Source organism: Enterococcus sp. DIV1307a (assembly GCF_050537425.1).
Classification (GTDB): domain Bacteria; phylum Bacillota; class Bacilli; order Lactobacillales; family Enterococcaceae; genus Enterococcus; species Enterococcus faecalis.
In genome coordinates this window covers 342,289-399,959 of record NZ_CP172914.1, presented here as the reverse complement: position 1 = coordinate 399,959, position 57,671 = coordinate 342,289, and the positions used below count along the sequence as shown (strand labels likewise).

Genomic DNA, 57,671 nt, shown 5'->3' with positions numbered 1-57,671 from the left:
ATTGTTCCATCAACAATTGACCTGAACGACCAATAAATGGCACATTTTCTTTAATTTCTTCTTTTCCAGGGGCTTCCCCAATCAGCATCACTTTTGGCTGTTGCGGGCCTTGCCCTTCCACAAAACCTTCTAATGGTAAGTCTTTCGCTTTAGCTAAAACTGCTTTTTTCAGATGTTCAGGATAGTGCATTTACCATCACGCCTCTCTTCTGGTGTTCTTCCTTCGCTATATTGATTATAAATAAGACCCAAAAGAAACTCAAAAAAAGGAGCCTATTCATTTAAGCGCTGGTTTTTCTACACACAAAGCTTTGTCTTTAGCTAAATAAAAAGGCCGTAAGTAACCAACTAAATTAGACATTGGTAAAACCTCCGTTGGTAAGTCAATCTTCAATGTCTCTTTTAAATAGGCTTTGCGTGTCGCAATCCGTTGCCACATGTCTGGATAAGTTTGCTGAATCTCTTTTTGCAATGTTTCATCAGCCAAAGCCACACATTCTTCTGCACTCACCCCTGTATAACCAGGTACAGAAGGAATAATATCCACTTGAAAGAGCATGCCACTTTCCAAGCGAATGGCTGAATCTGGATAAATAGGCGACGACATCCATTCATCATCCGAAACTAAATGCCCAGGATTCAAATGCCAGTGATAGATTTCTTTTGGTAACTGTTCTTCAATCGCTTGGTACATTTCTCGCCCTAACAGTCCGATTCGAATGGTTTCAAGCCAGTGAACGACAGCTTGAAAATAGGGTTTTGCTACGCGCTCTAAATAATCACGTTGCGCTTCTGGCAATTGCTGCTCGTTTTCAATAACAAAACCTGTTCGGCTAGACAAGCCGCCTTTGTAGCCTGTAGTTAATGATAAGGCATCACCTAACTGAATTTCTTTGGCAGTCGGATACATGTTTGCATATTCAAAACGTTGACCAGTTGCCGCAATGGTTACTACCGTCGGCGTTTGACCTTCATCATTTAACAAAGCCCCAATGTCCGTTTCACGCTGTCCTACTTCAATTGCATTTAAGGCCTTTAACATACTGCGAGAAGCCAAATTCGCCCCATATTCATAGTGCGCCAATTCGTTGGCATTATTTGTTGTGCGGGCCCCCTTTGCTCCAATCAATAAGTGGGTCCCATTTAGTAAACGAGCTTCTTTCGGCAGCGCTTTTTTCAGTGCTTCGACAATAAAATGTGGCACATCAAACATCGTAGCGGGTTCTTGCTGTTGTGTCGTAAACATTTTCCAACCAACGATACCTATTTTTTGAGCAGTTTCATCGAGAAGCGTTTCAAAAATCTGCGACAACTTTTGTTCCCCAGCCATTGGTTGATTAGGTAGCGAAAAAGCTGGATAATGAATTAAATCGGCTGAGATGCGGGCATGTTGGCACAGTTTTAAATTTTCATTGCCTAAAATAAGTGTCGTCGCACCATCCTTATTTAACACAAGGAGTCCTTCTTCAAACCTCGGAATAAAGCCAGTTAAGTATTCAAAATTACTGCCATGCTCTTTGTCTGCATAGAAGACCAATTGATCGAATTTTTCTGTTTCCATTCGTTGTAATACTTTCTGCTTACGCGCCATCATCGTTTCATTCGTCAAATACGTTGGAAAAACATTCTCAAAAACAGTAGGTTCAGCAATATGTGTATAATTAATTTTTCGCTTCATTATTATCCTCCATTATTCATCTGCGACAATCAACGTTACGCCTGCTTGCGCTAATTGCTCACAGAATTTTTCATCAGGTCGTGTATCTGTCACTAAACAATCAATTTCTGTTAATTCGCAAATTTTAAATAAACCCGTTTTGTTTAATTTCGTTTGGTCTGCTAAGGCAATGACTTGTTTGCCTTGTTGAATCATTCGCCGTTTGACTTGACCTTCTTCTTCTGTGTGAATAAATAATCCTTGTTCAGATAACGCAAACACACCTAATAATGTATAGTCGGGGGCAAATTCCCCAACCTTAGCGACTGTTTCTGCCCCAAACAAAAAGAGTTGTTGTTTATGCAGTTGCCCAGGTAATACTGTAATTTTTGTCTGATCCATTTGCGCTAGAAGTAGCGCATGACTGAGAGAGTTCGTGATCGCGTGAATCGGACTATTTTCCATCGCTCGAATAGCTGCTTCCACCGTGGTTGATGAATCAAAAAAAATGGACGCTTGTTTGGGAATATTTGCCCAAACTTTTTGGGCAATCGCTTGTTTTTTCTCTGGATGCTTCATTATTCGTTGAGCATAATCGTAAATAGTTGCTTCAGACTGAACTGAGATAGCGCCACCGTGCGTTCTCTTTAAATGTCCTTCCTTTTCTAAACGAATTAAATCTCGCCGAATAGTATCTTTTGAAACGGAGACTTGCTCCGCTAACGCTTCCATGGAAATACTTTTTTGTTTATTCACTATTTTTTGAATCTTGGCTAAACGTTCTTCAATCAACATGCTTCCTCACCTCTTCTAAGTAAAGATAGCATCTTTTGCATTATTTTGCAAACAAATGCAAAATAATGCAAAAAAAGACAAAAAAAAACTAGTCCTTCATTTTCTAACGAAGGGCTAGTTTGAGAGTGGTTTTAATAGGTAAATTGAATAATCATCCCGCTAGGATCTTCTAACGCAAGTAAATGATCTTTGGCAATAAAATGTAACTTTGCTTCTTCCGCATTAGCTTGGACTATCTCTAAATCTGCCGCAGTTGGCAAACGGAAGGTGTAATTTTCTAAGCCAAATTGATTTTCTTGAATCGTTGGCAGCTGTTTGCCGCTCCATGTATTTGTCCCAATATGATGATGGTACTGACCCGCTGCAAAAAACTTCGCTTGTTGACCAAAGTTAGACTTTAAGCCAAACCCTAAATTTTTATAGAACGTTTCAGTGGTATCTAAATCGGCCACTTTCAAATGAATGTGCCCAATTTTAGAACCTTCGGAAATTCCTAGCCAGTGACCGTCAGCTTCTGCAGCTAAACTATCACCGTCTAATTCTTCTGTCACACCGATAATTTCACCATTTGGACGAATATCCCAGACTTCTTCTGGTTTATCCCAATAAATTTCGATGCCATTATTTTCTGGATCACTTAAGTAAAGGGCTTCACTATAGCCATGATCTGCTGCGCCAATTTGCACATTTTCTTGCAAAAGCCACAGCAACATATTGCCTAAATCTTTGCGGGTTGGTAGCAGGAAAGCAATATGGTACAAGCCAGTGGTACCCTGATTTTCTTCCCCAGCTGTTAGTTCTTTTAAGACAAGAATTGCATCGTTGGTGCCTTGTGGCGCTAGCCAAGCACGTCCCTCTCCTTGTTTTAAAAGTTTTAAGCCAATTGTTTTCGTATAAAAGTTTACCATTTTATCTAAATCAGCCACTTTCAAAGTGACTTGTTGAATCCCAATATTACTTGGTAATGCTTGAACCATTTGCTTTCACTCCTTTCCTCTTCGTTTTACTAAAGCAATGATTTAGTTGAATTCTTTAAAACGAGCACTATCTTCCATGTATTCTTTTTCGCCAGCTGGCGCTTCAATGGAACCAATGACCATTTGTGCACGTAAATTCCAGTTTGCAGGAATTGACCATTCTGCAGCAACCGCTTCGTCAATGACTGGGTTGTAGTGTTGTAAGTTTGCGCCGATATTTTCTTGCGCTAAGGCAGTCCAAACGTTCGCTTGTGTTAAACCAGTTGCTTGTTCAGACCAAACAGGAAAGTTATCCGCATATAATGGGAAGCTATCTTGTAAGTTTTTCACGATATCTGTATCTTCAAAGAATAAAATTGTGCCCGCACCAGCTGCAAAACCTTGTAATTTAGCTTGTGTGTTTGGAAATGCTTCCGCTGGAGTTAATGGTTTTAAGGCGTCTTCAGTCATTGCCCATAATTTTTTGTGAGCATCGCCGAATAAGAACACAACGCGTTGTGTTTGAGAGTTAAAAGCTGTTGGACTTTCTCTAACAACTTCTTTTACTAAAGCAGTTACTTCTTCTTTTGAAATTGGTAAGTTTTCTCCTAAAGCATAGATTGAACGACGGTTTTTCATCATTTCAGTAAATTTTGACATAATATGTTCATCCTTTCGAATTTCCTCAGTAAATTCATTTAATTTTGTTTACATGCTTACTATACTACCTTACTAAAAGTAAGTAAAGCTTTTTGTCTTACTTTTTGTAAGTTTTTTTTATTTTTTAGTGAAAAACCTTATTCTACCAAAGAAAAAACAACCAGCTTTTTTCTAAGAAAAAGAAAAATCTGGTTGTCGATTAATAAATGTAGAAGTCAATTGAATCGTTTTCGGCCGTTTTTCTTGAAATAAGTGTGTGGCTTTTTCACCTAATTCCATTAATGGATGACAGATTGTTGAAAAATTTAAAATTTCACTTAATAAAGTTTGCTCCTGTCCCACTAAAAAGAGTGGTCTTTCAATAACGGCTTGAATCCCTGCGGCAATTTCATCACCGTTGGTCACAACCGCCTGGAGCGTTGGATCTTGCCCACAGTGTCGTCCTACTTCACACCCATCTTCATAGGTTAAACAGTCCTTAAATAACCGATTTTCAGGAATCACTCCATAAATTTCCTGATATGCGTCAACTAAATAGCGTGCGCTTGTACTTTTTTCTGGTGCACGGTTAATCGTAATTGCCACTTCACTACATCCTTGTTGTTTCAACGCTTGGAAAACCCGCCGATAAACGGTTAAACGATCGATATAGATACTAGCATAACTAGGGTCTTCTATTTTTTCACAAAAAACAACTTGCTCTTTATACGGAGCAAACACACTTAAAGGATTTGCCTTTGACAAAACAATCATGCCATCAAACGCACCCGTGGCCATTTTTTCCAAGTAACTTTTTTCAACTTCTTTATCATAATCCGTTGGTAATAAACTAACCATCATCCCTTGCTGAAATGCTTGGTGGATAATCCCACTTAAAATAGCATCAAAATAAGGTTGATTCGTATAAGGAACCATGACACCTAATGTATTACTTTTCCCAAAGCTAAGATTTCTCGCTAATATATTGGGCTTATAGCCCAACTCATCGATAATTGCTTGGATTTTCAGTCGTTTTTCTTCAGAAACATACGGATGATGATTAATCACACGCGAAACAGTCGTAACTGAAGATCCTGAAAGGCGCGCAATTTCTCGAATTGTTGTCATACTTTCACCTCATTACTTTACAAAATTGAGTTAAATAAGGCACAATCCCTGTCCCGTAATCAACAAAACGATAAAAGGTCTCCTGCCAAGCAAAAGAAATTTCCTGAATATCCTCCTGCTGTGTCAAGTGCCACTCCGTTATCTGATGGTACGGAATTTCTTGATGCCAAATCTTATAGTATTTTTTGGGACTATTTAACTGCAGACTTTTGGCCGTCGTAGTCACCGAGACAAAATAGTAATCCATACCAAGTCTATCGCTTATCTCCACTATAACATTCATTTTCATGCCCTCCAATATTTTGATACACCTAGCTTACCTTATGAAACGCGTACCAGAGCAAGAGGAAAAATAAAAAAAGTGAGACCATGTTATACTAGACGTATCATATAAAAGCAAAGGATGAGTGCAATGGAAACTGTTACAGTAGCAACAAAAAGCGACTTACTAACAAATTTGAACAAGCAAACAGATGAAATCATTATCTCGGGGGCACTTGCACAAGAAATTTACCACTTAAAAAAACAACAATTAACCGAAACGGAAGAAATGGGCTTTTTAGTGGGCAGCCAAGGTGCTGGCTCATTTTTAACCTATTTAATCGAGAAGTTATCCTATATAAATTCGGAGCTATCGCCAGAAGAACAAAAAATTGAACATGCGATTTTACGTTTGTATGTTATTAAAAAATTAACTCCAGAAACTACTTTATTACGTCTAAAACAGTTAGATTATTAAAATTTTATTTAATCAAGATAGACCAATTCCCCGCGTACAACGAGTCCCTTTCATTAATCACTTGATATAATTACCTTTATTCAAGTTCCCACCATTGTCATTATCGATTAACCAATGGTATATTAGAAGTAACAGATAAGTCATTTTATTTGAAAAAGTGTTTGGGAAATGTTTGGGGAGGAATGTTTATGTGTCAACCGCAGGAAAAAAAGAAAGAAATTTCTGTTGCTAAGTTACGTTATCGTTTTGAAGTACCAATGATTATCATTGGTTTTGTTTTATTGTTTTTAGCATTGGGGTTAGTTGCTTTATTGATATTGAGTGATTTGCCGATTCCTGACTGGTTATTAATTGTCTTAATTGCACCAATTGCGCCAGTCATTGCTTTTTTTACCATTCGTTATATGTACATGGATACTGCTTCTAACGGAGTGGAAATTACAGAAAATCAGTTACCAGAAATTTATTCCTTGTATATTGATTTGGCAAAAGAAATGGGCTTTGGCACTAAAAAATTAAGGATGCCACGTCTTTATTTAATCAACGGGAATGGTGTCTTAAACGCTTTTGCGGCAAAATGCTCTTTACACAGACGCTATGTTGTCATTCACAGTGATTTGTTGGATATCGCGTACAATACAGGCGATTTTTCGCTGATTCGCTTTATTTTGGCACACGAGCTAGGACACCATAAATGTGGGCACACTAATTTATGGCGGCTAATGTTATCCATTATTTTGAAACCAGTTGCGTTAGATAAAAGTTTTACAAGAACGCAAGAATATACCGCTGATCGCGCAGGTTTATACTACGCCGAAGAAGGTGCTTTAAGCATGATTTATTTATTTTCAGGAAAATACATGGGCAGTCGTGTGGATTTAGAAGAATACTTTCACAGTATTGATTTACATGATGATACCATCTGGCTTAAATTGAGTAACTTCTTATCCGATCATCCTGTTGGCTTCCGTCGCATGCAAACATTGAAAAAAGCCAAAGATACTGGCAATTGGGACGTTCATGGGAAATTTTTCTAGCAAGAGCCAACCATCATTAAATAAACGTGCTGGGACAAAAGATTCTTTAACTTTTGTCCCAGCACGTTTATTAATCCACCAATAAATGAACAAATTCTTCTTTGGTGATATTTACAAAGTAGTCTTCAAAGTTAAACGCTGCTAATGCTTGCCAAATTGATGAATACTGATAGTCCACACCTAATAAAGCCGCAACGATTTCCGCTGTTTCTTTTTTGGCAAAGTAATCACCATAAATCGTTAACTCAATTATTTTACCTTTTTCAACAGTCAAACGTGCATCCACGATGCCGCCTTTAAACTTTTCTTCTTTTTTGATCGTAAATTTAGGCGCTTCACCAAAAATCCAAGCTTCATTGCCATACACTTCAGCGACCAATTTCCTAATTTCCTGTTGATCTGCTTTGGTTAGGACATATTCTTTCTCAGCAATTTCAGTTAGAGATTCGACATCAAAGAGCTCCATCAGTAAACGATTGCGAAATTCCTCAATGGTTAATTGTTGATATTTTTCGTCTAAGTACGGCCGTAAATTGGTTACGCGTCCCCGAACAGATTTTGTCCCTTTTGATTCAATTTTTTTCTTAGAAACAGTTAAAACACGTTGAACTTCTGCCAAATCAACATCATACATCAAGGTACCATGAGTATACATCTTCCCCTTTTTTGTATACATGGCATTGCCAGAAAATTTTTTCCCATCAATTAATAAATCATTGCGACCGCTAATCTCGGCCCCCGTTGCGCCCATTTTATGTAATGCTTCAATAATTGGTTTAGTGAACGCTTTAAAATCCCCAAAAGCTTGATGTCCTTCCTGAACAACAAAACTAAAGCTGACATTCCCGAGATCATCATAAACAGCACCACCGCCCGATAAACGGCGAGTAATAACGATTCCCTTCTCTCTAGCATAAGCTAAGTCAATTTCTTCATAAGCATTTTGATTTCGGCCTAAAATAACACAGGGTTCCTGAATATAAAACAACACTAAGGGCTCTTCAAAAGAGAGAGTGTTTAATAGATAATCTTCCGTTGCTAAATTTTCACGAATATCTCGTGACTGCATTATGACATAACGCATAAGGTCGCCCCACTTCTTTTTCTTCTAGTGTATCACTTTCTTTCAAAATTGGTTCACTAAACGTCTTCTCTGGCCATTCTCAAAAGCGGATGATCAACAAAAAAACGAACGTGGGACAACAATCACTTTGGATGTTTGTTCCACGCTCAAAATCTAATAAACAGCAGTTACAGAACTGTTTAGCTTTTTAGTCTAACCAAGTTACTACTTCTGAAACATCTCGTCGGACTGTTTCAAAGCCGGGTGTTTGAGCTTTACCAATCGGAATAATCAGTCCGTTCACTAAATGATCCTCAATATTAAATAACTTGCGAACAGCTTCCGTTTCAAACCCAGACATCGCCACTGTATCATAGCCTCGATCTTTTGCAGAAAGCATCAGCTGCATTGCAACTAAGCCTTGGTCTAACATTAGCCACTCTCTTTTTTGTTCTTCGCTAACATCATAGTACCAAGAAACATTTTCATTAATTCCTTGACGAATTTCTTCCGTCATCGTTCCTTGTGCGACAGCTTTAGCACTGATTTCATCTGCATTGGCCACTGTATAAGCAGTCAAATCACCTAATAAAATAATCACCGCCGCTGCCCCTTTAACTGCTGGTTGTTGCATCGAAACTTCGTAAAGGGCTTCTTTTTGTTCTTTTTCTGTGACAATTAAAAAACGCCATGAATTTAAATTGGTACTATTTGGCGCGAACATCGCTTCCTCAATTATGGCCATTAATTCCTCTTTTGGAATCTCAACATCTGGCATAAAATCCCGAACTGAGCGGCGGCTGCGAACAACATCTTGATACATCATATTTCTTCTTCCTTCCTCTTGCCTTACTTGACATAGTTATTATTACTCACTATGATGGAGAAAAAAAGTACGCACTTTTTATTCACCTAGGAAGAAAAAAGTAACCATTACGTGTCACAAGGAGAAACTATGACAACTGATAAACAAACCAGTATCAACTTAGCCCTTTCCACCATTAACGGCAAATGGAAATTATCATTAATGGATGAATTATTCCAAGGAACCAAGCGCAACGGTGAATTGATGCGTGCGCTCGACGGAATCACTCAGCGCGTCCTGACAGATCGCTTGAGAGAAATGGAAAAAGATGGCCTAGTCCATCGAGAATCCTTTAACGAACTGCCCCCTCGTGTGGAATATACGCTCACTCCGGAAGGATATGCTCTTTATGATGCCCTCTCTTCACTTTGCCATTGGGGCGAAACATTTGCACAAAAAAAGGCGAGACTTAACAAATAAGTCTCGTCTTTTTTTATCTATTTTGGGTATTATGGGTAAACTTAAGATATTTTTGAAGTCCTTCTTGAATTGAATAAACGGGTGAAAAACCTAAGCCTTTCAAAGCAGAACTATCTGAAAGAGAATATTTTATATCGCCATCTCGTTCCTTTTGATAAGAAACTGGCAAAGAAAGTCCCACTAATTGGTTCATTTCTTCAATTAATTGATTAAGGGAAATGGCAACTTCGGTACCCACATTATAAACATGTCCCAACGCTTCACTTTTGGTTGCTACTAAATCTAATGCAGTTAGGACATCCTCAATGTAGATAAAGTCACGTGTTTGCTGACCATCTCCAAATATTTGAAATTGGCTCGCTTGCCCTTGCTCTAATTGGATATAACGATCCATCAAAATGGACAGGACACCAGAATAGGGGGAAGCAGGATTTTGATTGGGACCATAGACGTTAAAGAAGCGAACTGCGCTTGTAGGTACCCCATGTAAATGGTATTCATTGAGAACATAACGTTCAGCAGCAAACTTATCAATAGCATAGGGACTCAAAGGGCAAATCACCGAAGTTTCTCTTTTAGGCAACGTTGGCTCTGCACCGTAAACGGCTGCCGACGAAGCAAAAACAAAACGTTTGAGCTCTTTTTGATATTTTTTTATTGATTCCAATATTTTCAATACACTTAAAAAATTGACCTCGTGGGTCTCTAGAGGCTGTGCCACAGAACTTGCCACGCTTGCCACGGCCGCAAGATGAAAGATATACTCAAACGAATGCTTTGAAAGTACTTCGTCCAATAATTGCTGATCCGTCACACTTCCTTTAATAAAAACCAACTGCTCAGTTTGTTGCAAATTTGACACTCGCCCCATGGACAAATCATCAATCACAAAAACTTGATACTGTTGACTATAAAAATTAGCCAAATTAGAACCAATAAAGCCAGCTCCTCCAGTAATTAATAGTTTCTTCACCTCTTTGCTTCCTCTCTTTTTTTTAATTTAATTCCACTTTTTTCGTGTTATTTTCTCTTTGGAATAAAAAAATGCAATATCGAATGAACACATAACTTACAATAGCCACAGCTAATAAAAGTTCAAAAGTAGACAAAATATTTAGCAGACTCGTTAGGCCTACCTTTTCTGCAAATAAAGGTTTAACTTTGACTAATGCTGTCGCAGAAATCACTAATGGGAATGTAAAGGCAGCATAACTTGGATAGAATGTCACTTGCATAATTTTATATAGATTCACTACTACAATCCCATAAATACATTGAGATAAAATTAGCAAGAAAACAACTAATGGCATATACAAATGACCACCCATTGAAATATAGCCAGCTAAACATAACGAACCTGGCGCTGTCATAATCGTCAATAAAGGAATGGTCGATTCAGGCATTTCTTTCGACTTCGTAATTCTCTTGATTAAAATTGGTAACAAGAGTAAATAAAAGAACAACGCTACCCAAAAAACAATTTTTCCCAACTCATTGATAAACAATTGAGAAGTATTAGGAATAACGCCAATGCCGACAAACGTAATAAACCAGCTTGGATAAATATGTTCCAGTTCGATTTTTGTTGGAAAAATATGCACCGCTACAAAATAAATCATTAAAATAAAATGTAAAATCACTGCGCCAATCCACAACACATTAATCCAAGCAGCATTGGTAAATATCCGATCTAAGAAAACACAAATAACCATTAAAGCCATTGTAAATGTTGGTGATACCGAAGCAATAATTGGATCATCTAAGGTGCTTAATGCATGTTTCATTGTAAAAATAATTTTTAAAATAACTAAAATCATTAAGAGACTGCCAAGTACACAATAAATGGTCCCAATTGTTGCATATCCCAAGGAATAAAGTAAATTCCCCAAAGAAACCATCCCTAAAATTAGTCCGCAAATGGGAATCGGGACTTTCCGCAAGAATTTTTTCGCACTTTCTACCATTATGTAGTCACACTCCGTCTTTATTTATTATTATTGATATTAATCAAAAGTATGTTATTATACTAAATGAAATATTTATATTTGTAAAATAAATATTTGCAATACCAACTATTAAGATAGTAAATAGAAAGAGGCGATTTTATGTTCGAATGGATCAAAACATTTATTGCTGTGTATGAAACCAAAAATTTTAGTGCGGCGGCCAAACAATTGTATATTTCTCAGCCAACTGTTTCTTTGCAAATCAAGAAATTAGAGCAACACTTTTCGATCAAGCTGTTCTATCGTAATGGAAAACAATCGGTTATTCCTACCAAAGAAGCTGATTTTCTATATCCAAAAATGCTCTCGATTATTGAAAGCTTAACTACTTCTTTTGCGCAAGCTGCAGAAAAAGAGAATTTTAAAGAAGACTGCATTATAGCCTCTTCAAATACAGTTGCTATTTATTTACTGCCAGATATTATGGAGAGTTTGGTTACCGCTTTTCCACTCATCAACTTTTCGATTCAACTGATGAATTCAAACGAAGTCGTGGATATGGTTCAAAATAATCATGCCCACATTGGACTAATTGAAAAACCCATTGAAACCAAAAATCTACACAAAGAAATTGTTTATGAAGACCAACTAGTTCTAGCAGGAGATGCCGCTTCAAAATTTTGGCTCTTAAGAGAAAAGAACTCTGGCTTACGTTTTTTCAATGAGCTTTATCTCAACGAACACAGCATCAACTTACCAATTATCGAATTAAACAACAACGAAGTCCTATTACAATTGCTAAAAAATAACATTGGGCAATCAATTGTTTCTCGATTATCTATTTCCGATGAGATCCCTTGGCAACCAATTGATCAGTCCTTTGCTTCTCGAAAAATTTTCATTGTCCAGACCGATCACCATGCCAATACTTCCTTCTCTGAAGTTTATAACCGAATCGTTGAAAAAATTCGTGAACGACAAACCTAAAAAACAGGAGAACGACTTAGCTTTCGCTAAATCGTTTTCCTGTTTTTTATTTATCAGTTTCCTCTACCAATTCAAATTCAAAAGGTTCTAACTCAAATAGTTGGTGTAAAATTTGCTGGGTTTCTTGGAACACTTGTTGTGGCTCTTTAGACAAAAGAGTGCTTCGAATGGTCTGTTTTTTTGATTGAAAAAGAATTCTCGTTTCCTCTTCCTTAAATACCACTTGATGAGTTTCCCTTTCAAACATCGTATATTCTTCGAACATTTCCATAACTAATTTTTGACGAAACCCTTCTTTGAGTGCTAATAAAGTTACTAAATCTGCAACGGTTAGCGTTTCTAACGCAATTGTTTCATCTTCTACATGAACAAGATAATTCGTACACTTCACATTCGGACAGGCATTGCAGCCGCCATTAATCAAGTCTGAGGTAGTTGTTATTTTCACCTGTTTCATCTTAATCCTTCTTTCCTACTTTTCGAGAAAAACACAAGGGGTCTCCTCAAAAATATTCAATAAAATATGATTGACTTCTTGAAAGACTTCTTCGTGATTCCGGCATTGTTTTTCCATTACTAAACGCAGATCATTCACAACAAAAGTCAACGTCGTCGCTTGTTGGGAAACATGTATACAACGGTTGCCTTTAACAAAACATTCTGTTTGTTCTTCAATGAATGGTTCTTTTTGATAGCCATATGCTGAAGCGACACATTCCAGGATTTCGTAGATTTCTATTTTTGGAAGTTCATAGCTACAGCTACCGATAACTAGTTGAAAACGGTTCGGCTGTTTTTCATTATTGCTTGCATAATACACTGTTGTCGTTGTCATTTTGCCTCCTTATCTCCTCTATTTTCCTACTCTTATCATAACAAAAAAAGCACGCTTCCCTTATTTAAATTGTTAATAAAGACTATTACAGATTGGTATAACCACACCTAAAAAGTTCGTGATATAATTCACTAAGAAAGAAATATTACAGAAAGAAGAGATGAACGATGAAAGTATTTAACAAAAAAGTCGCAATTATTGGTACTGGTTTTGTTGGCACAAGTATTGCCTATTCCATGATCAACCAAGGGATTGCGAATGAATTAATCTTAGTTGATATTGACAAAGCCAAATCTGAAGGCGAAGCAATTGACTTATTAGATGGTGTGTCTTGGGGCCAAGAAAATGTAAACGTCTGGGCTGGCGACTATCAAGACTGCCAAGATGCCGATATCGTCGTGATTACAGCTGGTGCTAATCAAAAACCTGGGCAAAGTCGTCTAGATTTGGTTTCAATCAATGCAGAAATTATGAAAACAATTGTTAACAATATCATGAAATCTGGTTTTGATGGAATTTTAGTGATTGCCTCAAATCCTGTCGATGTACTGACTTATGTGGCTTGGCAAGCTTCTGGTTTACCTGTTTCAAGAGTAATTGGAACTGGTACAACTTTGGACACAACTCGTTTCCGCAAAGAACTGTCTCAACGTTTAGCGATTGATCCACGCAATGTTCACGGCTATATTATTGGCGAACACGGGGATTCTGAAGTGGCTGTCTGGTCTCATACCATGATTGGTACCAAACCTATTTTAGAAATTGTGGATACGACAGAACGCTTAACTAGTGACGATTTACCAATCATTTCTGATAAAGTGAAAAATACAGCTTATGAAATTATCGATCGCAAACAAGCGACCTATTATGGGATTGGTATGAGTACTGCACGCATTGTTAAAGCCATTTTAAATAATGAACAAGCTATTTTACCTGTCTCAGCTTACTTAGATGGGCAATATGGGCAACAAGATGTATTTACAGGGATTCCTGCAGTCGTTGGCAATCAAGGTGTGACTGACATTATTGAATTGAATCTGAATGCCGCTGAAAAAGAACTCTTCCAAAAATCAGTGACACGATTAAAACAAGTGATGGCATCGTTACAACCGAACGCTTAGTAATTTTTAACTAAAAATAACACTTCAACTAAATTATTCTCTACCAAAATAGATTCTAATTCCCCTTTATCGTTCTTTTTGGTACCATGAAAGAAGAACTTCAACTAAAGCAGAAATTAGGAGGACAAAAAATGGTAATCCAAGGAGATACGTTAGAAAATAGCGCACGTCGTTTATTGCAAGAACGTGGCGTAACAATGAATGATTTAGCTGAACTTGTGTTATTTTTACAAAAAGATTATATTGATAATTTAACATTAGATACTTGTTTAGAAAGTATTGATGCCGTGTTAACAAAGCGTGAAGTACACAACGCGATTATTACAGGTGTCCAACTGGATATTCTGGCAGAAGAAAACAAGCTACTCTCACCGTTACAAGAAATTTTAACGGAAGATGAAGGGCTTTATGGCATTGATGAAATTATGGCGCTCTCCATTGTAAATGTTTATGGATCTATCGGTTTTACGAACTATGGGTATATCGACAAGGTTAAACCAGGCATTTTAAAAGAGTTAAATGCGCATGATGGCGAACATGTCCACACATTCTTGGATGATATCGTAGGTGCAATTGCGGCTGCGGCAGCCAGTCGGTTGGCTCACTCACAACCAGATTTAAGTGATATTACTAAATAAAAAACTTGCCTCTTCATTTTTATGAGAAGAGGCAAGTTTTTTATTTGCTGGACTTCTCACAAGCTTTCTACTTAACAGTAATTATTTGCCATGTTATGTTACAGTCAAGAATAAACAGCTAAAGGAGGTTATCTAGAAATGAAAAAGTTTTTACGCGTATTTTTAATTTTTATTGGGGTATTCTTTCTTGCAAGTTGCGGTTCAAAAATAGAGACAAAAACCTTTGTAGGTTCGCCACAAGATGGGATTGATTCCACCTTAACCTATACGTACCAAGGAGATAAAGTCTTAACGCAAACGGCTAAAAACATTGTTTCTTATGACAAATTGGGGATTACAAAAGAAGAGGCAAAAACAGCGTTGGAACCCGTTTCTAAACAATATGAGGACATCAAAGGGCTTGATTACAAACTGACCTATGAGGACAAACAAGCCATCGAAAAATTGACGATTAATTATGAAAAACTTGATTATGATAAAGCCAAAAAAGTGGATGGTATCCAGATTGATGGAGATTCTTCTAAGGGAATTAGCATGAAGAAAAGCCAAGAATTGGTGGAGTCACAAGGTTATACAGAACAAAAATAATAAAAGAAAGCGTGCGACAATGGGTATTGTCGCACGCTTTCTTTTATTAATTACATTGATGTTGCCATCTTCACTGCTTGAATTGGGTCAAAATGATGGACAGAGTAAACGACTGTACCGGCTTGCCAAACTACTGAGTTTCGATTATAGTCAGTGGTTCCTGCCACGTTCAGTGTGATTTGACCAACGGTATTCGGTGCTGGTAATGTTTCTTGTTCCAAAATGTTGACAACATTTTTCGCTAAATCATCAGGCGATTCACCATTGATATTTGAGGCCCGTACGACTAAACTCCAATTGCCTTCTTGCCAAGATAAGTAACTAGAACCTGCCGCCCCTTGTTTATACCCAGTAATATTGTAACCTAAATCTACTGGTTGACCGCCATTATCAATGATTTGGTTCACTGCATTTTTTGCTTCAGCATCAGAGCCATATGTTTTTTTCTCAAAAGAACTAATTGGCGTTAACTGATTAACACGTGCATCATTCACTGGAATCGCTTCTTTTTCTGCATAATATAAAACACGGAAATTGTTTTGATCCGCTTGTGATGTTGTCGCTGCAGTTAAAAAGTTATTCGTTTGACTCGTTAAAATTGCCTGCGGTAAGCCTTGACTAGGAAACATGTTTGCTAGCTGGTTAAGCACTTGCTTGGCTTGGTCATCTGGATTCGCATTTTTCGCTGGTGATTGTTTTTCTGCTGAGCCATTATTTGCCGCTTCCTTCGTAGAAGAAGCTGTTGCTTTCGAATCAGCTGTTGTTGTTCCTGACGGTTTCGCATCACTAGATTTTGTTGCTGCTTTGCTACTTGATTCTTTTGTAGCAGATGCTTTTGTACTCTCGACTGTGGTACTTTCCGCAGCACTGGAACGACTATCCGTATTTTCTGTACTTTTTCCGCCGCCACATGCTGCTAAAGCAAGGGTTAAAAGAAAAGCACTAGAAATAAGCCCTATCTTTTTCATAAGAATTCCTCCTTGTTTTCCCTACCCTTATTGTACCTTAATCATGTGTATCCGTCACTTGTTTGTGTTTCGTTCTAAGTTGGTTTAAATAACAGAAAGTGGACGGTAGGATTCGAACCTACACCTCAACATTGAGCAAGAATAAACTACTGTTAGTCTCTATGAGTTTAACACCACGTTCATCCACCTATTTGATTGATCCTTTGTATCATAACTTAGAATAATTAAATTGCCTTTAAGGAGCTTCAAAGATTATATGAAGAATTGTAAAAAATCTGTGACGAAAAAACGATTGAACCAATCAGTAGATACACTGAGGTTCAATCGTAACCAATTGTTTAATTATCTGAAAAAACTCACAATTCAACGTTAGTCCCTGGTGCTTTTTTGTTTTCCCCTTGTTGTTTTTTTAAGAATATCCCCAAAATGACAGTGATAATAGGACAAAGCAATGGGAAAAAGGCATATGGTAAGTATTCTAGTGCACCAACTTTTAACGTTCCCATAATGAAGGTACCACTAACTCCCCAAGGAATTAACGAGTTGACTGCCGCCCCAGCATCTGCCAAAGTACGAGTTAAATATTTTTTATCAATACCTAAACGAGTAAATGAGGATTTAAATGTTTCCCCTGGTAAAATAATTGACAAATATTGTTCGCCAACTAGTAAGTTAATTCCCACAGAACTTAAGGCAGTTAAAGCGATTAATTTGGCTGGATTATTCACATAGCCTTTAATTTTATCAATTAAAGTAGCCACGATGTTAAACTTAATCAACAAGCCGCCCAAACCTAATGCCAAAATAATCAACGCAGCAGAACCTAACATGCTTTCAATCCCACCACGAGATAAAAGTGTATCAATACTTTGGTCCCCTGTATCTGCCACATAACCACTCATTAAGATGGTAGAAACTTTCGCTAAACTTAGGTGATGATCATTTATAAAAGCTAAGATGACCGCCACTGTAGAGCCGACTAGTAACGTTGGAATAGCCGGTACCTTTTTCCAGGCGAATAAGAATAAAACCGCTACTGGCAACAATGTAATCGGTGAAATCCAGAATCCTTGATGTAACGTTTGGACCATTGCATCAACCGATTGTAAATCCGCCGAACCAGATTGATGCCCCAAGAAGATATAGCCGACAATCGAAATAATAAACGCCGGAATAACAGTGTACATCATGTTTAGTATATGTTCAAAAAGGTTCACGCCACCAATTCCAGCAGCTAAGTTTGTTGTATCAGATAACGGTGAAATGTTGTTCCCTAAAAAGGCACCTGAAACAACTGCGCCAGCTGTCATCGCATTGTCGAATCCAAGAATATGTCCAATACCTAGAAAGGCAATCCCCATAGTTGAAACAGTCGTAAAGGAGCTCCCTACCGTCACACCAACTAGTGCACAGACCACAAAAACGGTTGGTAAGAAGAACTTCACTGAGATAATTTTAAAACCATAGACCATAATTGTTGGAATCGTCCCAGATAAGATCCAAGTAGCAACTAAGACACCTATCAGCAAGAAAATAATAATCGGAATGATCCCTGGTTTAATCCCTTCCACAATGCCTTCGTGGATTTCATCCCAAGAAAATCCTTTCCATTTGCCATAAAGCAACAACAACATGAATACAAAAAGAATCGGTATGTGAGGGGTTAATTTTTGACCAATAATTAAGTACCCGAGAATCGCTAACAAGGCAATCAAAATGCCTAAACTTTCAGCGAACGAAACAGTGGGTTTCGTTGATTTCATATGAAAACCTCCTTTTATGGAAAGCGAAAACTGAAGCAATAATCGAACTTGCTTCAGTTTCCAAACGACAATTTACTATAGTCATCAGGTGAAGAGGCACTCAGCAAAATAATTGCTAGCCTTTTTATTCACCTAAATCTTCTTTTACTTCCGTTGCCCAACTTGCTTTTTTAAAGCGATTAATGATTAACGGAATCACAAACATAACAATAGTGATTAATGCAACTAAGACTGCATCAGTCACGGTTGTTGTACCTAATGTGGCGAAAATAACAATGATAACACTAAAAATTAACATTGCTGCCACTAAATAAGCTAAGCCATTACCTTTTTTACCAATTCGGTAAGGACGTAGTGTATCTGGTTGAGATTTACGTAATTTAATTAGGGAAATCGCAATCAATACATACACAATACTATAAATAATTGTTGTTGCATTTGTTAAAGTTAAGAATACAGCGTTGACATCATCCATTACCCCATAAAGTAAAGCGAATAATGAGATAACCACAGATTGTGTTAACACAACGTTACGAGAAACGCCATATTTATTTTCGCGATGGAAACCAAATTTTGGTGGCAATAAGCCATCACGAGCAACTTGAATAATTGTTTTTGATGGTCCAGTAACCCAAGCAGATAATTGTAATAACACACCTAAGAAGACCATGAAACTAAAGATATTACCAATAATTGTTGGTAAACCTAAAACGTCACAATAAAGCAAAATTGGTTGTGTAATGTTAGACAATTCCATTTTGCCATTTGGAACAATATTAGCAACAAACATTGCATTAATAACGTTTAATAAAACTAAACCAATTAATGAAATGAAAACGCCTTTTGTATAATTTTTTGTTGCATCTTTCAAACGAGGAATATAAACAGAAGACATTTCAATCCCAACAAAGATAAACGCAATCCCTGCTAGATATTTAAATGTGTCCATATTTTCTAAGTTTGGTAAAACTTTTGACCAAGAGAAGGCACCTAAATAGCCGCCAGGTGTTAAGCCTACTTTAATCATTGAAAGAAGACCTAAAACAAACATAACTAATACTGGGATGTAAACACCTAGCCAAACACCAATATTTCCGCCAACTTTCGCCATGTCAAATTTCAAGTTCAAGATTGTAATAATCCAGTAAATCACTAAGATACAACCTAATACGAACCAATGATTTTCACCTAAGTGAACATTACCAAATGTATTACCTAGCAAAGGGCCTAATGTAGAAGCAACCATTACCATTCCTGGGAACATTTGCACCCATAGTAACCAAGCGACAACAAAACCCCATTTGCTACCTAAGGCAGTTTTAACCCAAAGTTGAGGGCCACCTTCTTGAGGAAGCATCGTAGATAATTCACCAGATATCAATGCGATTGGACCAGCAAAGAATAAGACCGCGAAAATTGTGTAAGAAATTAATGTCCAACCAACAGCAGCAAGTGTTGGGATACTACGTACAGTTGCACACAATGCCATTGTTAAACCGATAAAAGTACCTAATTCAATTTTTTTAACTTGTTGTTTATCCAATTTTGTACACTCCTTATAAGATTTTGGATAAGGAGCATGAATGACTGTTATACGCTGAGTAAAACAGTCATTCGACTGCCTCTTACCCAGACAAAGAATTGGTTAAGAGGTTAGCCGTCTGGTTGATTTATCTCTTGAATAAATCAACCAGACCAACGTTCCCTCGTTCGGTTACCATTTCTTTTTTCCGTTTAAGATTCAATTATTTTACGTCGTAAATTTGTTCTAATTTTTCTTGTAAAGCAGCTTGAATCTTAGGAGCGTAAACATCAAATTCTTCTTTATCGTTCATGTATGGAGTCATTACAGCAGCACGTAACACAGTTACTTTACCTGCACGGTTCCATTCTTCGTCACTAAATCCTAAGCTGTTTACAAATTTTAATGGGCTGTTGCCATAATCTGGAATAGCAAAGTCAGTATGTGAAGTAATGAATTCGTTGTTGTAAATATTTCCTTTAACGTATGATGCATAGTCATATACATCATGGTTTAATTTGTTCATTGCTACTAAATCATCGTTGCCTTTTTCTTTAAACACATAGTCAACCATGTTGAAGTCTGGATGAGTTAATGTGTGGACTTCGATTTCTTTGTCGCCAACTTTGAATGTTAAATCATTCAAGAAGTTATAGAAATGATGTGATCCTTCAATTGAAGCACCAATTAATTTACCATAACCTGCAACGTTTAAAGGTAAAACGTGGTGTGCAGCCCATACAGAAGCAGCTGTTGCACCAGCTTTTGAACCTTCAAGGATATAAGCACCTAGTAACGCAGGAATATCGGCACCTTTTTCAAATACGTAAGTTGCGAAGTAAGAAATAACGTCGCGCATACGGATATCTTGGATAACGATACCACCAGCTGAATAAGGGATATAACCCATTTTATGAGGGTCAATTGTTACTGATTCTGCTAATTCGATTGCTTTATATGCATCATACACTTCTCTTGAAATGTGTTCTTTTTTCTCTTTGAAGACACCGTATTCTTCGTGAACATCTTGTAAATCTTCGTAAGGGATGAAGTTGTTGTCTTCGTCTAAGAAGATGGCACGTCCATAACCACCATAAGCAGCATCAACGTGTACATAATAGTAAATACCGTCTTTCATTAATTCATCGCGTAAAGCAATAATTTTATCGATTGAGTCAACGGCACCTTCTTCAGTAGAACCAACTACACCGACAACACCTAGCACTGGAATTTGTTCTTCTGCTAAGCCACGAACGATTTTTTCTAATTCGTTGATATCCATACGGTAGTTATGGTCAACTGGTACTGGGATAACTTGATCTAAACCGATACCGATAATATCAGCAGCTTTTAACCAAGAATAGTGTTTAGTTTGTGGGACTAACCATTTACCGATTGCTTGTAAATGTTTACCTGAACGAGCTGAATGAGCTTTGATTTCATCAATTTCATCTTCAGCTGATTCTAATAAGTCCATAATTTCTTTTGTTGGCATGTTCAATAGTTCCCAATCTGATTTGCCAGCAACTAATTCTGGTTTTACTTCTTTCATAGCAAATGGTAATGATTTAATGTTACGGGCATACCATAAGCCTTCTAAGTTAGCTAAAGAACCATCAGCAACGATGTGTCCCCAACCATTTTTGTAGCTCATTAAGTGAGCAAATTCATGTCCTACTTCTTCTTCCATTTGAGAAGTTGCTGGAGAAGATTCATAGGCAACGTTGTTCCCGTTCCATAGCATTGCAAAGTTGTAAGCTAATAGAGAAGGCATTAATGTTTCTGAGTTCATATGTCCCCAATATCTACCTGCTGTATGCCATGGAACTGAATGTGTACGCATGCGAGAAGAGATTTCATTCAATACATCTTTCATATGGTTGACAGTTTTTTCGTAGCTTTCAGATGTGCGTTCTTGAGAAGAGATAACTGGCATGTCTTGTGGCATGTAGTTTTGACGCCATCCTAAATGTTCATCTACTAAGTCGATCAACAAGTCTTTATATAATTGTCCGTTTTCGGCTTTGTCCCCAATGAATAGTGCATTAAGGTTCATTTCGCCTTTTGCTAATTTTTCGTTTTTCATACGAAAATTCCTCCTTACAAATTTTAATGAATTAGATTTTGCATTCACAACTTACACCCAAACGGCTAAAGTGTAAAGAAGAAAAATAACAATGGTTATCATAGCTCTTTAATTTTATAATTTTTTCACAAGGTGTCTTGTCAGAACCATTATATAAAAAAATAAGAGTGGGATTGTGTGTACAATCCCACTCTTATTAGGTGTATTAACGGTTTCACCACTACCTGTAAGGAGAAATAGAATTTTAACTTTGATCAAATAATCACACGTCTTCTCTTCGTGAAATTATTATCAATTTCTAATCCATTACTTTTGCTAAAAAGTAATTTTTCTTCCCTTTCCGTACAACAACGAATTTTCCATCGAAATGTTGTGTTGGATCGACTGCAAAATCTAAATCGGTAACTCGGTCACCGTTAATACTTATAGCTCCTCCGCTCACATCTTCGCGAGCTTGACGTTTTGATGGTTCGATTTCTGTGTCAACTAACCAATCTACGATGTTTTTAGCATCTTTGGTAATTTCAACAGTTGGCACATGTTCTAACCCTTGCTCAATTTCCTCAATCGTTAAGTCTTTAATGTTGCCTGAGAAAAGAGCTTCTGAAATTTTTTGCGCTTCTTCTAAAGCTGCATCATCGTGAACAAATCGTGTCACTTCTTCAGCTAAGCGTCTTTGTGCTTCACGTTTACCTGGTTCTTTTTCAACTTTTTCAGCTAACGCATCGATTTCTTCTTTATCTAAGAAAGTAAAGAATTTCAAGTATTTGATGACATCACGATCATCTTGGTTTAACCAGAATTGGTAGAATTCAAATGGTGAGGTTTTCTTAGGATCTAACCAGATAGCGCCACCCGCTGTTTTCCCAAATTTTGTACCATCTGCTTTTAGCATTAAAGGAATGGTTAACCCGAATACTTTGGCTTCTGGTCCTTCTTTTTTACGAATCAAATCTAATCCTGCAGTGATATTGCCCCATTGATCAGCGCCACCAATTTGCAATTGAATATTATGTTTTTTATGCAATGTGTAAAAGTCAATTGATTGAAGAATTTGGTATGTGAATTCTGTAAAGGAAATGCCACTTTCTAAACGACTAGCGACAATGTCTTTTGCCAACATCGTGTTGACATTAAAGTTTTTCCCGTAATCTCTTAAAAAATCTAATAAAGATAGTTCTGATAACCAATCGTAGTTGTTCACCATTGTTACCTCAGCATCTTTACCAAATAATTTTTTCATTTGGTTTGAAAGACTGTCCACATTATGTTGCACAGCTTCCATCGTTTGTAAGACACGTTCGGTTGTTCGTCCACTTGGGTCACCAATTGTTCCAGTTCCGCCACCAATTAAAATGTATGGGTGATGACCTGCTAATTGGAATCGTTTCATCATCATAAAAGGAATTAAATGTCCAATATGCATGCTATCTCCAGTTGGATCGACACCGCAATATAGCGAAATGCTCGTATTTTCTGTAAGTTCTCTTAGTCCTTCTTCGTTTGTTTGTTGATTGATTGCATCACGCCATGCTAGCTCGTCAATGATATTCATGTTATCACCCTCCATATTTATAATTATCTCTTTATAGGAAATCGTTCATTTAACGAAACAAACGATTAACACACTTGTTTTTACACGATATTCCGTGTTTATTTCTATGTATACACGGGTTCACGAAATTTTCTTTGGTCTGCCACGTATTCAAAAAAAGAATACAAAAAATCCCTAAGCCGTCGAAACGACTTAGGGACGAATTTCTCGTGGTACCACCCAAATTTATACATAGTTTAGTTTATTTAAAATACTATATACCTCTTAACAAATAACGCTGTTACCCGTGCCCTGTAGGCAGAAGCTCAAGAATGTAATTCGATAAATAACGTGTACTAGTTTCCAGCGCCACTAGCTTTCTGTAACAGTGGTTATTTCTCTACTGCTTTTCTGTCATTGCTTTGTATTTAACTTGTACATGTAGCATATTCCTTTTCGTTTTTTTTGTCAACACTCTTTGCTTAATTTTTTTTACTTTTACAAAAGATGTCCCTTTTTCGCAAAAATAAAATAACAAATTAACAATAATATTTATTTGTTTTAACAGCAACTACAGATAAAAAAATAACGAATAAAATAAAAAAATATTCTTTAAAATTTTTTTGACTTTTTTTGTGATTTTCTATACTTTTATAAAATTCCCGAAGAAAAATGACGAACTTCGGATCAGAAGTTCGTCATTTTGTGAAAAACAGTTTTAAAGAATTGGTGAAAATAATCGTGAAATTTGCTGTTTAAAAATCAACCATTTTGACATGTCGCGAACAACTTCTGGAGTCATTGTTGTACATTTTTTTCGATCTTCTAAGAAAATTGCTTCTAATTGATCAATGATTTTTTTATCATATAACACAGCATTTGCTTCAAAGTTTAATTTGTAACTTCGGATATCTTGATTGGCTGAACCAACTGTGCAGACTTCATCATCCATAATCATTGTTTTCGCATGTAAGAAACCACCGTTATAAATTAAAATTTCAATATTTTCTTTCATCAATAAGCGGCCGTAATACTGTGTTGCTCGATAAATAAACGGATGGTCGGGCTTATCTGGAATCATAATTTTAACATCTACTCCTGAAGCCGCAGCAACCTTTAAAGCAGCCAAGACACTATCATCAGGAACTAAATACGGCGTTTGAATCCAGACTCTTTTCTTGGCAGAAGTAATCAATTTAATAAAGGCCAATTTAATTTGTTCACGGTCACTGTTAGGACCACTGGCAATCATCTGAATGGATGTATTTGCCTCTGGCACCAATGCTTCAAGTTTAAAGAAATAATCCAATTGATACGCCACACGATTTTTCTCGGGGGAAGAGACGTTCCAATCCATTAAAAAACGCATTTGCAGTAATGAGGCTGCTGGCCCTTGAATCCGTAAATGTGTATCCCGCCAATAGCCAAACTTTTTAGTCGTTCCGGCATATTGATCGGCAACATTAAAGCCGCCAATGTAGCCTACTTTTCCGTCAATAACAACAATTTTCCGGTGATCATGATAATTCAAACGAAACTTCAAAAGTGCTTTTTGAGAAGTAATAAACGTTTGGACAAAACCGCCGTTTTTTTTCAATTCATTCAAATGATGAACCTTGGTGCCCTTTGAGCCAAAGGCATCGTAAAGCAACCGCACTTCAACCCCTTCAGCCGCCTTTTCTTCTAATAAGTTCAAAATTTTGGTACCGATATGATCCGTTACAAAGGCATAATATTCAATATGAATGGAGTGCTGAGCTTTTTTTATGTCCGCCATCAACGCATTGAATTTTTCCGTACCATCCGTAAAAATTTCAACATCATTTTTCTTAGTCAGGGGCATCCTATTTAACGAGGAAAAAAAGTCTGTAAACTGTTGTTGCTCCTCCGTCGGCATCTTTAGACTATAAAGTTCAAAACTTTCTTCTTGGAAATTCTGGAAATTCTCTAATTCCCGTAAATCACTTTGTTGCAAATAAAATTTCTTTTTGTCGGTTAAACCGCGCCCAAAGAATAAATATAAGAAAAAACCAAAAACGGGTAGAGCAATCAGTACGAGTAGCCATGCCCAAATTGCTGCTACATCTCGAGGTTTTAACAAAATGGTAATTCCCGCAATAATTGCATTAATAAAATAAATAACTGTTAAGACGCTAAGAATCAATTGTCTTCCTCCTTTATTTGTTACGTTTTAGTATACCATCAATTACGGATTTGGAATATCTTTTCTTTAGCGACTTCTGTCTCAAAAAATAAAAAGAACCCCCATCCTAGTTAGTGATACTAGAATGAGGGGGTCTTTTTGATGTTTATTTGAAAGTCTTTTAACTTAATTTCGTGTAAATGGACCTTTAGGAGCAATCAATTCTAAATTTGTACCATCTGGATCGGTAAAGTAAGCGACCCCTGTACCAAAACCGCTCTTCAAGCCATCTTCTTCTTGGAATGTAATCGGCTCTCCATCAGGTTCTACGCCAATCGCTCTTAAACGTGCAACAGCTGCATCAATATCTTCCACTTCGAAACACATATGCATTGCACTAATTTGTTCGTTGGAATAAGAAGCTTTTTCTGATTTTGGTTTAACATATTCTAATAAATCAATATTGATGTTTTCTAGATGCACATTGGCATACTTGATTAATGTATCATCTAACCCTTGTGTTTGGGCCATCCGTTTTCCACCAATTTCATCACGATTTGCGATTTTTGTTCCTGTTAATGCTTCATAAAACTTCACTGATTCATCCAAATTACTGACTGTAATCCCCACGTGGTTGACTACTGAAAAACCTTTAACTGCTTCACTCATTGTATCTCCTCCTAGTTAATTTTTAGAAATCAAACGTGTCTGGATCTGGTCCCACACGTAACGATTCATTCAATTGGTTAATTTGTGCCATTTCTTCTGCACTTAGTTCAAAATCAAAGACCGCTGCATTGCTAATCATCCGTTCTTTGTGGACAGATTTCACGGCTAATAAGATATCTTGTTGAATATCCCAACGTAAAATCACTTGCGCTGCTGATTTATTATGGTTCTCAGCAATCGCCAAAATGGTTTCATTCGATAATAATTGACCTTGCATCAATGGTGACCAAGCTTGGACTTTGATATCATGTTTTTCACAGAAATCACGCACTTCTTTTTGATCCAATTTTGGATGTAGTTCCACTTGGTTAATTACCGGAACAACTTTTGCATAAGAAAGTAAATCTTCTAAATGATGAACTTGGAAGTTGCTGACACCAATTGCTTTCACTTTTCCTTCGGCGTATAAAGTTTCTAAAGCTTGCCATGATTCTTTGTAAGAATTATTTCCTGGCCAATGAATTAAATACAAATCTAAATAATCTAAACCTAAACGTTCCAAACTATCATTGAAAGCTTGAATTGTTTCATCATAGGAAATATGCGCGTTCCAAACTTTCGAGGTAACAAATAAGTCCTCACGGTTCAAACCAGTTGCCGCTAAGCCTGCTTTAATTCCCGCTCCTGTGCCAGATTCATTGCCATAGATTTGCGCTGTATCGATTAAACGATAACCATTGATAATCCCTTCTTCGACCACTTTTGCTGTCTCTTCATCTGGTATTTGGAATACCCCGAGACCCATTCCTGGAATTTTAGTGCCGTTGTTTAATGTTACTGTATCTGCTAGTGATGTAATCATTTGATTCGCTCCTTTAACGTTTTCTGATATCATCATATACCGTGCCGTACATGCTGTATAGTACGTACTTTTTCGTTTCATAGGAACCAAAAAGTGCGCTTTTTGTTAAATTCGCTTTTTTAGCCTGAAATTTTTTTAACTTTTTTTATATAACGTACTTTCTCGCTCTTCTAAGCGTAGCATTCTTTAAACGATTTAACTAGTGTATCTCTCACGACACACGACATCTTATGTAAAAAAAGAGAACGCGTACTCCGTCTTCGAAACGTCCTAAGACGCCGACAGAATACCGTTCTCGTGGGTTTGGCACCCAATGGGGGCATAGGGATTCGAACCCTAGACCCTCTGATTAAGAGTCAGATGCTCTAACCAACTGAGCTATGCCCCCGTTGTATAAAATGGCTTTTCAGCTACCTCAATATTGTAGCACTCCGCTATTATTTATACAAGAGGGAATTTTTTTCAGTTGTTATTCTTGTGAAGATTGTTCTTTTTTTACAGGACAAGCTGTTTGACAATCTTCACAACTTTCCCCTTTTTTGATTCGTCGATAGGTGATGATTCCTGCTGTTCCAAAAATTAAAATGGATAAAATAATTGTTGCCATCCGTTATTACCCTCTTTCTAAAGAAGTGATTGCTTGGACACTTTCTTTGCCTGGCTTTGGTTTTCTTATAAGGAAATAAAATCCAGCTAAAACAACACCCATCGCTAAAAAAGTCCCCAGAGTTAGTGTGCCTTTTTCGACTAACACATGGCCTAATTGATAAATCACAAAACTGACCATATAAGCCAAACCGCATTGATAACCAATGGCTCCTAATGTCCATTTGAGGTCTCCCATTTCACGACGAATTGCGCCAATTGCAGCAAAACAAGGTGCACATAATAAGTTAAAAGTTAAGAACGAATAGGCCGCGACTGGCGTAAAGGTGTGTTGCAGTGCGCCCCAGACTTCTACCCCATTTTCAGAAACATCTTTCACATTGCCAAATAAAATGCCTAAGGTACCAATAATATTTTCTTTCGCTATCAATCCTGTAATTGTAGCAACTGCCCCTTGCCAATTCCCCCAACCTAATGGGATAAATAGCACCGCCAACCCTTTACCTAGAAATGCTAGAATACTTTGACTTTCTGGAACGGGTTGAAACGTCACAGAATAATGGGACATGAACCAAATGAGAATACTGGAAACAAAAATAATCGTGCCTGCTTTTTTTACAAATGAGCGACATCGTTCATAGGCATGTCGAACCACACTTCTAAGCTGTGGCAAATGATAGGCGGGAAGTTCCATAATGAATGGTGCTGGATCTCCCGAAAAATGCTTGGTCTTTTTTAAAGCAATCCCTGACAACACAATGGAAGCAACCCCTAAGAAATAAGCAGAGGGCGAGACCCAACTTTGGTTAGGAAAAAATGCACCTGCAATCAGAGCGATAATTGGCAACTTCGCCGAACATGGCATAAAAGTCGTGACCATAATAGTCATTCGCCGATCGCGTTCGTTTTCAATCGTTCGACTAGCCATCACGCCTGGGACCCCACAACCTGTCGCAATTAACATTGGAATAAACGACTTACCAGATAGGCCGAATTTCCGAAACAAGCGATCCATGACAAAGGCAATCCGTGCCATATAGCCACAATCTTCTAAAAAACCTAAACATAAAAACAGGACGGCCAGTTGTGGTAAAAAGCCTAACACAGCCCCAACCCCTGCAATGATCCCATCTAAAATTAAACTTTGCATCCATGGCGCTACTTGCCATTGCGCCAACCAATTTCCTACAAATTGAGGAACCCATTCCCCGAAAAAGACATCGTTTAACCAGTCTGTCCCCATTGTACCAACCGTTTGAATAGACAAGTAATAGACCAACCACATCACAAACGCAAAGATTGGCAACGCCAACCACCGATTGGTTACCACTCGGTCAATCTTATCACTGTGAGTAAATGTCATTTCTGTTTTTTTCGTCGCACATAAAGCAATTAATCGAGCAATAAAGGCATAGCGTTCATTGATGATAATCGCTTCACTTTCATCTTGAAAGATTTTTTCAGTAATTTGAATGACTTCTTCAATTTCTTTTTCTTGAAAAGAACTCAATAATAATTGCTCTTTGGTTCGAACATCTCGTTCAAAAAGTTTTAAACTATACCAACGCTGTTGCGTTTCAGGAACAGTATTCCCTAAAATATCAACAATTTCAGCAAGTGCTGCTTCTAAGCGATTATCATAAGAAGGATAAATAACCTCTGTCTCTATGGCATTCGCTCGCTGCTTACTTTGTTTTAAAGCATGATCCAACCCACGATTCTTCAAAGCACTAATCTCAACGACAGGCACGCCTAAGCCATAACTTAACTTTTCACTATTCAATGTTTGGCCGTTTTTTTCCAACAAATCCATCATATTTAACGCACAAACAACCGGTAATCCGGTTTCAATTAATTGTGTTGTTAAATAAAGATTCCGTTCCAAATTGGTCACATCGAGAATATTCAAAATCACTGAAGGTTGGTCCTCCAAAAGATAATCTCGTGCCACAATTTCTTCAGGCGTATAAGGAGAAAGAGAGTAAATCCCTGGCAAATCTTGAATAATGAGTGTCTTATCTTTCTTTGCCACCCCCTCTTTGCGTTCCACAGTCACCCCTGGCCAGTTTCCAACATATTGGTTGGCTCCTGTTAACATATTGAACGTTGTCGTTTTACCGCTATTAGGGTTGCCGGCTAGTGCAATTTGCTGAGTCATTCGCTTTCCTCCTTTTCAACCAAGATTAGTTCCGCTTCACTTTTTCGTAACGTTAGTTCGTAGCCACGTACATTGATTTCAATTGGATCAGCTAAAGGAGCTACTTTACGAATAAAAATTACTGTTCCTTTTGTTAAACCCATGTCCATCAACCGACGTTTCACCGCTCCTTGTCCGTGGATCCCTACTATTGTAGCGCGTTCTCCAACTTTCAAGGTATCTAAGGAGACCCAAACTTTCTCATTCGCCGAGCGCTCCTCCACATGAATCGCTTGTAAAATCGTATCTGTCAGCGCAATTCGACTATTATGTAATAAAACAATACCATTTTGATTCTGATAATTGACAAGGACAACTGCTTGGCCTGCAACGACACCTAAATTGTTCAGATGTTTCTTTGTCTGAACATCTGCTTGGACGCTTTCGACTGTATAGACTTTCCCAACTTCTGCCTGCGCTAACGTAATCATTTACTTTCCTCCATGTGAAAAAGTTTCAAACGAAAATGAGAATCGTTCTCAATTAAAAGAATACGCTTGCTTACACGGAAAGTCAATGAATTTCTGGATGTATCTCCTGTTTTCTTCTATTTTCCTTCTATATAGAGACACTTTTTTCAGGTTACTATTTTTGAAAAAAGTCAGCTCTTGTTTTTTATGTTACTAGCTACTATAAAATTCCACTCATTCAATAACAAATCCGCTTATTTTTTCTTCTTGTGCCTAACTCAAATGTCAACACAATATTTAGTGTTTTTTCACTAAATGTTCTCTTTCAAAATTTTAATTTTTTTGTTTGTCAAACACTGACCAATGTGTTTTTTCTCCCAAAAACGAGGATTCACGTGTTTTCATTTTTCTTTCAAAAACACAAAAACTAGTATTATGAGAAAAACGCACCACAATATATAGTGTTAAAGTGTTGACTTTTTTCTACATAGATTTATACTAGTCTATGTAGAAAAAAAGAGGAGGAACTTTCAATGAACGTAAAAATCTTTTCAAAAAATAACTGTATCCAATGTAAAATGGCGAAACGTTTCCTAAGTGAAAATAACATCGCTTTTGAAGAAATCAATATCGACGCACAACCAGATGCTATCGACTGGTTAAAAGAACAAGGGTTCCAAAGCGTACCGGTAATCACATCTGAAGCAACAACCGTTGTTGGCTTCCGTCCAGACCAATTAAAACAATTGGCTAGCTAAGATGAAACTTGTTTATTTTTCAGTCACCGGTCAAACAAGGCGCTTTATTAAAAAATTGGATTTGCCTGCTTATGAACTTGAGCCAGCGAATCCTTTTTTTGAAATAAATGAGCCTTTTATTCTTGTCATTCCTACCTATGATGCAGAAATTACAGAGGTAGTGAATGACTTTCTTGATTATAAAAGTAATCAAGAACTGTTAGTTGGTGTAGCTGGTGGGGGCAACCGTAATTTTGCTGAATTATTTGTCTATACCGCCAAAGATATTGCCCGCGATTACCACGTTCCGCTTCTATACTCCTTTGAGTTTAGCGGAACAGACGAAGACGTGGAGACCTTTAAGAAAGTAGTGGAAGAAATTGAGTCTAAAAGAAATTAAAGATGTCAGCTATTTCAAACTGAATAACGAGATTAACCGTCCTGTTGATGGTCAAATCCCTTTAAATAAAGATAAAGAAGCACTCGCAGCCTTCTTTAAAGAAAATGTAGAACCGAATACACGTAAATTCAGCTCTGCTGAAGAAAAAATCAACTTTTTAATGAAAGAAGATTTTATTGAAACTGAATTCATCGAAAAATATTCAATGGACTTTATTGAAAAATTGTATGCTTTCTTAGATGAACAACATTTCCAATTCAAGTCTTTCATGGCGGCTTATAAATTTTATTCTCAATACGCTTTAAAGAACAACGCCGGAACAGAGTATTTAGAAACATATGAAGATCGAGTTGCCTTTAATGCCTTGTATTTTGCGGATGGCGATGAAGAGTTGGCTTTAACATTGGCGGATGAAATGATCCATCAACGGTATCAACCAGCCACACCTTCTTTCTTAAACGCTGGGCGTAAACGTCGAGGTGAATTGGTTTCTTGTTTCTTAGTTCAAGTAACAGATGATATGAACAGCATTGGGCGTTCAATTAATTCTGCCCTTCAATTATCACGAATCGGCGGCGGCGTAGGAATTACTCTTTCAAACTTACGTGAAGCGGGCGCACCAATCAAAGGTTATGATGGCGCAGCAAGTGGTGTTGTCCCTGTTATGAAATTATTTGAAGATAGCTTTAGCTACTCTAACCAATTAGGTCAACGTCAAGGTGCTGGTGTGGTTTATCTAAACGTCTTCCATCCAGATATTGAAATGTTCTTATCTGCTAAAAAAGAAAACGCTGATGAAAAAATCCGTGTAAAAACGTTGTCTCTTGGTGTTATTGTTCCAGATAAATTTTACGAATTAACACGTAACAACGAAGATATGTATTTATTTAGTCCTTATAGTGTGGAACGTGAATATGGTGTGCCTTATTCCTATGTAGATATTACCAAAGAATATGATAACCTAGTGGCCAATCCAAACATACGTAAACGTAAAATTAAAGCCCGTGACTTAGAAAATGAAATTTCTAAATTACAACAAGAATCTGGCTATCCTTATATCATCAATATTGATACTGCTAACAAAAACAATCCGATTGATGGCAAGATTATCATGAGTAACTTATGTTCTGAAATTCTTCAAGTTCAAACGCCTTCTGTTATTAATGGGAAACAAGAATATGAAGTTTTAGGAACAGATATTAGTTGTAACTTAGGTTCAACTAACATTGTTAATTTAATGGAAAGTCCTGACTTTGGAAAATCTGTCCGCGCTATGACGCGTGCGTTAACTTTTGTAACAGATGCTTCTGAAATTGATGTCGTGCCAACTATCCAAAATGGAAATCGTTTAAGCCATACAATCGGACTAGGCGCAATGGGCTTACACACCTTCTTCGCTAAAAATCATATGGAATACGGCTCTGAAGAATCATTAGACTTTACAGACATTTATTTCATGTTATTAAATTACTGGACTTTAATGGAAAGTAACCAAATTGCGAAAGAACGTAACCAAGTCTTCCATAATTTTGAAAAATCAGATTATGCTTCTGGTGCTTACTTCGATAAATATATTGAAGGCAACTTTACACCAAAATTTGATAAAGTGAAAGAAATCTTCAAAGACATTCAGATTCCAACGGCTGAAGATTGGGCTGCGTTACGCGATGCTGTGAAAAAAGATGGTCTTTATCATCAAAATCGTTTAGCCGTAGCGCCAAATGGTTCAATTTCATATATTAATGATACTAGTGCCAGCATTCATCCAATTACTCGCATGATTGAAGAACGTCAAGAGAAGAAAATTGGTAAGATTTACTATCCAGCGCCTTATTTAGCTAATGATACAATCCCTTACTATACTTCTGCTTACGACATGGATATGCGCAAAGTGATTGATGTCTACGCAACAGCGCAACAACACGTTGATCAAGGAATGAGTTTAACCTTGTTTATGCGTTCAGAAATCCCTGAAGGCTTGTATGAATGGAAAGAAACACCAAAACAAACAACCCGTGACTTAAACATTTTACGTCATTATGCGTTCAACAAAGGGATTAAATCAATTTACTATATTCGTACATTTACAGATGATGCTGAAGAAATTGGCAGCAATCAATGTGAGTCTTGCGTGATTTAATGAAAAGCACTTAAATAAGGCGTTCTGCTTGAGCGTCTTATTTTTTAGGAATGTTCTCTTTTTAAACAGGACATTTTCAGATATACTGGACAAAGAAGAACGGCTGCATGCTCCTATTTGGACTCTGTAGAACGTTTTAAGCGAAGAAACGAGACAACTAGTCAAACAGACTGCTGTCCCAGCATACAGGAGGAATAACCATGGCAACGTATTATGAAGCAATTAACTGGAACGCCATTGAAGACGTCATTGATAAATCCACTTGGGAAAAATTAACCGAACAATTTTGGTTAGATACACGGATTCCGTTATCCAATGACTTAGATGATTGGCGGACTCTTTCCGATTTAGAAAAAACTACTGTCGGCTACGTTTTCGGCGGTTTAACTTTATTAGATACTGTTCAATCAGAAAGCGGCATGGATCAACTGAGAAATGATGTGCGGACGCCCCATGAAGAAGCCGTCTTAAATAACATCCAATTCATGGAATCTGTCCATGCCAAAAGTTATTCTTCTATCTTCAGTACATTAAATACAAAAAAAGAGATTGATGATATTTTTGAGTGGACAAATACCAACAAACATCTGCAATATAAAGCAGAACGGATTAACGAAATTTATAAAAACGGTACTCCGTTAGAGAAAAAAATTGCTAGTGTATTTTTAGAAACGTTTTTATTCTATTCTGGGTTTTACACTCCTCTTTACTATTTAGGAAACAATAAACTAGCGAACGTCGCTGAAATTATTAAATTGATTATCCGTGATGAATCAGTGCACGGCACGTATATTGGCTATAAATTCCAATTAGGATTTAATGAATTACCAGAAGATGAGCAAGATAAACTAAAAGACTGGATGTATAATTTACTTTACGAATTGTACGAAAACGAAGAACGTTATACAGAAGAATTATATGATGACTTAGGTTGGACCGAAGAAGTAAAAACCTTTTTACGTTACAACGCCAACAAAGCTTTAATGAACTTAGGTATGGATCCCTTATTTGCGGATACAGCCAATGATGTGAATCCGATTGTAATGAATGGTATTTCGACAGGAACTAGCAACCATGACTTCTTCTCCCAAGTAGGAAATGGCTATTTACTAGGAACAGTTGAAGCCATGAAAGATGATGACTATCTTTACGGTTTAGATAAATAGCAAAAAGCTAGAAACGATTAACGTTTCTAGCTTTTTATTTTACCAACTTCCTGAGGCACCGCCACCGCCGAATGAGCCGCCACCGAATGAACCACCACTGCTGCTACCAGAACTACTATGATTAGACGGATTGTATTGTGAGTTTAAATAAGCATACGTCAAAACACTACCATCATAACTATATAAAGTATCTCCTACTAATAAACGCCCAAAAGATTGTTTTTTTGCATTTGGATATATACTTAGTAAAGAACCACGCTTAGTGGCACGTCTTATTTTCCCTTTTGTGGCAAATAACGTTGCTCCATTAAGATATAAACAATAAAAAGAAGTCTTTTTCATCTTATTTAATACTTCCTTTGTCTGTTCTGAGTTATTTAGGACAGCCTTTGTTGGTAAACAATTCAAATAATCTTGATACATTTTTTTAACAAGTTTTCTTGTTCTTAAAATTTGTAAAATATAAACAGCACAAATGAGCATCCCAGCAATACTTGCCATTAAAAGAACATTTCTTTTCGTTGTATTAGTGTTTAACTCTGTTTGTATATTTGTTAATTCATTATCCACTTGTGCGGTTTTTGAATTGATTGCAGCCGATACTTGATCAATAATTTTATTGAGACCTGTATTATAATCCTCGTCTCTAAAAGCCTCTTTTACTTCTTCATTATTAATAATATCATCCGCATAGCTATCCGTTAAAATACTCTCTAAGCCATATCCAACTTCCAAGCGAGACTCGCGATCCTCAATTGCCATTAGAAAAACCACACCATTATTTTTTTCACGATCCCCTACACCTAATTGATTAGCAATCTTATTGCTGTAAGATTCAACAGATTCCCCACTAGGTAACGCAGGAACGGTAATAAGCATAAATTGTGCGCCATTCGCATTTTCCAACAATTGTTGATTCAATTGAAACATTTTCTGTTTAAGTTGATTTGAGACAATACCTGCATTATCTGAAACATAGATATTAGCATCATTAATGTTCAACTGCCCATTCGTTCCAGTAATTGTCACTAATTCATTTTCACCAGTTATTTCTTGTTTAAAAAAGTTATTTATTGTTGTCTGGGTTGACGCTTCAGTCATTTTCCCTGCTAAAATATCGTCTCTCTTTTTTTGTAAGGCATGTTGCTTCTCTCTCAGTGCAGTTTGTTTTGCTTCATAGGAGATTCCCTTTCCTTCATGCCAAGCAGCCATTCCTAATATTAAAATCATACTTAAACTAATTACCACAACAATCGTTGTATTCCGCTGATGCTTTTTATAAAACAAACGAACTTTTTCTTGAATTTTTTCGACTTTTTTATCCAACCTTCCTCACTTCTTTCTTTTTAACCCAAATTTTCTACAAATTTTTTATTTAAATTCCACTTGTGGCACTTCTTTTCCCTGCTCTGTCGCAACATAGTTAGTTTTCTTCTCAAATCCTAAAAGTTTTGCAATTATTTTATCAGGGAATTTTGAAATCTGTTGGTTATATGTTTCAACAGCTTGTATATAGTTACGGCGTTCAACAGAAATTCGATTTTCAGATCCTTCTAATTGAGTCATTAAGGTTTTGACATTTTCAGAAGAAGCTAACTTTGGGTAATCTTCATTCAATACTGTAACAAAATTACCTAATCCTTTTTCAATTTGCTCATTTGCTTGCCCTTTTTCAGAAGAAGATTTTGCTCCTGCGTATGCTTTACGTGCTTCCGTTATTTCTTTTAAAACTTCTTTTTCTTGAGTCATACTGCCTTGAACACTACTGACAAGATTAGGAATTAAATCAGCCCGTCTTTGCATTACATTCTCTACTTGTGACCATTCTGCTTCGACTTTATTATCTAAAGTAATCAATTGATTATAAGCTTTCATCACAAATGCACCAATAATCACAACGACAACAACAATAATACTAAGAAATTTATTTTTTTTATTCATCTTACTTATCACCTTTCTTTCTAACTCGTAATACAATCATAACTCTTTTGTAATCTTTTTGAAATATTAAACTTAAAAAATCAGTCCTAGGTCCTAGAAGAAAACCGCCATAAGCATTTTAACTTATAGCGGTTGTCATTAATTATAAATAGATGTTTCTACACATTAATCAATCGTAATTTTGTTACATTATTTGAAACAGATAGATCTTCGATAACATCGGCATACGTTAGGCCTTTAGGCAAATCAATAGTATAGATATTCGTATAGATTTTTGTATCATCCACCCAAGAAACATTGAAGTTCACATCATAAATTTCAATATGTTTTTCTTCAAAATACTGATTAATAAATTCTTTGGTTTCTTGTTTATGTTGATAGCGAATTTCTAATTTTTTGATTGTTGGTACGTGAATAATTCGTTTGACAATGGTTAAGGCAAATAATACACCGATAAAACTTGTTAAGGCAATCGTATAGTAGCCCATGCCCACCGCGATCCCTAAACCAGCAACGGTCCATAGTGACGCTGCTGTCGTCAATCCGGTGACACTTTGTTTCGTTACAATGATGGTTCCAGCACCTAAAAAGCCGATTCCACTTACAACTTGTGCAATCAACCTTGCTTGATCTGAACGAATGACCCCCGTCAAAGCCGGATTAGCTAACGCATCTTTCAATGCATTGATTGCAATTTGCGACTGAATTAACGCAATAATAGCCGCGCCCATACAAACTAAAATGTGAGTGCGCATCCCTGCTGGGCGATTCTTATATTGTCTTTCAAAACCAATTGCGCCACCCATCACCATCGCTAGGACTAACCGTAAAATAATTTCTGGAATTGTTAGCTGTAACATCCTTTTCACCTCTTCTTCTATTACTTCCAGTATAACAAAAAAAGAACTTGAAACATAAGGAAATCCTTATGTTTCAAGTTCTTTTTCATCAACGATTATAATTTACTTGCAGCTGCATCATCAATGATTACAACAACATCTTGATGGTTTTGTAATGCACTTGCTGGCATGTCTGTTGTTACTGGTCCGTCAATCATTCCTTTAATGGCCTCTGCTTTTGCTTCGCCATAAGCCATTAAAATCATTTTTTTACCTTTCATGATTGAGCCAATCCCCATAGAAACAGCACGTGTTGGGACATCTTCTACTTTGTCAAAATAACGTTTGTTTGCGTTGATTGTTGATTCAGTCAACTCAACGACATGTGTTAAGCTATCTAGAGGTGTGCCTGGTTCGTTGAAACCAATATGTCCATTTTGACCAATACCTAAGATTTGGATATCTACTGGATGTGCATCAATAATTTTTTCATATTCTGCGGAAGCAGCATCTAAATCTTCTGCTTTACCATTTGGTACAAATGTTTCTTTAAATGGTTTTTTGTCAAATAAGTGTTTGTTCATGAAATAACGGTAACTTTGCTCATCTTCGCCACCTAAACCAACATATTCATCTAAGTTTACAGAAGTCATTTCTGTAAAGTCGACATCACTTGCTGTCATTTCTTTATATAATGTTTCTGGTGTACTACCTGTTGCTAAGCCTAAAACTTTCGCACCATTGTTCATACCTTCTTTAATTAATTCAAACGCTTTTTTGCCGCCTTCTTCTGCATTTGCTACACGGATAATTTGCATTTTGACACGCTCCTTACGGTTTATTTTGGTATAGTCCAATTATAACACCTTCTGAAAAAAATTTCTAGAATAAAAGAAAAAAACTTCTATTTCCATCAGAAATAGAAGTTTTCGAGCTTGTTTAACAGATTAATATTGTGGTGCGTTGGGATCCACATACGTATTTGGATCAGCATAAGCGTTTGGATCTGTGTACGTATTTGGGTCAACGTACGTATTCGGATCATAGGCTCCTTCTGCTGCTTGTTGCGTATTGCCGTTGTATTCTGTTTGTCCGGCTGTGGTGTCCGCTGTGCTACTCGAACTAGTAGAGCTATTGACACTTGAATCACCAGATTCACCAATCAGTGCAGTATCTGTAACAGCATAGCTAAACTGATTATAAAAGGCTAAATCTTTTTCACGTTCAGAAGCATGTTCTTTTAAACCAAGTTGTTTTCTAAGCGTTGTTTGTGTTTTATATAAACTATTTGGATCTAGGACTTGATAATAAATATCATCAATGGTTGCACTGTATCCTTGTAATTGTTCTGAGTCAATTGTTTTAAAGGCAGATAAATATTTTGATTGGATGTCCATCATGTCATCCCAAGTTAAGTCTGTTTTTACGTTGGCTTCAACAGCATCAAGAATTTTTCGATATTTTGAAACACCGTCAAAACTCATGACTTTGCGCACAATTTTCTCAACAACTTCTCGTTGGCGGCGTTGACGACCCACATCTCCTTCAGGATCTTCGTGACGCATCCGCGCATAAGCCAAACCTGTCGTGCCATCTAACTTGATTTTACCTGCTGGAACAGTAATACCGTCCAACGTAAATTCACCAATCGTATTATCTACTTCAATACCGCCTACCGCATCAATCAGGTCTTTTAATCCTTTCATATTGATGGATACATAGTGATGGATGGGAATATCCAGTAATTCTTGGACTGTATTAATCGCCATTTCGGCGCCACCAAATGCATAGGCATGGTTCAATTTGTCTTGTGTGTCATTTCCAACAATATCTGTTAGAATATCTCTATCCAAACTGATCATTGTGGACTTGTTTTCTTTCGGGTTGATGGTTACAACCATTGTAGTATCTGAACGACCTTGTTCTGTTCGGCCTAAATCGCCTGTGTCAATCCCCATTAAAAGAACAGAGAATGGTTCTTGCGCATCAATATTGGCCGTGGCTCCTTTATTGGACTTACGGTTAACTGATTGATAGATCCCATTAATTGTTGAATTGGCATCTGAATACATCTTAATCCCGTAAGCACATACCCCAGCTACTACCACTAGCAAGACGCTCAAGAAGCCCAGTACTACTTTTTTCCATAGTTTCATAAGACACTTCCTCGTTTATCTAAGAATAATTCTTAATTCATGCCCTTTATTTTCTCATAGTTTGCTTATTCAAGCAATATTTTTTATTTTTTGGAACAAGAACTTAACACAATTGTAAAATAAAAGAGCGCTTTATCAAGGAACAATTGTTATTTTTGAGAAAGTGTTTGCAAAAATTCTTGATAATGTTTCTGTTCATTCGTTTCAGTGATAGTTATTTTCTCAAATGCACCATTTAGTAAATCAGTCAGTGATCCTTCAATCAAATGCGTAATCGTGGCATTCCCAATTAATTCCATCCAATAACTGCCATCTGACGTTTCGTGGACGACTGTTTTCACCATACCTCCAGCATTTTTGACGGTTATTTCTTCATAAAAAACACCATCTTTCAATAACGTATAAAGTAAACTACTTGCGCACATGGCTGTCCCACAAGCACTTGTAAAACCTACACCACGTTCATACGTTCGAACAAATAGTTGATTTTTGCCAAGAATTTCAACAAAACTCACATTTATCCCTTCTGGAAAATATGGATTTTCATTATTTACATAGGAAGCGATTCGTTCAAATTCTGGACCATTTAAGGTTTCGTGATCCACAAATGCTACAAGGTGCGGATTAGGCACTGCTACCGCTGTAAAGCGAATGGTTTTAGATAAGGCTGGTACAATTTCATCAATTAATGTTTGGACCCCTAAATGCATTGGGATAGTGACTGCTTCAAAACTTACTGGCGAAATTTCCACTTGGTAAGTCGCTACTTCTTCAGCTAAATTGGGGGCTTGACGTACTTTCAAATCTGCAAACATTGTTTCAACTGTAAATGATTTTTCTTGGTTTTTTTCAGCTAAATAACGGGCAACCGTACGCAAGCCGTTCCCGCACATGCTTGCTTCACTACCATCGCTGTTAATCACTCGCATTCTAGCATTGGACGTGCCGTGAGTCCCTTCTCCTACCAAAAGTAACCCATCTGCTCCCGCCAATAATCCTGTTTCCCGCGAACATAACTGGATGCGCAATTGCTCAATTTCCTCAGCGGTTAAAGAGCGCTCAAACTGTGTCTCATCCAATAAAAAGAAATCATTTTCTGACCCGTGTACTTTTTGCATCATAACATTCATTTTTTTAGCTCCTTCTTTATGTATCCGTTATCTTTCCCTACTTACTTTAGTATGCCATAAACGAACAACTATTTCGACCCTGGATTTGTAAAAGGAAAGAGTCAAATGACAGCCGTCATTTGACTCTTTCCTTCACAATTGGCAAACTTATTTTGCTGCTGCAAAAAGTTCGTTTACTTTATCCCAGTTAACAACGTTCCAGAATGCTTCAATGTAATCTGGACGAACGTTTTTATATTTTAAGTAATACGCATGTTCCCAAACGTCAAGACCTAAAACAGGTGTTTGGCCATCCATTAATGGTGAATCTTGGTTTGGTGTTGAAGTGATTTCTAATTTACCGTTATTCACAACTAACCAAGCCCAACCTGAACCAAAGCGGCCAGTTGCAGCTGTTTTGAAAGCAGCTTTCATTTCATCAAAGCTACCAAATGTTTCATCGATTGCTTCTTTAATAGCGCCAGTTGGTTGTCCACCAGCATTTGGTGCCATAATTTCCCAGAAGAATGTATGGTTTGCGTGACCGCCACCATTGTTACGAACGGCAGTACGGATATCTTCAGGAATAGCATTCATATCTGAAATTAGGTCTTCTACAGATTTTTCGCCTAATTCTGGATGTTTTTCAATCGCTGCGTTTAAGTTAGTCACATAAGTGTTGTGGTGTTTATCATGGTGTAAGTGCATTGTTTCCACGTCAATGTAAGGTTCTAATGCATCATAAGCATATGGTAATTCTGGTAATGTGTAAGTCATTTTTTAAATCCCCCTATTTTTTAGTATGTAACATACGTCTTTCATACAACTATTATGATAACAGAGTGAACCGCTTTCTACAAAATAGTTTGCTTGCCAAAAGAAAAGTTTTACAAAAGAGGGAGATTACCTTGTGTTTCCCTCATAAATTCGCTAGAATGACCTGTAGAAGAATGATGTGAGGAGTAAATAAATGAATACATTGCAATTATTTAAGCAGGCCTTTTTTTCAGTTTCAGAATTACGGCATGCGAAAAAAATGGCGTTTTGGAAAGTAATTCTCTATGCTGTTTTTTTAAGTGCTATTTTAGCACTACCTATTACCAAACAAGTCTTTTCTGTGCTACAAGAGGTGCAACAAGATGGCCAAAAAATTGCAGAAAAGTTGCCTGACTTTTCTATTGAAAATGGCACGTTGCAAACAAAGGCTAAAGAATCTGGCTTTATTTATCAAACCGACTCGATTATTTTTACGTTTGATCCAGATGGAAAGCGTACAGCCGCTGATGTCCAAAAAGATTTAATTGGTAATGCGTTTGGTTTGGCTTTTTTACAAGATGAATTTGTAGTCGCCTTACCAAATTCAGGCGCAACTGAATCAATTCTAGGCACCGACCAATTTATCTTCCCCTATAGTAAAGGAACCTTAGATGGCGTTAACGCTCAGAGTATCAAGACTGCGCTAAGTGAAGCAGCGATCCCCTGGTGGACAAAACTTATTGTCTTTTTAGTGGCTATCTACCCTGTTCTAATCGGTTTAGTTTTAGACTTACTGATTGCCGCTATCGGTGCATCTCTCTATTCAAAATTACGTTTTTATTCTTTACGTTTGATTGATTGTTTAAAAATTATTACGTATTGTGCTACCGTGCCAGTCATCTTAAGTGCTATTTTAAACTTCGTAAATCCGATGTTTAACGATGGCATCCTAGTTATTTTACTAAGTCTGTTCTTTTTCTTTGTCACAACCAAAAACGAACCACGGAATATCCCTGGTTCTTAAAAAAAGAGCCTGGGACAAAAATCACTTTGGATTTTTGTTCCAGGCTCAAAACCTGATAAACGGCGGGAACAGAACCAACTCCTTCGGAAATAAGCCGAAATTCTCCAAAAATTAAAAAGCAATTTTCGGAAATTCCTTCTTATTTCTCGGAGCTAAACGGTTCCGTCCCGACCTCTTTCTATTCTTCAAATTCTTCTTCATCTGTTAATTCAGGTAAGTCAATCGTAGTCACCGCAGATTGGCCAATTTGCGTTAAATATGCAGCTAATTCATCCACATTTTCCACAGGTGAGACGGCTGCTTCAATTGCCATTGCTAAATTAAGTCCAGCGACTACTCGCAATTGCGGATAAGTGCCCATGGCCATCATAGCCACATTACAAGGTGTTCCTCCTTTTAAATCAGCTAATACAAGCGTCGGGACATTGCCAGCTTCTTTTAAGATTGCTGCCAGTTTTGCTTGCGTGCCGCTCAAGCCATCTTCTGCGGTCATTGACACAATCGCAGCATCTGCTAATTCCCCGACAATCATTTGAGTAGAAGCTAAGGTTTCTTCTGCCATCCGTCCATGGCTCATTAAAATTAATTTTGGTTTCATCATATCCTCCTAAAAATACTGCTGATAAATTTTTGTTCGTGCTTTCAGAAAACCACGTTCTTCACGAGTGGGATGAATCCGATTCGTCAACAAAATTAGGGCTTCTTTGGTCTCTTTTTTCATACCAATCGCCGTTCCAGTAAAGCCAGTATGATACAAATAGTCTGCCCCAGCTTGCGTCTTTTTCACTTCCCAACCAAATGTACGTCCCCCTTGGTTCATAGACCAGAGAGCATCGAACATTTTTTCAGAAAATAATGGTTTGCCAGACGGGTAGCGATTGTTCATAAAACACTGAACAAAAGTGAGTAAATCTGGTAAAGTTGCAAATAACCCTGCACTGCCGATTGGCGCTTTTAGTTGATAGGCTTTCGAATCGTGGACCACTCCCTGAATAACGCCGCGTTGTTTTGTAATCTCTGTGGGCACTGCCTGGGCAAAATCGCTGACCGTAAAACTTGTATGCTGTAGGTTCATTGGTTGAAATACATATGTTTGAAAGCTCTCTTCTAATGAGCAGCGATCCAATACTTGAATAATTTCTCCCAATAAGTAATACCCTAAATCAGAATAAGTGGTTTTCCCTCGTTCAGATAACGAATGCGTTAAAATGATTTCTTGCAAGCTTTTTTTTGTGACATTTTTCTTATCGGCAACATCAGCTGGCAGTCCGCTCTGATGCAGTAGAAGCTCCCCAATCGAACAAGATAGTCCTTGATAATCAGGTAGGATTTCCCCCACAGTGGTTGAAAAAGCAAGCTGATTTGTATCGATTAATTGTAACATTCGACTTGTTGTCCCAATAACTTTCGTTAAGGACGCTAAATCATACAGGCTAGCTGATGAAACCTTTTGTCTTGCAAATGGACCAGTATTACCTAAAAAGCCCGTATACTGTTCTGATAAGCTACCTTCTGTAATCGTTCCCCAAGCGACACCCGGAACGACTTGCTGATTAATCAGTCTCTGAATTGTTTCTTGAATTGCGATTTGATTCATTGTTCACCACTTCTATGCTAAAACTTCTGAAATCCGTCCGTCATGTTCTGCTAATAGTTGTTTGGCTTTTTGAAAATCAACGTGGGCTTTCGCCATTACAATGGCTGGTGCCACTTCTAGCTGTGCTGCCTCCAAGTATTCTTTGGCTTGCGATTCCTCGATTTCTGCTGCTTCTTTAATGATATTCGTGGCACGTTGAATTAATTTTTCGTTCGTTGGTTGTACGTTGACCATCAAATTTTGATAGATATTCCCTACTTTAACCATAATCCCTGTTGAAAACATATTTAACACCATTTTCTGTGCTGAACCCGCTTTCATTCTAGTTGATCCTGTAATGACTTCCGGTCCTACAATTGGCGCAATCCCAATTTCCGCCAATTGATTCATCGGACTTTGATTATTACAGGTAACTGAAATGGTTAGAGCGCCCACTTTTTTTCCGTATTCAATTGCGGAAACAGCATATGGTGTCCGACCACTAGCAGCAATCGCAATTACGACATCTCGGGCGGTCAATTGATGTTGCGTTAAATTTTCGATAGCTAATTCTTTCGAGTCTTCAGCGCCTTCAATTGCTTGATACATTGCTTTTTCACCACCAGCTAAAATACCAAATGCGCGTTCTGGCGACACACTATATGTGGGCGTTAATTCAATCGCATCCAAAGCCCCTAAACGTCCAGACGTTCCTGCACCACAATAGATTAAACGGCCCCCTTTTTTAAATCGTTCTGCCGCTGCATCAATTGCTGCAGCAATCTGCGGAAGCACCTTTTCAATTGCTTGTGCTACCTTTTGGTCTTCTTGATTTATTAAAGTCACCATCTCTAATGTTGACACTTGGTCAATCTTTTTAGTCGCTTCATTTCTGGCTTCTGTCGTTAATCCTTCTAAGTTCATTTGCTTGCACACCCCTACTTCTCTTTTAGACGGCTGACAAGTTGACTCGTTTCAATCATATTACGTTCAATTTCTGTGTCTAAATCATCTTGAATTGAACCTAAATACAGAACATCGCCAATTGCCATTGACGAAGCAATCGATGAAATAGCCCCCACTCGAATGAGGTGCTCATTATTGGGGACTAAAAGAACTTCATCGCTCAATGATCGCACGTTTTCTCCATCGTTACTGGTAATAAAAATAACCGTTGCGCCTCTATTTTTGGCAATTTCACAGGCGATTAAGGCTTCTTTTGTCAAACCACTATAGGAGACCGTGATCAAAATGTCTTGTGCCGTTGCATAATTTAAAAACTCCAACATCATGTGACTATCATAATTAAAAATCGCTTGGCGACCAGCGCGGTTAAACTTGTGATAAAGATTATAAGTCGTTAAAGAAGAGGCACCAATTCCAACCAAATGAATTTTTTCCGCTTTTTTAACATGCGCGATTGCTCGTTCCAAGGCTTGTTTATCCACTGTATAAAATAAATCCTCAATCGTAGCATTTAATAAAGATTCCACTTTCATACAAATAGTATCCACCGAATCATCCGCCGCTACAATTGGATCAATATCTTTTTTACCGTTACTGGCAGCTTGTACCGCTGCAATGGATAGTTTTAACTCTTCCCAGCTGTCAAACCCTAATTGTTTAGAAAAACGGGTAACTGACGCCGGAGAAGTTTCGCTATTGCTAGCAATTTCGTTTGCTGTTAATGAGAGAAGACGGGTCGGATCCTTCAGTATATAGTCTGCGATTCTCTTATTTACTTTGGAAAAGTCCTTATATTTTTGTCTGATTGAACGGATTGGTTCCATCTTCTCATCTCCATTTCTATTTTATGAAAGTTAAAATTGCTTCGTTTGGTTCAGAGGGGATCATCTGTGCGGTAATAGTCACCCCATTATCTGTTAAACGACGAACGGTTTGAATATCTTCATCGGTTAATGCAACAGATTTTTTAATTGCTCGACTGCCTTCTTTTTGAGAAATATTGCCGACATTGAAGCTCTGCAACGGAACACCGCCATCAATTAAAGCCGCCATATCTGCAATGTCTTTCGTAATTAAAAAGACTTTTTCTTCATCATAATTGCCTGCTAAAATTTTTTCAATCGCTTTACGTTTTGATAAAATGGATAATTTAACTCCTGCAGGCTTAGCCATTTTTAAGGCACCAATTTGTAATTGATCTTTGACAGCGGCATCATTTACTACCATGATTCTTTGTGCGCCAACCGTATTCGTCCAAACGGTTGCAACTTGTCCGTGAATTAAACGCTCATCTACTCTTGCATGTACAATTGTCATAATAAATCTCTCCTATTATATACTATTTTTTTAAAATAAACCGCCAACCCAAGCCAACATTGGTTGTAAATTGCCTAAAACCATGCCAATTAAAATTAAAACAAAGATTAGCCGTGTTGAATTCATTTTCTTTTTCCCTAGTAACCAATAGGATAAAAGAACAATCCCTAAAGGAATTAATGCGGGTAAAATTTTATCCAACATTTCTTGAACAGATAATGTTACATCTCCCATTTTATAAGTTAAATCTAATTTGTAAGTAATTACCGAAGGAATCAAACCGCCGACCACCGTTAACCCTAAAATAGCTGCACCTTGTGTAAACAATTTCATTTTATCCGCAAATTCTGTCGCAATTTTTTTCCCTTGATGGTAACCAATCCAAGTGAATTTATAGCGAACCCATAGGACCACTGCTCCGGCAATTAACGGGATCAGTAACCCAACAACCTGGCCCCCTTGCGCCATGTAAGCTGCAATCGAAAAAACAATCGCACGATAAATCGCGATAAAAATGGTATCACCAACACCAGCAAACGGACCCATTAGACCTGTTTTCAAGCCAGTAATGGCCGTTTCATCTTCAATGCCGACTTCTTCTTCCAAAGCCATATCAGCTCCGACAATTAAATGCGACATGGCTGGCGTTGTATTCATAAAGCCAAGATGTGTCTTCAAGGCTTTCTTCATAGCTACTGGATCTTCACTGTATAGTCGCTTTAATGCAGGCATCATCACCCAAGCGTAACCAAGTCCTTGCATTTTTTCATAGTTCCAGCCCCACTGATAGCCAAAAAGATTACGGACGTAAACTTTATTAATATCCTTTTTTGTTAATTTGTTAGTCATCAATCTCAACCTCCTCATCATCTTCGTAAATAACCGTGCCACTTGTTGTAGCTGCGCCGCCTTTGTTATGATTCATCACATAAATCGCTGCTAAAGCCAAGCCAACCAGTGCGACACCTAAAACTGAGAAGAATTGGGCCCCATAAGCAAGTAACACGAACCCAATAATAAAATAAGGCCAGTATGTTTTAATTGGCAAGTACCGCATTAAAATAGCAATCCCCATCGCTGGTAAAATAGCACCTGCTGCTTTTAACCCATTCATCACCCAAATAGGAATCCAATTATTGATAGCGTTTACAACTTGTTCACCAAAAGCTAGGCCAATAAAAACTGGGATGACACGAGAAATCGTCCAAGGAAAAATTCCTAAAACATTGCAGCGCTCGACCCCTTTATAATTGCCTTCTTCCGCATAGCGATCTGCTTTGTGTTGGAAAAACGTATTAGCCATTCTGCCTAAAATATCTAGTTGTGTTAATAATAACCCAATCGGAACCGCAACTCCGATACCATACTCTGCCCCTTTCCCTGAAATGATTGCATAAGCCGTTCCCATAATGGCCCCCGAAAGAAAGTCTGGGACTGTTGCTCCTCCATAAGTCGCTACGCCTAATGTCATCAATTGAAGCGTTGCCCCAATCATCAAACCTGTTTGAACATCTCCTAAGACTAGGCCAGTAAACGTTGCAGCAAACAATGGTGTATATGGACCAATCTGAATAGAAATTTGGTCAAGTACACCAACAACTGTGTAAAGACATAAAATCAAAATAATACCAATCGATACTGTCATGCTTTCTCATCCTCCTTGAATGCGTTTTCTTTTTTTGTATTTGTAGAATACCATTAAAGAAATATCATTTCAAGTTCTTTTTAAAAATATTTTTAAATGAAATTATATTTCTTATATAATTTTTGTGCTATACTAAAAGAAAACGGTTTAGGAGTGATTATGTGCGGGTTTTGCTGATTTATTTCATAACTATTTTTCTATCCAATACAGTTGGTGCGCTCTCTGGGATGGGTGGAGGCGTCATTATTAAGCCTGTTTTGGATTTTCTTGGGTTCCATTCGTTAAATAGTATTGCGTTCTATTCAAGTGTCGCTGTTTTTGTCATGTCCATTTCTTCGACTTATAAACAGTATCAAAATGGTGTCCAAATTGAATGGAAAAAAGCCGCGAGTATTTCGTTTGGTTCCTTAGTCGGCGGCATGTTAGGTGATTTACTTCTTAATCAGGCGATTGCACTAGCACCAAATGAAGAAAAAGTACAACTAATCCAATATATCATCATGTTGCTGACCTTGGTTTTGGTTCTTCTCTACAATCAATTTTCCAACTGGCACTTACACCTCAACGGATTGAGCATTTTTCTGATTGTCGGATTAGGCTTAGGGATTCTATCAACCTTTTTAGGCATCGGTGGCGGTCCCATTAATGTAGCTTGCCTTATTCTCTTTTTTGGAATGGATATCAAATCAGCAACTGTTTATTCCATCATTACTATTTTTTTCTCCCAACTCGCCAAACTTGGCAATATCGGCTTGACCACAGGGTTTGCGGTTTTTGATTTGACAATGCTTTGGGCTATTATTCCTGCCGCTTTATTCGGTGGTTATGTCGGCGGTCTTTTCAGTAAAAAATTATCCCAACAACGGGTCGCCCAAATTTATAGTTTAGTTGTTTTTTTAGTTATTTTGTTAAATATGTATAATTTGTGGACTGTTATCTAAAAAAGAAGCGCTTTGTCGTATAGACAAAGCGCTTCTTTTTTAATTAAATCACTGTTAATTTAACATCTATATTATTTCTTGTTGCTTTAGAATATGGGCAAATTTCGTGGGCTTTTTTAACAAGTTCTTCTGCTTTAGCTTGATCTACCCCATCAATATGAACTTCTAATTCAGCACCAACGCTAAACCCATCTTCTCCTTGGAATAAGGAAACACGTGCAGTTACTGTACTTTTACCTTCGACTTTTTCTTGATCCATCACTAATTCTAACGCACCGTTAAAGCAAGCACTGTAAGCCGCTGCGAATAATTGTTCTGGATTTGTTGTATTTTCTTTCTTGACACCTGGCGAAGCAACCGCATAAGAAAATGATTTATCCGGTGAGTGAACTTCTCCTGCACGTCCACCCGTATTAATGATAGTTGTTTCATAGATTTTTTTCATGTAAATTCCTCTCCTTTGTAAAGTTTTACACTTCTGAGAACTTTTTACTTACATAGTTATTGTAGGAAACTTTGCCAGATACAGCAAACGTTGTGCTTGTGAATAATAAAAAATAACATTTAACGTTGTATTTTTGACGTAGAAAAAGAACCCATTCTATGATAGGATAAAGTGAACTTGTACATTTGTACACAAACTATTTTACAAAGGAGACTTTCCCTTGACACACTTACTTGATTATCAACCATTAAACCTCTACACAAACTATCAAGAAGCCGCAGAAAAAACACCAACTGTTCCAATTATTTTTGATGAATCTTTGCCTGCTTTTCCTGCACTTGGCTTAGAAACAACTTATGGTGAAAGCCATCAAGAAATTTTGAAACGGGCATATCAATTAGCCGCTTTAGGTGTAAAAAAAGGCGACAAAATTATTATTTATAAAAGTCCTAAATTCGACACGTATTTACTAGCTGTTGCAGCCTCATATCTAGCAGCCGTTCCTGTAATGGTTTCATACCATTTACCTTTTGAAACAATTGAAGTATTCGTTGATCGTTTAGAAGATCCTTATATTTTATTTGATGATGTGACTGCTGAAAAAGTTCAAGCTGTTCGTAACAGCTCTGACAATAAAAAACTTTCGGTTGCTTCTCTTTTAGAAGCTGATGCCACGGAAGTTCCTCAAGACGAACTGACTAAAGACGAAATTGCCTACATGACTCACACCTCTGGAACAACAGGTATTCCTAAACTTATCTGTCATTCCAATCACTCTATGGGTTGGCGTACAAAATGGCAAAAAACCATTTTTACAAAAATTGCTGAAAAGAAATTAGTTGGCTTTCATATTTCGCCAGTTCATTCTCGTTTTAACATTGGCGTGTCTTCTTTAATGGCTATGGGCTTCCCTATGATGCCTTTAGCAAATGCTTCGAGCGAAAAAGTCGCTGAAATGTTCAGCACCTATCAACCAATCGCTGTAGAAACACACCCCAATAACTTCGTTCAATGGGTTCGTTTGGCCAAAGAAAAACCTGAAGCCTTCGCTAGTGTCCATTATTATCATTCTACTTTTGATGCAATTAACAACGCTACAATGGTGGCTTTCTTAAAAGCATCTGCTGCCAATAAACCAATTTTCCTACAAGTTTATGGACAAAGTGAATGCGGGCCAATGATCTTACGAGCGCATACTTTAGAATCCCTAAAAGATTCAGATGCTCGTGACATGGGTGTTGGTTTAGAGGATTTAACACAAGCTCGAATTACCGATGAAAAAGGACAAGTTTTACCTGCGATGACGGACGGCCATATCCAATTCTTATCAAAAGGACGGGCCTTAACATATTACAAAGAAGATGCCCGCTTTGCAGAAAATGTCTACGGCGAATGGTGGGACAGCGGCGATTACGGGATGTTAGATGAACGCGGCCACTTATTCTTGAAAGATCGCCAAGTAGATCTAATTGAAAACATCGACAGTAATTTAGCTATTGAAGATCATTTATTGGATGCATTAGATTTCTTAGAAGAAGTGATTATTGTCCGTGGTAAAGAAAATGAACCTCAACCAATTTTAGCGGTTGTCCCTGGGGAAGAAATGGATTGGGACGCTTGGTGGACACAAGTAGCCGATTTACCACATTTAAACGAACCTATCATTATGGCTTTTGATGAAATCCCTCACACAGCTACTATGAAAGTGCAACGTTTACAACTAGAAAAATGGTTGAAAGAACAATAAAATAAGATTCTTTGTCAAATAACGTTGGTCAAAAGAACGTTTAGGCCAGCGTTGGAGCAAGTGGAGCAGAAAGCTAAAAAGTTAACTCGTTGTAGGTTATCTTAAGCTTTAAAAAGAGGAGCAGTCGTCGTTTTGACGGCTGCTCCTCTTTCTTTTGTCTACCGTTAATTAAATCCTTTTTGTGAAGAACTTGACATGGGATGGTTCCCACAAATTATACTTAGCTTATTCAAAGAATGGAGTGAGCAAGTATGAAAATTTTAATTAAACAAGATTTCGACACGATGAGCGAATGGGCAAAAATGTTACTTCTAAGCACGATGAGTCAAGATAAACGAGTGAATTTATCAATTACCGCTGGCAAAACGCCAACACTTGTTTACCAAAAATTAGCCTCGATTGTGAAAAATTCATCTGACTTTGATAATGTTCATTATTATAACTTTGATGAAATCCCCGTTCCTCATCAAAAGGAAGGCATTACTCTGACAGATTTGCGGACGCTGTATTTGACACCTGCAGAAATATCCGAGCAAAACATCCATCCATTAACTGTTGAAAACTTTCAACAACAAGAACAACGGATTGCTGACGCAGGCGGCTTAGATTTGATGTTAATTGGCTTAGGAGCAGATGGTCATTTTTGTGGGAACATGCCCACTACCACTCATTTTAAAAATGAAACCTATCAAGTGACCGTCACTGGTTCAGAGCCTTGGTTTGTTCCTGAAATGATGCAGCCAGGCATGACCTTTGTTACGATGGGGCCAGCCAGCATCATGAAAGTTAAGCACCTTGTCCTAATTGTAAATGGTGAAAAAAAAGCTCAAATGGTCAAACAAGTACTCCAAGGACCTGTCACAGAAACGTATCCTGCTTCTATTCTTCAACTCCATCCAAATTTAACGGTTCTCTTGGATGAAGCCGCAGCGAGTCAATTAGAAAAATAAAAAATTGCGCCTAGATTATGCTTCTCTGCATAGTCATAGGCGCAATTTTGTTATCATTACATGATTTTTTGATACTGACTGTATTTTAGCAAACTCGTCTGGGAAAGTGTAACACCAATACCAAGTCCCTGAGGCACGGTCATTGTCCCTTGCTCTAAAACAAAAGGTTCCGTGATGATATCTTCATAAAAATAGCGTTCCGTGGCTGAAATATCACCTGGAAAGGAAAAGGTAGGCTGTGACGCAAATTGCAAATTCAATGCGCGTCCGACACCAGACTCAAACATGCCACCTAACCAAACCAATAAATCATTTTCTTGGCAAAATGTGGCAATCTTCAACGCCTCGTGAATCCCACCTACACGAGGAATCTTCAAATTGATACTACGGCAACTGCCCAATGCTGACGCCACTTGGCAGTCTTTGAGACTACGAATATTTTCATCCAAACAAATTCTTGTCTTCAGTTCTCTTTGTAATTGTGCATGATCTAAAAAATCATCTGCAGCAAAAGGCTGTTCAATCATCGCTAATTGATAGTGATCTAAACGTTGCAATTGAGGCAAATCAGCCAATGTATACGCTGAATTGGCATCGACCATTAAAGGCAAGTTAGGAAAATGCTGACGAATCAAAGCAACGGGTTCCACATCATAACCGGGACGAATTTTCAGCTTCACTCGTTGATACCCTTTTTCTACAGCTAACTGAACTTGTTTAAGTAATTGAGGTAAGTCTTCTTGAATCCCTAAACTAATCCCTACAGGAATTTTCCTCCGCGTTGGTCCAAAAAATTCAGTTAAACTCTTCTGTTGCCGTTTGGCATATAAATCCCAGATGGCAGTTTCTAACGCAGCTTTTCCCATCCAATGTCCTTTAACTTCTTCAAAAATTGTTGAAACCTCTTGCGGCTGTTCAATCGCTTCTGTTAAAAGTAACGGAATTAAATGCTGTTGGATGATGAAGCGTTCGGTTACCAACGTTTCTTGCACATAATCAGGCTGCTCAAAAGCCACTAATTCGCCAAACCCTTGATTTCCTTGCTCATCCGTTATTACAAATAGATCAAACGCTTTTTCTTCCAAGCGACCATAGCTCGTGACAAACGGCGTTTTTAAAGGCAAACGAACCTGATAGGTTTCAATTGATTGAATGTTCATTCAGATGGCTCCTTCCAATAACGCTGTCACCTTTTCATAGAAAATCGTTGGTTGTTCTAAATGGATACAATGTCCTGCTTCAGGAAAAATTGTCAGCCTCAACAACGGTTGACGTGCCTGCATTTTTTTCGCAATCCCAATAAATTTTTGATCTTCGCCGCCTACCAATAAATCGGTAGGAATCGGCTGCAATTCTGCTAGACGTTCCCAGTAACTCTCTTGCGCTCCTGTACCCATATACCACAAACTGCTAGCCAACCCAAAGGCCGATTGGCTCAAACGTTCCTGACGAATGGCTATTTGCTGTGCCACAGACAAGGCTTTTTGCGTTTGAAATAACGGTAATTCTTGCCAGAAATCAATAAAATCCACAAGCGGTTCCTCTAAGAGACGTTCCGCCAAACGATGATCTTGACAGATACGAGCCTGACGTTCTGCGGCGGTGGCCAAACCTGGTGATCCACTTTCCAATAAAAGATGCTGTACCTTTTGTGGATAATGTAATGCAAAACCTAAAGCTGTTCGAGCGCCCATTGAATAGCCTAATAAACAAAAGCAAGGCAAATTTAGCGATTCGGTTAGTTCAGCAAGATCATGGCAAACCTGTTTCATGGTATAACGCTCTGGTGCTACCAAACTAGCAGTCGCGCCATGACCAGGTAAGTCAATGCCTAAAACGTTATAAGGTGTTTGACTGGGAAAAACGGCTGCAAACGTGGCTAACGTTCCTGTGAAACCGTGTAAACAGACTAGAGTCGTTCGCTTTGCATCAAAAGGTGTTAACCATTGATAATGGTACTGCATCCCCCGAATTAACCGTTCCATGAAATCCCCTGTCTTTCTACTCGTCTACCAATTTCAGCTAAAATTGATTCGTACAAATGAACATTCTCTTGGCGATTTCCTTTGACTTCTATCACTTGAAATTGTGGTTCTTCAGCCGCTGTTTGTAAAATTTGCTTAAGCTCCGCGCTTGTTTTGACTTCTTGATACGAAGCACCGTAAAGTTCAGCAACTAACGAAAAATCTAAATCAAGCGGTGTTCCAAATAAAGGCTCGAAATCGTCCTCACGTAAAGTTCGTTGAGATAGAAAAGAGAAAATCCCGCCACCGTTGTTATTTAATAAAACAATTGTTAACGGCAACTGATAACGTTTAGCCAAAAATAAACCATTCATATCATGATATAGTGCTAAATCACCAATCAGTAGAACGTTTTGCTGTGTCGGTGCTACGGCACTCATTCCTAAAGCAGTTGAAACAATCCCATCAATCCCGTTGATGCCGCGATTTCCAAACATCCGATAAGGGCGACTATCCATAAATCGATCTAAGTAGCGGATAGCCATACTATTAGATACAAATAACTGACCGTTCTCTTTCATTGTTTGGTGAACAGCTAAGCTGGCTGTTGTTTCATTTAATTCTGTCGCGTTCAGCGTTTCTAGAAGAACTTCAGAGACCGTTTTTTCCAGCAGGAGCCATTGTGCTAACCAAGTCGCTTCTGTTGGTTTGACAACCGTTAGCAGTTGTTCTACAAACGTGGTTTCCTTTGCCTGAATAACTGTTTGTGATTTTTTCAATTGCTCTTGCCATTGCCCATTTTCGTCCACAAAATAAAAAGCAGTCTCTGTCGTTGCTAAGCGTTTCAACCATAACATGATGTTTTTAGAAATTGGCAGCGAACCAAAGCGCACTACCACTTCTGGTTCTTGTGGCAAGGTCGCCACATTTAGAAACAGATCACTATGTGCAATAACAACTTCACTATTTTGCCCATGTGTCACAATGTTTGCTAAAGGATCCGCTAGTAACGGCCATTGCAAAGCTTCGGCTAATTGAATAAATAACGCCGCTTCTTTCTCTGTATGACTGCCACCGACAACCAAGACGCCGTTTTTCTGGTACCATTGATTCGCTAACTGTTGCACTTGTTCTGTAGAAAGGATTGATTGACCAGCGAATAAAGCCGTTTGTTGAGAACTCTTTGTTTTTCTCTCTAAGTCAGGTAATAATGGTTCCCGCAAAGGAAAATTCAAATGAACAGGTGCTGCAGGCGTTTGTTGCGCGAATGCTGCTCCTTTAGCGCCTTGCCAATAGGCGTAATTCAACATCTCTTCTGTTGCTTCTGGCAAAGCCATTTCAACAAATAATTTCACATGATTTTGATACATTTGTAATTGCTCCATGGCTTGAGGAGCGCCAACTTGACGTAACTCATGCGGCCGATCCGTTGTTAAAACGACTAAGGGTACATGGCTAATATTGGCTTCGCAAATTGCTGGATAATAGTTTGCAGCTGCTGTTCCAGAGGTACAAAGTAAGACCACTGGTTTTTGACTCGCTTTACTTAATCCTAAAGCAAAAAAAGCAGCGGAACGTTCATCGACATCGACAAAAGTTTGGATTGCGGTTTCCCGATGAAGTAATAAAGCCAGTGGTGTGGAACGGGACCCTGGACTAATGACTGCTTGTTCAACCCCACTATTTTTTAAGCCTTCAATAAAGGCCGTTAAATAATCGGTCATTGTTTCTTGATGATTCATTAAACCTGCCCTCCAATTCCTCGTAACATCGGTTGAAATTTTATTTTCGTTTCTTCTCTTTCTAGCTCTGCTTGGGAATCCGCAACAATACCACAACCTGCATAAAGAACGCCTTGCTGACCAGCAAAGACACCTGAACGCAAGGCCACAGCGAACTCTCCACTATCATCATTCCCTGAAATCCAACCGATTGGCGCACCATATAACCCACGACTCCCTGGCTCATATTGTCGAATCCATTCGACTGCCAACTCTTTGGGCTCACCGCCTAAAGCTGGCGTTGGGTGTAACTGCATCACACTTTCCAAGAACGAAATTCCCGGCTTACGTTGACCCGAGATTGGTACATAAAGATGTTGTACATCTCGATTTTCCAAAATAATGGGTGCTTGAATACTGTTTTCAGAAGTCGTCATCTTCGCCAACTCTTTCGCTAAACGTTCCACCACAATTTGGTGTTCTCCGGTATTTTTGCGGTCTTGTAAAAGTTGTGCTCCTAAAGCTTTCGTTTCTTCTGGTGTTTGACCCGTTTTAATGGTTCCTGCAATACAAGCGGTCGCAAACGTTTTTTTAGTACCCAACAGAAGTCGTTCTGGTGTTGCACCAATGAAACTTGTGTCTTTGGCTTCTAAAGCAAACAAATACGTATTTTGTTGTTGTGCCATTAAATTAACGAGCACTTGGTTACTTCGAATTTTTTCAGGACTGCTCACAGCAAGTTGTCGAGCCAAAACCACTTTTTTTAAAGGGCCATCTTCTCTTAAGACTGCTACTGTTTCGTTGACAGCTTGTAGCCATTCAGTCACGGCAACTTCTTCCTTGTCAATCTTTGTTTCCGCTACAGCTGGCAACTCCTCACAGGTAGCTAACAAGCGATCAAACTGAGCCACCAAAGTCGACCAACGTTCCTCGACTTCTTGTTCACTAGAACCTGAAAAGTTCAGCGTTCCATAAATACGTGAACCTGAAAAAGTAAATAGAATACTTGGTAGATAAAACCAACCTTCCCCTAACTCTCCCCAGGCCTCAGTAGGCGTTTGTTCTGTATCAAAAGGCAAACCGCCAAACAGAAGAGCCCCCGTACCAGAAATAGACATATTTTGAAAACGAGTTGCCGCATCTTTTTTTAAAAAGTTGTTCAATTGATGCGTTTCTGTTTCTGCGCCTTTTAAGATAGTTTCATATCCGAAGCCAACCAAAGCAAAATCTTTTTTCGGCGTTTGCCAAAAAAAACGTTCTCCTTGGTATGCCTTTTCACCAGCGGCAAAAATTGCCAAGGCTGTTTGTTCTGTTTCTAATGGAAAAACCCAACTGAACTGACGGGCATTCTTCTGATAGGCTTGTCGTAATTCATCAGGCAATTTCATCTGATTAAAAACGCCTCTCTTTCTTCTGTCATGAAACGATGTTTGGCAATCTTTCCACTTGCTGTTTGCGGGAAAGAATGACAAAAATAAATGCGTTTCGGTCGTTTATATTTTGCCAGTTTTCGTGAACACTGGTCTTGAATTTGCGCTAAGGTGATTTCTTGGTCACTAATCACATATGCAACTGGGACGGCTCCCCATTGCGCATCTGGTTCTCCTACAACTGCCGCTGCTTTAATTCCTGTTATCGCCTGTAACACCTGTTCAACCTCAGTGGGGTAAATATTTTCACCACCAGAGATAATGAGTTCACTTAAACGACTAACCAAATACAGGTAACCTTGTGCATCTAAATAGCCCATGTCGCCTGTTTTAAACCAACCATCTGCTGTCCATTTTTCAGGTTGACGATGGTTAAGGTAACCTGAAACAACGTTTGGTCCCTTAAGTAAAATTTCCCCGACTTGCTTTTCTGGCTGTTCTTGTCCTAGTTCATCAACAATTTTGATCTGCATATCTTTTAACGGTTGCCCAGCAGAGCCGATTTTCAGTGCCGCATCTTCAAATTT

Annotated in this window: 59 protein-coding genes, 1 tRNA gene and 1 other annotated feature (2 of these 61 only partly in view); of the genes, 15 read left to right on the top strand and 45 right to left on the bottom strand. The window is 37.9% G+C overall.

What is annotated here, in order from left to right; translation table 11 throughout:
* The 7 genes from IGL90_RS02050 to IGL90_RS02020 form a co-directional block, all read right to left on the bottom strand.
* A protein-coding gene (locus tag IGL90_RS02050; protein WP_002355481.1) for a uracil-DNA glycosylase crosses the window boundary here: on the bottom strand, positions 1-190 show its beginning. 461 nt of this gene lie to the left of the window's left edge; 190 of the gene's 651 nt are visible here — the first part of the coding sequence; the start codon lies at positions 188-190; its stop codon lies beyond the left edge, outside the window.
* An 87-nt stretch (positions 191-277) separates the two neighbouring features.
* A complete protein-coding gene (locus IGL90_RS02045) occupies positions 278-1,678 on the bottom strand; it encodes a M24 family metallopeptidase (RefSeq protein WP_002389549.1) in 1,401 nt (466 codons plus the stop codon).
* Positions 1,679-1,690: 12 nt separating this feature from the next.
* The gene (locus IGL90_RS02040; protein WP_010777401.1) at positions 1,691-2,452 is read right to left on the bottom strand and encodes a DeoR/GlpR family DNA-binding transcription regulator; all 762 of its coding nucleotides are present in this window, start codon (positions 2,450-2,452) and stop codon (positions 1,691-1,693) included.
* 131 nt (positions 2,453-2,583) lie between these two features.
* Positions 2,584-3,429 (bottom strand): VOC family protein, encoded by an 846-nt coding sequence (locus tag IGL90_RS02035; RefSeq protein WP_002355476.1) that lies wholly within the window; start codon positions 3,427-3,429, stop codon positions 2,584-2,586.
* Between the two features lie 42 nt (positions 3,430-3,471).
* Positions 3,472-4,068: a nitroreductase family protein gene (locus IGL90_RS02030; protein WP_002355475.1), complete on the bottom strand. Its 597-nt coding sequence runs from the start codon at positions 4,066-4,068 to the stop codon at positions 3,472-3,474.
* A 171-nt stretch (positions 4,069-4,239) separates the two neighbouring features.
* Positions 4,240-5,175: a LacI family DNA-binding transcriptional regulator gene (locus IGL90_RS02025; protein WP_002355472.1), complete on the bottom strand. Its 936-nt coding sequence runs from the start codon at positions 5,173-5,175 to the stop codon at positions 4,240-4,242.
* A 4-nt stretch (positions 5,176-5,179) separates the two neighbouring features.
* Entirely contained in the window at positions 5,180-5,464 is a 285-nt protein-coding gene (locus IGL90_RS02020; protein ID WP_002366136.1) for a hypothetical protein, read from the bottom strand.
* 114 nt (positions 5,465-5,578) lie between these two features.
* Between IGL90_RS02020 and IGL90_RS02015 the strand changes: the two genes are divergently transcribed.
* Together IGL90_RS02015 and IGL90_RS02010 are read left to right on the top strand one after the other, a co-directional pair.
* The gene (locus IGL90_RS02015; protein ID WP_002355470.1) at positions 5,579-5,914 is read left to right on the top strand and encodes a hypothetical protein; all 336 of its coding nucleotides are present in this window, start codon (positions 5,579-5,581) and stop codon (positions 5,912-5,914) included.
* 182 nt (positions 5,915-6,096) lie between these two features.
* Positions 6,097-6,951, top strand: coding sequence for a M48 family metallopeptidase (locus IGL90_RS02010; RefSeq protein WP_002392656.1), 855 nt, complete (start codon positions 6,097-6,099; stop codon positions 6,949-6,951).
* 70 nt (positions 6,952-7,021) lie between these two features.
* Here IGL90_RS02010 and IGL90_RS02005 read toward each other — a convergent pair whose 3' ends face one another.
* Positions 7,022-8,035 carry a lipoate--protein ligase gene (locus IGL90_RS02005; RefSeq protein WP_002389569.1) on the bottom strand — a complete coding sequence of 338 codons (1,014 nt, stop codon included), beginning with the start codon at positions 8,033-8,035 and terminating at the stop codon, positions 7,022-7,024.
* A gap of 187 nt (positions 8,036-8,222) precedes the next feature.
* Positions 8,223-8,840: a nitroreductase family protein gene (locus IGL90_RS02000; protein WP_002355466.1), complete on the bottom strand. Its 618-nt coding sequence runs from the start codon at positions 8,838-8,840 to the stop codon at positions 8,223-8,225.
* A gap of 111 nt (positions 8,841-8,951) precedes the next feature.
* Here IGL90_RS02000 and IGL90_RS01995 point away from each other — a divergent pair, with 111 nt between their 5' ends.
* The gene (locus IGL90_RS01995) at positions 8,952-9,299 is read left to right on the top strand and encodes a winged helix-turn-helix transcriptional regulator (RefSeq protein WP_002355464.1); all 348 of its coding nucleotides are present in this window, start codon (positions 8,952-8,954) and stop codon (positions 9,297-9,299) included.
* Between the two features lie 13 nt (positions 9,300-9,312).
* Here the strand turns inward: IGL90_RS01995 and IGL90_RS01990 are convergent, their stop codons facing one another.
* Both IGL90_RS01990 and IGL90_RS01985 read right to left on the bottom strand, forming a co-directional pair.
* On the bottom strand, positions 9,313-10,272 hold the full coding sequence (locus tag IGL90_RS01990) for a GDP-mannose 4,6-dehydratase (protein ID WP_002380066.1): 960 nt from the start codon (positions 10,270-10,272) through the stop codon (positions 9,313-9,315).
* Between the two features lie 22 nt (positions 10,273-10,294).
* Entirely contained in the window at positions 10,295-11,263 is a 969-nt protein-coding gene (locus IGL90_RS01985; protein WP_002355462.1) for a TDT family transporter, read from the bottom strand.
* Between the two features lie 141 nt (positions 11,264-11,404).
* Between IGL90_RS01985 and IGL90_RS01980 the strand changes: the two genes are divergently transcribed.
* Positions 11,405-12,232: a LysR family transcriptional regulator gene (locus tag IGL90_RS01980; protein ID WP_002358639.1), complete on the top strand. Its 828-nt coding sequence runs from the start codon at positions 11,405-11,407 to the stop codon at positions 12,230-12,232.
* Positions 12,233-12,278: 46 nt separating this feature from the next.
* Here the strand turns inward: IGL90_RS01980 and IGL90_RS01975 are convergent, their stop codons facing one another.
* On the bottom strand, positions 12,279-12,689 hold the full coding sequence (locus tag IGL90_RS01975) for a DUF4809 family protein (protein ID WP_010777399.1): 411 nt from the start codon (positions 12,687-12,689) through the stop codon (positions 12,279-12,281).
* 15 nt (positions 12,690-12,704) lie between these two features.
* Entirely contained in the window at positions 12,705-13,067 is a 363-nt protein-coding gene (locus IGL90_RS01970) for a DUF4809 family protein (RefSeq protein WP_002363122.1), read from the bottom strand.
* A 167-nt stretch (positions 13,068-13,234) separates the two neighbouring features.
* Here IGL90_RS01970 and IGL90_RS01965 point away from each other — a divergent pair, with 167 nt between their 5' ends.
* The 3 genes from IGL90_RS01965 (at position 13,235) to IGL90_RS01955 (ending at position 15,414) form a co-directional block, all read left to right on the top strand.
* The gene (locus IGL90_RS01965; RefSeq protein ID WP_010777398.1) at positions 13,235-14,188 is read left to right on the top strand and encodes an L-lactate dehydrogenase; all 954 of its coding nucleotides are present in this window, start codon (positions 13,235-13,237) and stop codon (positions 14,186-14,188) included.
* A gap of 131 nt (positions 14,189-14,319) precedes the next feature.
* Entirely contained in the window at positions 14,320-14,826 is a 507-nt protein-coding gene (locus IGL90_RS01960; protein WP_010710809.1) for a phosphatidylglycerophosphatase A family protein, read from the top strand.
* A 138-nt stretch (positions 14,827-14,964) separates the two neighbouring features.
* Positions 14,965-15,414: a YehR family lipoprotein gene (locus IGL90_RS01955; protein WP_002355456.1), complete on the top strand. Its 450-nt coding sequence runs from the start codon at positions 14,965-14,967 to the stop codon at positions 15,412-15,414.
* A 50-nt stretch (positions 15,415-15,464) separates the two neighbouring features.
* Here the strand turns inward: IGL90_RS01955 and IGL90_RS01950 are convergent, their stop codons facing one another.
* From IGL90_RS01950 to IGL90_RS01895, 12 genes are all read right to left on the bottom strand, one after another.
* Entirely contained in the window at positions 15,465-16,382 is a 918-nt protein-coding gene (locus tag IGL90_RS01950) for a hypothetical protein (protein WP_002401246.1), read from the bottom strand.
* A 356-nt stretch (positions 16,383-16,738) separates the two neighbouring features.
* Positions 16,739-18,145, bottom strand: coding sequence for a Na+/H+ antiporter NhaC (nhaC, locus tag IGL90_RS01945; RefSeq protein ID WP_002363118.1), 1,407 nt, complete (start codon positions 18,143-18,145; stop codon positions 16,739-16,741).
* Positions 18,146-18,269: 124 nt separating this feature from the next.
* The gene (gene tyrP, locus IGL90_RS01940) at positions 18,270-19,688 is read right to left on the bottom strand and encodes a tyrosine-tyramine antiporter (RefSeq protein ID WP_002355453.1); all 1,419 of its coding nucleotides are present in this window, start codon (positions 19,686-19,688) and stop codon (positions 18,270-18,272) included.
* A gap of 202 nt (positions 19,689-19,890) precedes the next feature.
* Entirely contained in the window at positions 19,891-21,753 is a 1,863-nt protein-coding gene (gene tdc, locus IGL90_RS01935) for a tyrosine decarboxylase (protein WP_002355450.1), read from the bottom strand.
* A gap of 298 nt (positions 21,754-22,051) precedes the next feature.
* The gene (tyrS, locus tag IGL90_RS01930; RefSeq protein WP_002355444.1) at positions 22,052-23,308 is read right to left on the bottom strand and encodes a tyrosine--tRNA ligase; all 1,257 of its coding nucleotides are present in this window, start codon (positions 23,306-23,308) and stop codon (positions 22,052-22,054) included.
* A gap of 191 nt (positions 23,309-23,499) precedes the next feature.
* Positions 23,500-23,714: a binding site (T-box leader), on the bottom strand.
* A gap of 291 nt (positions 23,715-24,005) precedes the next feature.
* Complete coding sequence (gene cls, locus IGL90_RS01925; RefSeq protein WP_048737404.1) at positions 24,006-25,451, bottom strand: cardiolipin synthase; 1,446 nt, start codon at positions 25,449-25,451, stop codon at positions 24,006-24,008.
* Positions 25,452-25,616: 165 nt separating this feature from the next.
* Complete coding sequence (locus IGL90_RS01920) at positions 25,617-26,099, bottom strand: VOC family protein (RefSeq protein WP_002355441.1); 483 nt, start codon at positions 26,097-26,099, stop codon at positions 25,617-25,619.
* 22 nt (positions 26,100-26,121) lie between these two features.
* On the bottom strand, positions 26,122-26,997 hold the full coding sequence (locus IGL90_RS01915; RefSeq protein ID WP_002384874.1) for an aldo/keto reductase: 876 nt from the start codon (positions 26,995-26,997) through the stop codon (positions 26,122-26,124).
* A 278-nt stretch (positions 26,998-27,275) separates the two neighbouring features.
* Positions 27,276-27,349: transfer RNA gene (locus IGL90_RS01910), tRNA-Lys, on the bottom strand.
* Between the two features lie 81 nt (positions 27,350-27,430).
* The gene (locus IGL90_RS01905) at positions 27,431-27,568 is read right to left on the bottom strand and encodes a hypothetical protein (protein ID WP_002355364.1); all 138 of its coding nucleotides are present in this window, start codon (positions 27,566-27,568) and stop codon (positions 27,431-27,433) included.
* A gap of 6 nt (positions 27,569-27,574) precedes the next feature.
* Positions 27,575-29,725 (bottom strand): ferrous iron transport protein B, encoded by a 2,151-nt coding sequence (gene feoB / locus IGL90_RS01900; protein WP_002355363.1) that lies wholly within the window; start codon positions 29,723-29,725, stop codon positions 27,575-27,577.
* Positions 29,722-30,195 carry a ferrous iron transport protein A gene (locus IGL90_RS01895; RefSeq protein ID WP_002355361.1) on the bottom strand — a complete coding sequence of 158 codons (474 nt, stop codon included), beginning with the start codon at positions 30,193-30,195 and terminating at the stop codon, positions 29,722-29,724. Before IGL90_RS01895 ends, feoB begins: the two co-directional genes overlap by 4 nt.
* Positions 30,196-30,707: 512 nt before the next feature.
* Here IGL90_RS01895 and IGL90_RS01890 point away from each other — a divergent pair.
* The 4 genes from IGL90_RS01890 (at position 30,708) to nrdF (ending at position 34,617) form a co-directional block, all read left to right on the top strand.
* The gene (locus IGL90_RS01890; protein WP_002355360.1) at positions 30,708-30,932 is read left to right on the top strand and encodes a redoxin NrdH; all 225 of its coding nucleotides are present in this window, start codon (positions 30,708-30,710) and stop codon (positions 30,930-30,932) included.
* A 1-nt stretch (position 30,933) separates the two neighbouring features.
* Positions 30,934-31,311 (top strand): class Ib ribonucleoside-diphosphate reductase assembly flavoprotein NrdI, encoded by a 378-nt coding sequence (gene nrdI, locus IGL90_RS01885; protein WP_002355359.1) that lies wholly within the window; start codon positions 30,934-30,936, stop codon positions 31,309-31,311.
* Positions 31,292-33,451 carry a class 1b ribonucleoside-diphosphate reductase subunit alpha gene (gene nrdE / locus IGL90_RS01880; RefSeq protein WP_002355358.1) on the top strand — a complete coding sequence of 720 codons (2,160 nt, stop codon included), beginning with the start codon at positions 31,292-31,294 and terminating at the stop codon, positions 33,449-33,451. Before nrdI ends, nrdE begins: the two co-directional genes overlap by 20 nt.
* 200 nt (positions 33,452-33,651) lie before the next feature.
* Positions 33,652-34,617: a class 1b ribonucleoside-diphosphate reductase subunit beta gene (gene nrdF / locus IGL90_RS01875; protein WP_002355357.1), complete on the top strand. Its 966-nt coding sequence runs from the start codon at positions 33,652-33,654 to the stop codon at positions 34,615-34,617.
* Positions 34,618-34,656: 39 nt separating this feature from the next.
* On the opposite strand, the gene IGL90_RS01870 is transcribed toward nrdF, so the two are convergent.
* The 7 genes from IGL90_RS01870 to IGL90_RS01840 all read right to left on the bottom strand — a co-directional run bounded on the left by IGL90_RS01870 (position 34,657) and on the right by IGL90_RS01840 (position 41,439).
* Positions 34,657-35,943: a TPM domain-containing protein gene (locus IGL90_RS01870; RefSeq protein ID WP_048737407.1), complete on the bottom strand. Its 1,287-nt coding sequence runs from the start codon at positions 35,941-35,943 to the stop codon at positions 34,657-34,659.
* A 45-nt stretch (positions 35,944-35,988) separates the two neighbouring features.
* Positions 35,989-36,558, bottom strand: coding sequence for a LemA family protein (locus IGL90_RS01865; RefSeq protein WP_002386098.1), 570 nt, complete (start codon positions 36,556-36,558; stop codon positions 35,989-35,991).
* Between the two features lie 158 nt (positions 36,559-36,716).
* Entirely contained in the window at positions 36,717-37,418 is a 702-nt protein-coding gene (locus IGL90_RS01860; RefSeq protein ID WP_002355354.1) for an MgtC/SapB family protein, read from the bottom strand.
* A gap of 95 nt (positions 37,419-37,513) precedes the next feature.
* On the bottom strand, positions 37,514-38,215 hold the full coding sequence (gene nagB / locus IGL90_RS01855; RefSeq protein WP_002355352.1) for a glucosamine-6-phosphate deaminase: 702 nt from the start codon (positions 38,213-38,215) through the stop codon (positions 37,514-37,516).
* A gap of 129 nt (positions 38,216-38,344) precedes the next feature.
* Complete coding sequence (locus IGL90_RS01850; protein WP_002393688.1) at positions 38,345-39,553, bottom strand: LCP family protein; 1,209 nt, start codon at positions 39,551-39,553, stop codon at positions 38,345-38,347.
* A gap of 149 nt (positions 39,554-39,702) precedes the next feature.
* Positions 39,703-40,683, bottom strand: a complete 981-nt coding sequence (dapF, locus tag IGL90_RS01845; protein WP_002367903.1) for a diaminopimelate epimerase — start codon at positions 40,681-40,683, stop codon at positions 39,703-39,705.
* Between the two features lie 147 nt (positions 40,684-40,830).
* On the bottom strand, positions 40,831-41,439 hold the full coding sequence (locus IGL90_RS01840) for a superoxide dismutase (RefSeq protein WP_002361201.1): 609 nt from the start codon (positions 41,437-41,439) through the stop codon (positions 40,831-40,833).
* Positions 41,440-41,632: 193 nt separating this feature from the next.
* Between IGL90_RS01840 and IGL90_RS01835 the strand changes: the two genes are divergently transcribed.
* Entirely contained in the window at positions 41,633-42,442 is an 810-nt protein-coding gene (locus IGL90_RS01835; protein WP_002355344.1) for a DUF1189 domain-containing protein, read from the top strand.
* Positions 42,443-42,620: 178 nt separating this feature from the next.
* Here IGL90_RS01835 and IGL90_RS01830 read toward each other — a convergent pair whose 3' ends face one another.
* From IGL90_RS01830 to IGL90_RS01800, 7 genes are read right to left on the bottom strand one after another with little or no spacing between them, the layout of a single operon-like run.
* Complete coding sequence (locus tag IGL90_RS01830; RefSeq protein ID WP_002363016.1) at positions 42,621-43,040, bottom strand: PTS sugar transporter subunit IIA; 420 nt, start codon at positions 43,038-43,040, stop codon at positions 42,621-42,623.
* 9 nt (positions 43,041-43,049) lie between these two features.
* Positions 43,050-44,039: a serine hydrolase domain-containing protein gene (locus IGL90_RS01825; RefSeq protein ID WP_048737092.1), complete on the bottom strand. Its 990-nt coding sequence runs from the start codon at positions 44,037-44,039 to the stop codon at positions 43,050-43,052.
* 12 nt (positions 44,040-44,051) lie between these two features.
* Complete coding sequence (gene murQ, locus IGL90_RS01820; protein ID WP_016615938.1) at positions 44,052-44,942, bottom strand: N-acetylmuramic acid 6-phosphate etherase; 891 nt, start codon at positions 44,940-44,942, stop codon at positions 44,052-44,054.
* 14 nt (positions 44,943-44,956) lie between these two features.
* Entirely contained in the window at positions 44,957-45,808 is an 852-nt protein-coding gene (locus tag IGL90_RS01815; protein WP_002355339.1) for a MurR/RpiR family transcriptional regulator, read from the bottom strand.
* A 16-nt stretch (positions 45,809-45,824) separates the two neighbouring features.
* On the bottom strand, positions 45,825-46,301 hold the full coding sequence (locus tag IGL90_RS01810; RefSeq protein WP_002355337.1) for a PTS system mannose/fructose/N-acetylgalactosamine-transporter subunit IIB: 477 nt from the start codon (positions 46,299-46,301) through the stop codon (positions 45,825-45,827).
* A gap of 30 nt (positions 46,302-46,331) precedes the next feature.
* A complete protein-coding gene (locus IGL90_RS01805) occupies positions 46,332-47,150 on the bottom strand; it encodes a PTS system mannose/fructose/sorbose family transporter subunit IID (protein ID WP_002355336.1) in 819 nt (272 codons plus the stop codon).
* A complete protein-coding gene (locus IGL90_RS01800) occupies positions 47,143-47,946 on the bottom strand; it encodes a PTS mannose/fructose/sorbose/N-acetylgalactosamine transporter subunit IIC (protein ID WP_002358431.1) in 804 nt (267 codons plus the stop codon). The genes IGL90_RS01805 and IGL90_RS01800 overlap by 8 nt, the downstream gene beginning before the upstream one ends.
* A 170-nt stretch (positions 47,947-48,116) precedes the next feature.
* Between IGL90_RS01800 and IGL90_RS01795 the strand changes: the two genes are divergently transcribed.
* Complete coding sequence (locus tag IGL90_RS01795) at positions 48,117-48,887, top strand: sulfite exporter TauE/SafE family protein (RefSeq protein ID WP_225581367.1); 771 nt, start codon at positions 48,117-48,119, stop codon at positions 48,885-48,887.
* Positions 48,888-48,930: 43 nt separating this feature from the next.
* Here IGL90_RS01795 and IGL90_RS01790 read toward each other — a convergent pair whose 3' ends face one another.
* Positions 48,931-49,332, bottom strand: a complete 402-nt coding sequence (locus tag IGL90_RS01790; RefSeq protein ID WP_002355332.1) for an organic hydroperoxide resistance protein — start codon at positions 49,330-49,332, stop codon at positions 48,931-48,933.
* Between the two features lie 220 nt (positions 49,333-49,552).
* On the opposite strand from IGL90_RS01790, the gene IGL90_RS01785 reads away from it, so the two are divergent.
* Positions 49,553-51,079: an AMP-binding protein gene (locus IGL90_RS01785; RefSeq protein WP_048737095.1), complete on the top strand. Its 1,527-nt coding sequence runs from the start codon at positions 49,553-49,555 to the stop codon at positions 51,077-51,079.
* Between the two features lie 251 nt (positions 51,080-51,330).
* Entirely contained in the window at positions 51,331-52,029 is a 699-nt protein-coding gene (locus tag IGL90_RS01780; RefSeq protein WP_048737096.1) for a glucosamine-6-phosphate deaminase, read from the top strand.
* Between the two features lie 56 nt (positions 52,030-52,085).
* On the opposite strand, the gene menC is transcribed toward IGL90_RS01780, so the two are convergent.
* The 5 genes in view from menC to IGL90_RS01755 are tightly spaced (each overlapping or abutting the next) and all read right to left on the bottom strand, a layout consistent with a single transcriptional unit that may run on beyond the window.
* Complete coding sequence (menC, locus tag IGL90_RS01775) at positions 52,086-53,189, bottom strand: o-succinylbenzoate synthase (RefSeq protein ID WP_002375853.1); 1,104 nt, start codon at positions 53,187-53,189, stop codon at positions 52,086-52,088.
* Positions 53,190-54,014, bottom strand: a complete 825-nt coding sequence (menH, locus tag IGL90_RS01770) for a 2-succinyl-6-hydroxy-2,4-cyclohexadiene-1-carboxylate synthase (RefSeq protein ID WP_048737098.1) — start codon at positions 54,012-54,014, stop codon at positions 53,190-53,192.
* The gene (gene menD / locus IGL90_RS01765; RefSeq protein WP_048737100.1) at positions 54,002-55,735 is read right to left on the bottom strand and encodes a 2-succinyl-5-enolpyruvyl-6-hydroxy-3-cyclohexene-1-carboxylic-acid synthase; all 1,734 of its coding nucleotides are present in this window, start codon (positions 55,733-55,735) and stop codon (positions 54,002-54,004) included. The genes menH and menD overlap by 13 nt, the downstream gene beginning before the upstream one ends.
* On the bottom strand, positions 55,735-57,102 hold the full coding sequence (locus IGL90_RS01760) for an isochorismate synthase (RefSeq protein ID WP_048737103.1): 1,368 nt from the start codon (positions 57,100-57,102) through the stop codon (positions 55,735-55,737). Before IGL90_RS01760 ends, menD begins: the two co-directional genes overlap by 1 nt.
* A protein-coding gene (locus IGL90_RS01755) for an o-succinylbenzoate--CoA ligase (protein ID WP_048737166.1) crosses the window boundary here: on the bottom strand, positions 57,099-57,671 show its 3' portion. 885 nt of this gene lie beyond the right edge of the window; the window shows 573 of its 1,458 coding nt (coding positions 886-1,458); the start codon falls outside the window, past its right edge; its stop codon occupies positions 57,099-57,101. The genes IGL90_RS01760 and IGL90_RS01755 overlap by 4 nt, the downstream gene beginning before the upstream one ends.

What these genes read in the sequence shown, in the direction of transcription:
- IGL90_RS02030 (WP_002355475.1), bottom strand. Translation starts at nt 4,068, where the DNA reads ATGTCAAAATTTACTGAAATGATGAAAAACCGTCGTTCAATCTATGCT.
- murQ (WP_016615938.1), bottom strand. Translation starts at nt 44,942, where the DNA reads ATGAACTTAGAAGGATTAACGACAGAAGCCAGAAATGAAGCGACTAAA.
- IGL90_RS01830 (WP_002363016.1), bottom strand. Translation starts at nt 43,040, where the DNA reads ATGAAACCAAAATTAATTTTAATGAGCCATGGACGGATGGCAGAAGAA.
- IGL90_RS01835 (WP_002355344.1), top strand. Translation starts at nt 41,633, where the DNA reads ATGAATACATTGCAATTATTTAAGCAGGCCTTTTTTTCAGTTTCAGAA.
- IGL90_RS01955 (WP_002355456.1), top strand. Translation starts at nt 14,965, where the DNA reads ATGAAAAAGTTTTTACGCGTATTTTTAATTTTTATTGGGGTATTCTTT.
- IGL90_RS01760 (WP_048737103.1), bottom strand. Translation starts at nt 57,102, where the DNA reads ATGAAATTGCCTGATGAATTACGACAAGCCTATCAGAAGAATGCCCGT.
- IGL90_RS01840 (WP_002361201.1), bottom strand. Translation starts at nt 41,439, where the DNA reads ATGACTTACACATTACCAGAATTACCATATGCTTATGATGCATTAGAA.
- IGL90_RS01860 (WP_002355354.1), bottom strand. Translation starts at nt 37,418, where the DNA reads ATGTTACAGCTAACAATTCCAGAAATTATTTTACGGTTAGTCCTAGCG.
- IGL90_RS01895 (WP_002355361.1), bottom strand. Translation starts at nt 30,195, where the DNA reads ATGATTACGTTAGCGCAGGCAGAAGTTGGGAAAGTCTATACAGTCGAA.
- IGL90_RS01800 (WP_002358431.1), bottom strand. Translation starts at nt 47,946, where the DNA reads ATGACAGTATCGATTGGTATTATTTTGATTTTATGTCTTTACACAGTT.
- tdc (WP_002355450.1), bottom strand. Translation starts at nt 21,753, where the DNA reads ATGAAAAACGAAAAATTAGCAAAAGGCGAAATGAACCTTAATGCACTA.
- IGL90_RS02000 (WP_002355466.1), bottom strand. Translation starts at nt 8,840, where the DNA reads ATGATGTATCAAGATGTTGTTCGCAGCCGCCGCTCAGTTCGGGATTTT.
- tyrS (WP_002355444.1), bottom strand. Translation starts at nt 23,308, where the DNA reads ATGAATATCATTGACGAGCTAGCATGGCGTGATGCAATCAATCAACAA.
- menH (WP_048737098.1), bottom strand. Translation starts at nt 54,014, where the DNA reads ATGGAACGGTTAATTCGGGGGATGCAGTACCATTATCAATGGTTAACA.
- IGL90_RS02025 (WP_002355472.1), bottom strand. Translation starts at nt 5,175, where the DNA reads ATGACAACAATTCGAGAAATTGCGCGCCTTTCAGGATCTTCAGTTACG.
- IGL90_RS02045 (WP_002389549.1), bottom strand. Translation starts at nt 1,678, where the DNA reads ATGAAGCGAAAAATTAATTATACACATATTGCTGAACCTACTGTTTTT.
- IGL90_RS01965 (WP_010777398.1), top strand. Translation starts at nt 13,235, where the DNA reads ATGAAAGTATTTAACAAAAAAGTCGCAATTATTGGTACTGGTTTTGTT.
- IGL90_RS01980 (WP_002358639.1), top strand. Translation starts at nt 11,405, where the DNA reads ATGTTCGAATGGATCAAAACATTTATTGCTGTGTATGAAACCAAAAAT.
- IGL90_RS01960 (WP_010710809.1), top strand. Translation starts at nt 14,320, where the DNA reads ATGGTAATCCAAGGAGATACGTTAGAAAATAGCGCACGTCGTTTATTG.
- dapF (WP_002367903.1), bottom strand. Translation starts at nt 40,683, where the DNA reads ATGAATGTTATGATGCAAAAAGTACACGGGTCAGAAAATGATTTCTTT.
- IGL90_RS01970 (WP_002363122.1), bottom strand. Translation starts at nt 13,067, where the DNA reads ATGACAACGACAACAGTGTATTATGCAAGCAATAATGAAAAACAGCCG.
- IGL90_RS01920 (WP_002355441.1), bottom strand. Translation starts at nt 26,099, where the DNA reads ATGAGTGAAGCAGTTAAAGGTTTTTCAGTAGTCAACCACGTGGGGATT.
- IGL90_RS01950 (WP_002401246.1), bottom strand. Translation starts at nt 16,382, where the DNA reads ATGAAAAAGATAGGGCTTATTTCTAGTGCTTTTCTTTTAACCCTTGCT.
- IGL90_RS01815 (WP_002355339.1), bottom strand. Translation starts at nt 45,808, where the DNA reads ATGGAACCAATCCGTTCAATCAGACAAAAATATAAGGACTTTTCCAAA.
- IGL90_RS01905 (WP_002355364.1), bottom strand. Translation starts at nt 27,568, where the DNA reads ATGGCAACAATTATTTTATCCATTTTAATTTTTGGAACAGCAGGAATC.
- nagB (WP_002355352.1), bottom strand. Translation starts at nt 38,215, where the DNA reads ATGCAAATTATCCGTGTAGCAAATGCAGAAGAAGGCGGCAAAAAAGCG.
- IGL90_RS01790 (WP_002355332.1), bottom strand. Translation starts at nt 49,332, where the DNA reads ATGAAAAAAATCTATGAAACAACTATCATTAATACGGGTGGACGTGCA.
- IGL90_RS02010 (WP_002392656.1), top strand. Translation starts at nt 6,097, where the DNA reads ATGTTTATGTGTCAACCGCAGGAAAAAAAGAAAGAAATTTCTGTTGCT.
- IGL90_RS02020 (WP_002366136.1), bottom strand. Translation starts at nt 5,464, where the DNA reads ATGAAAATGAATGTTATAGTGGAGATAAGCGATAGACTTGGTATGGAT.
- IGL90_RS01810 (WP_002355337.1), bottom strand. Translation starts at nt 46,301, where the DNA reads ATGACAATTGTACATGCAAGAGTAGATGAGCGTTTAATTCACGGACAA.
- IGL90_RS01915 (WP_002384874.1), bottom strand. Translation starts at nt 26,997, where the DNA reads ATGATGATATCAGAAAACGTTAAAGGAGCGAATCAAATGATTACATCA.
- IGL90_RS01975 (WP_010777399.1), bottom strand. Translation starts at nt 12,689, where the DNA reads ATGAAACAGGTGAAAATAACAACTACCTCAGACTTGATTAATGGCGGC.
- IGL90_RS02015 (WP_002355470.1), top strand. Translation starts at nt 5,579, where the DNA reads ATGAGTGCAATGGAAACTGTTACAGTAGCAACAAAAAGCGACTTACTA.
- IGL90_RS01890 (WP_002355360.1), top strand. Translation starts at nt 30,708, where the DNA reads ATGAACGTAAAAATCTTTTCAAAAAATAACTGTATCCAATGTAAAATG.
- nhaC (WP_002363118.1), bottom strand. Translation starts at nt 18,145, where the DNA reads ATGAAATCAACGAAACCCACTGTTTCGTTCGCTGAAAGTTTAGGCATT.
- IGL90_RS01985 (WP_002355462.1), bottom strand. Translation starts at nt 11,263, where the DNA reads ATGGTAGAAAGTGCGAAAAAATTCTTGCGGAAAGTCCCGATTCCCATT.
- IGL90_RS01780 (WP_048737096.1), top strand. Translation starts at nt 51,331, where the DNA reads ATGAAAATTTTAATTAAACAAGATTTCGACACGATGAGCGAATGGGCA.
- menC (WP_002375853.1), bottom strand. Translation starts at nt 53,189, where the DNA reads ATGAACATTCAATCAATTGAAACCTATCAGGTTCGTTTGCCTTTAAAA.
- nrdF (WP_002355357.1), top strand. Translation starts at nt 33,652, where the DNA reads ATGGCAACGTATTATGAAGCAATTAACTGGAACGCCATTGAAGACGTC.
- IGL90_RS02040 (WP_010777401.1), bottom strand. Translation starts at nt 2,452, where the DNA reads ATGTTGATTGAAGAACGTTTAGCCAAGATTCAAAAAATAGTGAATAAA.
- IGL90_RS01850 (WP_002393688.1), bottom strand. Translation starts at nt 39,553, where the DNA reads ATGAAACTATGGAAAAAAGTAGTACTGGGCTTCTTGAGCGTCTTGCTA.
- nrdI (WP_002355359.1), top strand. Translation starts at nt 30,934, where the DNA reads ATGAAACTTGTTTATTTTTCAGTCACCGGTCAAACAAGGCGCTTTATT.
- menD (WP_048737100.1), bottom strand. Translation starts at nt 55,735, where the DNA reads ATGAATCATCAAGAAACAATGACCGATTATTTAACGGCCTTTATTGAA.
- IGL90_RS01805 (WP_002355336.1), bottom strand. Translation starts at nt 47,150, where the DNA reads ATGACTAACAAATTAACAAAAAAGGATATTAATAAAGTTTACGTCCGT.
- IGL90_RS01865 (WP_002386098.1), bottom strand. Translation starts at nt 36,558, where the DNA reads ATGAATAAAAAAAATAAATTTCTTAGTATTATTGTTGTTGTCGTTGTG.
- feoB (WP_002355363.1), bottom strand. Translation starts at nt 29,725, where the DNA reads ATGACTCAGCAAATTGCACTAGCCGGCAACCCTAATAGCGGTAAAACG.
- IGL90_RS01825 (WP_048737092.1), bottom strand. Translation starts at nt 44,039, where the DNA reads ATGAATCAAATCGCAATTCAAGAAACAATTCAGAGACTGATTAATCAG.
- IGL90_RS02035 (WP_002355476.1), bottom strand. Translation starts at nt 3,429, where the DNA reads ATGGTTCAAGCATTACCAAGTAATATTGGGATTCAACAAGTCACTTTG.
- IGL90_RS02005 (WP_002389569.1), bottom strand. Translation starts at nt 8,035, where the DNA reads ATGCGTTATGTCATAATGCAGTCACGAGATATTCGTGAAAATTTAGCA.